39 protein-coding genes and 2 pseudogenes are annotated in these 57,671 nt (G+C 70.4%); 36 read left to right on the top strand and 5 right to left on the bottom strand.

Annotation, left to right across the window (positions count from 1 at the left end):
- The first annotated feature begins 342 nt into the window (after positions 1 to 342).
- The 4 genes from ACZ4UU_RS37775 (at position 343) to ACZ4UU_RS37760 (ending at position 8,863) form a co-directional block, all read left to right on the top strand.
- Positions 343 to 1,512, top strand: a complete 1,170-nt coding sequence (locus tag ACZ4UU_RS37775) for an ROK family transcriptional regulator (protein WP_471907942.1) — start codon at positions 343 to 345, stop codon at positions 1,510 to 1,512.
- Positions 1,513 to 1,782: 270 nt separating this feature from the next.
- Complete coding sequence (locus tag ACZ4UU_RS37770; RefSeq protein WP_471907941.1) at positions 1,783 to 5,019, top strand: FtsX-like permease family protein; 3,237 nt, start codon at positions 1,783 to 1,785, stop codon at positions 5,017 to 5,019.
- Entirely contained in the window at positions 5,016 to 7,790 is a 2,775-nt protein-coding gene (locus ACZ4UU_RS37765) for an ABC transporter permease (RefSeq protein WP_471907940.1), read from the top strand. The genes ACZ4UU_RS37770 and ACZ4UU_RS37765 overlap by 4 nt, the downstream gene beginning before the upstream one ends.
- 74 nt (positions 7,791 to 7,864) lie before the next feature.
- Entirely contained in the window at positions 7,865 to 8,863 is a 999-nt protein-coding gene (locus ACZ4UU_RS37760) for an ABC transporter ATP-binding protein (RefSeq protein WP_471907939.1), read from the top strand.
- A gap of 12 nt (positions 8,864 to 8,875) precedes the next feature.
- Here ACZ4UU_RS37760 and ACZ4UU_RS37755 read toward each other — a convergent pair whose 3' ends face one another.
- Positions 8,876 to 9,568: an ABC transporter ATP-binding protein gene (locus ACZ4UU_RS37755; RefSeq protein WP_471907938.1), complete on the bottom strand. Its 693-nt coding sequence runs from the start codon at positions 9,566 to 9,568 to the stop codon at positions 8,876 to 8,878.
- A gap of 69 nt (positions 9,569 to 9,637) precedes the next feature.
- Between ACZ4UU_RS37755 and ACZ4UU_RS37750 the strand changes: the two genes are divergently transcribed.
- Entirely contained in the window at positions 9,638 to 10,507 is an 870-nt protein-coding gene (locus ACZ4UU_RS37750; protein WP_471907937.1) for an MBL fold metallo-hydrolase, read from the top strand.
- Position 10,508: 1 nt separating this feature from the next.
- A pseudogene (locus tag ACZ4UU_RS37745) lies at positions 10,509 to 10,917 on the top strand (nuclear transport factor 2 family protein).
- Positions 10,918 to 11,020: 103 nt separating this feature from the next.
- Here ACZ4UU_RS37745 and ACZ4UU_RS37740 read toward each other — a convergent pair.
- Positions 11,021 to 14,680 carry a LamG-like jellyroll fold domain-containing protein gene (locus ACZ4UU_RS37740; protein WP_471907936.1) on the bottom strand — a complete coding sequence of 1,220 codons (3,660 nt, stop codon included), beginning with the start codon at positions 14,678 to 14,680 and terminating at the stop codon, positions 11,021 to 11,023.
- 475 nt (positions 14,681 to 15,155) lie between these two features.
- Between ACZ4UU_RS37740 and ACZ4UU_RS37735 the strand changes: the two genes are divergently transcribed.
- The 13 genes and pseudogenes from ACZ4UU_RS37735 (at position 15,156) to ACZ4UU_RS37675 (ending at position 31,677) form a co-directional block, all read left to right on the top strand.
- Positions 15,156 to 16,202, top strand: coding sequence for a LacI family DNA-binding transcriptional regulator (locus ACZ4UU_RS37735; protein ID WP_471907935.1), 1,047 nt, complete (start codon positions 15,156 to 15,158; stop codon positions 16,200 to 16,202).
- A 137-nt stretch (positions 16,203 to 16,339) separates the two neighbouring features.
- Positions 16,340 to 17,584, top strand: a complete 1,245-nt coding sequence (locus ACZ4UU_RS37730) for a sugar ABC transporter substrate-binding protein (protein WP_471907934.1) — start codon at positions 16,340 to 16,342, stop codon at positions 17,582 to 17,584.
- Positions 17,585 to 17,604: 20 nt separating this feature from the next.
- Entirely contained in the window at positions 17,605 to 18,588 is a 984-nt protein-coding gene (locus ACZ4UU_RS37725; protein ID WP_471907933.1) for a carbohydrate ABC transporter permease, read from the top strand.
- Entirely contained in the window at positions 18,585 to 19,430 is an 846-nt protein-coding gene (locus ACZ4UU_RS37720; protein WP_471907932.1) for a carbohydrate ABC transporter permease, read from the top strand. Before ACZ4UU_RS37725 ends, ACZ4UU_RS37720 begins: the two co-directional genes overlap by 4 nt.
- Positions 19,431 to 19,488: 58 nt before the next feature.
- Positions 19,489 to 21,246 carry an amylo-alpha-1,6-glucosidase gene (locus ACZ4UU_RS37715; RefSeq protein ID WP_471907931.1) on the top strand — a complete coding sequence of 586 codons (1,758 nt, stop codon included), beginning with the start codon at positions 19,489 to 19,491 and terminating at the stop codon, positions 21,244 to 21,246.
- Positions 21,247 to 21,508: 262 nt separating this feature from the next.
- Positions 21,509 to 21,911 (top strand): annotated as a pseudogene (locus tag ACZ4UU_RS37710) (tautomerase family protein).
- A 258-nt stretch (positions 21,912 to 22,169) separates the two neighbouring features.
- On the top strand, positions 22,170 to 24,470 hold the full coding sequence (locus ACZ4UU_RS37705) for an FdhF/YdeP family oxidoreductase (protein WP_471907930.1): 2,301 nt from the start codon (positions 22,170 to 22,172) through the stop codon (positions 24,468 to 24,470).
- Between the two features lie 496 nt (positions 24,471 to 24,966).
- Positions 24,967 to 26,727 (top strand): BCCT family transporter, encoded by a 1,761-nt coding sequence (locus tag ACZ4UU_RS37700; RefSeq protein WP_471907929.1) that lies wholly within the window; start codon positions 24,967 to 24,969, stop codon positions 26,725 to 26,727.
- A gap of 220 nt (positions 26,728 to 26,947) precedes the next feature.
- On the top strand, positions 26,948 to 28,033 hold the full coding sequence (locus tag ACZ4UU_RS37695; RefSeq protein ID WP_471907928.1) for an S-(hydroxymethyl)mycothiol dehydrogenase: 1,086 nt from the start codon (positions 26,948 to 26,950) through the stop codon (positions 28,031 to 28,033).
- Positions 28,033 to 28,662 carry an MBL fold metallo-hydrolase gene (locus ACZ4UU_RS37690; protein WP_471907927.1) on the top strand — a complete coding sequence of 210 codons (630 nt, stop codon included), beginning with the start codon at positions 28,033 to 28,035 and terminating at the stop codon, positions 28,660 to 28,662. The genes ACZ4UU_RS37695 and ACZ4UU_RS37690 overlap by 1 nt, the downstream gene beginning before the upstream one ends.
- A 215-nt stretch (positions 28,663 to 28,877) precedes the next feature.
- Positions 28,878 to 29,240 carry a bifunctional 3-phenylpropionate/cinnamic acid dioxygenase ferredoxin subunit gene (locus ACZ4UU_RS37685; protein ID WP_471907926.1) on the top strand — a complete coding sequence of 121 codons (363 nt, stop codon included), beginning with the start codon at positions 28,878 to 28,880 and terminating at the stop codon, positions 29,238 to 29,240.
- Complete coding sequence (locus ACZ4UU_RS37680; RefSeq protein ID WP_471907925.1) at positions 29,237 to 30,400, top strand: NAD(P)/FAD-dependent oxidoreductase; 1,164 nt, start codon at positions 29,237 to 29,239, stop codon at positions 30,398 to 30,400. The genes ACZ4UU_RS37685 and ACZ4UU_RS37680 overlap by 4 nt, the downstream gene beginning before the upstream one ends.
- Positions 30,401 to 30,546: 146 nt before the next feature.
- Positions 30,547 to 31,677, top strand: a complete 1,131-nt coding sequence (locus tag ACZ4UU_RS37675; protein WP_471907924.1) for an aromatic ring-hydroxylating oxygenase subunit alpha — start codon at positions 30,547 to 30,549, stop codon at positions 31,675 to 31,677.
- Position 31,678: 1 nt separating this feature from the next.
- Here the strand turns inward: ACZ4UU_RS37675 and ACZ4UU_RS37670 are convergent, their stop codons facing one another.
- Positions 31,679 to 32,425, bottom strand: coding sequence for an IclR family transcriptional regulator (locus ACZ4UU_RS37670; RefSeq protein WP_471907923.1), 747 nt, complete (start codon positions 32,423 to 32,425; stop codon positions 31,679 to 31,681).
- Between the two features lie 200 nt (positions 32,426 to 32,625).
- Here ACZ4UU_RS37670 and betA point away from each other — a divergent pair, with 200 nt between their 5' ends.
- Positions 32,626 to 34,296: a choline dehydrogenase gene (gene betA / locus ACZ4UU_RS37665; protein ID WP_471907922.1), complete on the top strand. Its 1,671-nt coding sequence runs from the start codon at positions 32,626 to 32,628 to the stop codon at positions 34,294 to 34,296.
- Between the two features lie 3 nt (positions 34,297 to 34,299).
- Complete coding sequence (locus ACZ4UU_RS37660; RefSeq protein WP_471907921.1) at positions 34,300 to 35,136, top strand: methylenetetrahydrofolate reductase; 837 nt, start codon at positions 34,300 to 34,302, stop codon at positions 35,134 to 35,136.
- A 75-nt stretch (positions 35,137 to 35,211) separates the two neighbouring features.
- Here ACZ4UU_RS37660 and purU read toward each other — a convergent pair whose 3' ends face one another.
- Positions 35,212 to 36,084: a formyltetrahydrofolate deformylase gene (purU, locus tag ACZ4UU_RS37655; protein WP_471907920.1), complete on the bottom strand. Its 873-nt coding sequence runs from the start codon at positions 36,082 to 36,084 to the stop codon at positions 35,212 to 35,214.
- Positions 36,085 to 36,302: 218 nt separating this feature from the next.
- Between purU and ACZ4UU_RS37650 the strand changes: the two genes are divergently transcribed.
- From ACZ4UU_RS37650 to folP, 10 genes are all read left to right on the top strand, one after another.
- The gene (locus ACZ4UU_RS37650; protein ID WP_471907919.1) at positions 36,303 to 37,772 is read left to right on the top strand and encodes an aldehyde dehydrogenase family protein; all 1,470 of its coding nucleotides are present in this window, start codon (positions 36,303 to 36,305) and stop codon (positions 37,770 to 37,772) included.
- 20 nt (positions 37,773 to 37,792) lie between these two features.
- Entirely contained in the window at positions 37,793 to 38,878 is a 1,086-nt protein-coding gene (locus tag ACZ4UU_RS37645; protein WP_471907918.1) for a quaternary amine ABC transporter ATP-binding protein, read from the top strand.
- The gene (locus ACZ4UU_RS37640) at positions 38,878 to 40,878 is read left to right on the top strand and encodes an ABC transporter permease (RefSeq protein WP_471907917.1); all 2,001 of its coding nucleotides are present in this window, start codon (positions 38,878 to 38,880) and stop codon (positions 40,876 to 40,878) included. The genes ACZ4UU_RS37645 and ACZ4UU_RS37640 overlap by 1 nt, the downstream gene beginning before the upstream one ends.
- 14 nt (positions 40,879 to 40,892) lie before the next feature.
- A complete protein-coding gene (locus tag ACZ4UU_RS37635) occupies positions 40,893 to 41,870 on the top strand; it encodes an ABC transporter substrate-binding protein (RefSeq protein WP_471907916.1) in 978 nt (325 codons plus the stop codon).
- Between the two features lie 182 nt (positions 41,871 to 42,052).
- On the top strand, positions 42,053 to 44,491 hold the full coding sequence (locus tag ACZ4UU_RS37630) for a GcvT family protein (protein ID WP_471907915.1): 2,439 nt from the start codon (positions 42,053 to 42,055) through the stop codon (positions 44,489 to 44,491).
- A gap of 123 nt (positions 44,492 to 44,614) precedes the next feature.
- The gene (locus ACZ4UU_RS37625; RefSeq protein ID WP_471907914.1) at positions 44,615 to 45,475 is read left to right on the top strand and encodes a bifunctional methylenetetrahydrofolate dehydrogenase/methenyltetrahydrofolate cyclohydrolase; all 861 of its coding nucleotides are present in this window, start codon (positions 44,615 to 44,617) and stop codon (positions 45,473 to 45,475) included.
- 22 nt (positions 45,476 to 45,497) lie between these two features.
- Positions 45,498 to 46,730: a sarcosine oxidase subunit beta family protein gene (locus ACZ4UU_RS37620; RefSeq protein WP_471907913.1), complete on the top strand. Its 1,233-nt coding sequence runs from the start codon at positions 45,498 to 45,500 to the stop codon at positions 46,728 to 46,730.
- A gap of 11 nt (positions 46,731 to 46,741) precedes the next feature.
- Positions 46,742 to 49,966 carry a sarcosine oxidase subunit alpha family protein gene (locus ACZ4UU_RS37615; protein WP_471907912.1) on the top strand — a complete coding sequence of 1,075 codons (3,225 nt, stop codon included), beginning with the start codon at positions 46,742 to 46,744 and terminating at the stop codon, positions 49,964 to 49,966.
- A complete protein-coding gene (locus ACZ4UU_RS37610) occupies positions 49,959 to 50,561 on the top strand; it encodes a sarcosine oxidase subunit gamma (protein WP_471907911.1) in 603 nt (200 codons plus the stop codon). Before ACZ4UU_RS37615 ends, ACZ4UU_RS37610 begins: the two co-directional genes overlap by 8 nt.
- A gap of 191 nt (positions 50,562 to 50,752) precedes the next feature.
- Positions 50,753 to 51,580, top strand: a complete 828-nt coding sequence (gene folP / locus ACZ4UU_RS37605) for a dihydropteroate synthase (RefSeq protein WP_471908065.1) — start codon at positions 50,753 to 50,755, stop codon at positions 51,578 to 51,580.
- Positions 51,581 to 51,643: 63 nt separating this feature from the next.
- Here the strand turns inward: folP and ACZ4UU_RS37600 are convergent, their stop codons facing one another.
- Positions 51,644 to 52,441 carry an IclR family transcriptional regulator gene (locus tag ACZ4UU_RS37600; RefSeq protein WP_471907910.1) on the bottom strand — a complete coding sequence of 266 codons (798 nt, stop codon included), beginning with the start codon at positions 52,439 to 52,441 and terminating at the stop codon, positions 51,644 to 51,646.
- Positions 52,442 to 52,846: 405 nt separating this feature from the next.
- Here ACZ4UU_RS37600 and ACZ4UU_RS37595 point away from each other — a divergent pair, with 405 nt between their 5' ends.
- The 5 genes from ACZ4UU_RS37595 to ACZ4UU_RS37575 form a co-directional block, all read left to right on the top strand.
- Entirely contained in the window at positions 52,847 to 53,932 is a 1,086-nt protein-coding gene (locus ACZ4UU_RS37595) for an S-(hydroxymethyl)mycothiol dehydrogenase (RefSeq protein ID WP_471907909.1), read from the top strand.
- A 212-nt stretch (positions 53,933 to 54,144) separates the two neighbouring features.
- On the top strand, positions 54,145 to 55,278 hold the full coding sequence (locus ACZ4UU_RS37590) for an aromatic ring-hydroxylating oxygenase subunit alpha (RefSeq protein WP_471907908.1): 1,134 nt from the start codon (positions 54,145 to 54,147) through the stop codon (positions 55,276 to 55,278).
- A 186-nt stretch (positions 55,279 to 55,464) separates the two neighbouring features.
- A complete protein-coding gene (locus ACZ4UU_RS37585) occupies positions 55,465 to 56,646 on the top strand; it encodes an NAD(P)/FAD-dependent oxidoreductase (RefSeq protein WP_471907907.1) in 1,182 nt (393 codons plus the stop codon).
- Positions 56,643 to 57,080: a glycine cleavage system protein GcvH gene (gene gcvH, locus ACZ4UU_RS37580; RefSeq protein ID WP_471907906.1), complete on the top strand. Its 438-nt coding sequence runs from the start codon at positions 56,643 to 56,645 to the stop codon at positions 57,078 to 57,080. The genes ACZ4UU_RS37585 and gcvH overlap by 4 nt, the downstream gene beginning before the upstream one ends.
- Positions 57,077 to 57,671: aminotransferase class I/II-fold pyridoxal phosphate-dependent enzyme (locus tag ACZ4UU_RS37575; protein WP_471907905.1), on the top strand; the 595-nt coding region annotated here is incomplete at its 3' end. The genes gcvH and ACZ4UU_RS37575, both read left to right, overlap by 4 nt.

Here is a 57,671-nt window from a genome sequence, read left to right as displayed (position 1 = left end):
GGCGACGTCAATAACGCCGTGGCGGCTGACCGCACAGGGGTCCGCCGTCTGATCGATGCTCGCTGCCGACAGTCAGTTGGTCATCGACCCCCGGCCTCCTGGCCTGCGCCGCGGAACGGCGCACTGCCATGGAGTGCTCCGGGGACCCTTCGGAGTGCATGACAGATGAGCCGAGAACCTTCCGGCAAGACGAATGACCCAGGCAAGGACCCCCTCCCGCCCGCTCGGGTGAGAGTGACGGACCGAGGACAACACCCTCGCCTCACCGCGTCGAAGCCCGCGATCACCATGCCCAATCCGGTCGCGGCGCGATCGGCGTACCGGGCTCGCTATGGTCATCACGTGACCACCAACCCAACCTCTCGCGACTACAACAAGGCGTCGGTCCTCGACGTGCTCCTCTCCCACGCGCCCCTGACACGGAACCAGCTGATCGAGTTGACGGGCTTGAGCAAGGCCACGGTGTCCAGAGCGGTGGAGGAGCTGCGGGCCGACGGCTTCGTCGTCGACGGCGGGGTGGACGACGTCACCGGCCGCGGCCGTCGGTCCACCTATCTGGACCTACCCGGCACGACCGGGCATGTCGTCGGGGTCAGCTTCGGTGTGCAGACCACTGGTGTGCTGGTGACCGACCTGAGGGGGCGAGAGATCCGTCGTACGACCGTTCCCACAGCCGATCACCAGGAGGTCGGGGACGCGGCACGATGGCTGGTCGACCTGATCGAGCAGGCCGCCGCGGCCGCGCAGGGCCCCCTGCGCCAGATCGTCGCCGCGGTGCCGGGACGGGTCCGCGACGGCACGGAGATCTTCGGCCCCGCCGAGTCGATGAAGATTTTCGCGGGCTCCGACCTCCATCGAGCCATCGCGGACCTGGTCGAGGCCCCCGTACTCCTCGACAGCGATGCCAACGCGTCTCTGCTCGGGATCCTCACGAACGACGCCACCATCACCAACGCCGCGCTCTTCAGCGTCAGCACCATGCTCAACTTCGCCAGCTGCACGAATCACGAGCTCGCTCGCGGGAGTACGCCCACCTTCGGCGACATCGGTGTGCTCTCCTCCGGGGTCGGCGACGAGATTCTCGACGAGTTGTTGAGCACCCGAGGTCTCCTCCGGTTCGCCCGTGAGAGGGGGCTCCACCTGGAGCGCGTCGAGGATCTCTGGCAGGAACCGCATGACGAGGCAGCGCGCGCCGGGGTGCTGGAGGCCTTCACCACGGCGATCGTGACCGCTGTGAGCGTCGTCGCGGTGACGCTGGACCCGGAGTCGGTCTATTTCGTGGGCCGCCTGCGTCCGCTCGTCGGTGAAGTGCTTCCCGAGGTGCGCAGGCGACTGGAGCAGAGCCTTCCGGCGGTCCCGGAGACCAGAACGGTGCCCCATCTGATCGGTCTGTCGACGGCACAAGGAGCGGTGTACGCCTGCCTGGCGATGGCTCAGGAACGGCTGTGTGACGCCGTACTCGGAGCACGGCGCCAGAGCCAGACCGCCGCGCAGTCCGCACCGGCCTTCTGAGCCGGCGATCGGGATCCCGCGCGGCCAGCCGCCACCGACGTAGCGGCCCCAGGGGCAGCAACAGCCATCCGTAGGTCTGTCAGGCGGCGGCGCGCTCCGATCGGGGCGCGGTCGTCAGCAGTGATCGATCGCCCATATTCGATCACAAGGCAACCAAAGTCAGTCCTACAATGCCCTCTTGCACCCGCACGCCACCGACGCCGCATCGCGTTCCGGTCCGTGTGGTTGAAAACGGGGGGTTTGGTGAGGGAACGAGCGGTGCCTGCGGGCGTGTTGCGATTAGTCGTGCTGCGAGCGTGGGCGTATCGCGCGCTTCTCGGTGCCGTACTGCTGACCGTGCTGCTGACCACGGCCGTGCTGGCCGCGCTCACCGCCTACTCGGGCGCGATAGGCGATGCGGCGCTGCGGCGGTCGCTCGCCGAGCAGCGCACCGCCGCCGAGGCCGCTCTGGTGGTCAAAGCCGACGCGCCGGCCGACCAGCGGCAGGCGGCCGACGACGCCGTGCGGGCGGGGGCCCGCACCGTCTTCGCCGGGCTGCCCGTGCGCGTGCGCACCCTGCTGCGGTCCGGGCCTTACGCTCTGCCGCCGGCGCTGAAGCCGCCCTCCGAGCGGGACGAGAACCCCAACCTCACTTACTTCGCCGCCCTGGACCGCACACAGGTGCGGACCGTCGCCGGGCGCCTGCCCCATGAGGCGGTGACCGCCGGGCCCGTCGAGGTCGCACTGCCGCAGAGCGCAGCCCGGCGACTCGGTGTGGCGCCCGGCTCCCGGCTGACCGTCACCGACCGGCTGGACGGCCCGGCGGTGCGCGTGCTGATCACCGGCGTGTACCGGCCGGTGGACGTCCGGGCACCCTACTGGCAGTTGGACGACCTGGGCGGCCGCGGCGTGCAGGCGTCGAATTTCACGACGTACGGTCCCCTGCTCACCGCGCCAGGCGTGCCGGCGTCGGGCCGCGTGAGTGTCGGCGCGTCGGGCTGGCTGGTCTCGGCCGACTACTCCTCGCTGACGACGGAGCGGATCGGACCGCTGCGCGAGGCTGCCCGCTCCGGGACCGCGGTGCTGCGCGAGCGCCCGGCGCTCAGCACCGCGACCACAGCGGACACCGCGTTGCCCGAGGTACTGGACCGCATCGAACGCTCCCTGCTCGTCACGCGTGCCGGCATGCTGATCGTCGCCGGTCAGCTCGGACTGCTCGCGGCCTGCGCCCTGTTGCTCGTCGCACGGTTGCTCGACTCCGAGCGCATGGCGGAGACCCGGTTGCTGCGTGCGCGCGGCGCCACCCGGGCACGGCTGGCGGGCATGGCCGCGCTGGAGGCCCTGCTGATCTCCGCGCCGGCGGTGGTGGTGGCGCCGCTGTTGTCGGGGCCGTTGACGCGGCTGCTGGCCGGGCAGGGTGCGCTGGGCCGGACCGGGGCGCGCGTCGACGTGCCGGCCGGGGGCCGACTCGAGGTGTGGGCGGTCGCCGCGGGCGTGGCCGCGCTGTGCGCGCTGGCCGTGGCTGTCCCGGCCTGGCGGGCGACCTTCGCGGGCACGTTCGCGGGGCGGGCCGGCACGCTGCCCGCACCGCTGCGTGCCGGGGCGGATGTCGGGTTGCTCGCTGTGGCCGGTGTCGCTTTCTGGCTGCTCGGCAGCCAGAAGTCCGGTGCCGTCACCGCCGACCGTGAGGGGGTCCTCGGCGTCGACCCGCTTCTCGTGGTGGCACCCGCTCTGGTGCTGCTCGCCGGAACGGTTCTGGTGCTGCGGCTGCTGCCCTTGCTGGCGCGTGTCGGCGAGCGGCTTCTGACCCGCGATCCCGGACTGACCGCGGCCATGGTCGGCTGGCAGTTCAGTCGCCGACCGATGCGGGGAGCGGGTCCGGTACTGCTCCTGGTCATCTCCGTGGCACTGGGGATGGTGGCGATCGGGCAGGACGCGTCCTGGCACCGGTCCCAGGCCGACCAGGCCGACTTCCGCGCGGGTGCCGAGGTGCGCGTCCTGTCCTTTGGGGGCGGCGGTGTGGGCCGTACAGATGTCTACGCGGACCTCCCACACGTGGACGCGGTCGCCCCCGCCGTCCGTGACACGATGTCGCTCTCCGGGAGCCGCGAGGCGACCGTCGTGGCCCTGAACACGACGGAGGCCGCCGGGACGGTACTGGCGCGCCGCGATCTGACGGACGGTCCGCTGCTCGCCGGGCTCGCGCCGCGCGGGGCACCCGCGGGCATCGAGGTACCGAAGGGCACCACCCGGCTCACGCTGACCGCTGCCCTGCACAGCAGCACGCCAGGGTCGGAGGCGGACGTCACGCTCACGGTGCGGGACAGGCACGGTACCCCCTACGAGATACCGTCCGGCAGCCTCGCCGCCGACGGCCGCCCGCACCGGCTGGCCCCCGATCTGAACGGCGCCCGGGGCCCGCTGGCGTTGACCGGGCTCCACCTGAGTACGCCGCAGCCGACCGACCGTCCCCACCGGCACCGCCTGGTCCTCGGCGCGCTCACGGCGACAGCCGGCGACGGTGCCGTCCGGCAGCTGACCCTGCCGAAGAGGTGGACGACCGCGGTCCAGGCCGACGCGGCCGCCGCCCCACCCGACGACGACGCCCGGCCGACCCGCCCCCGGATCTCGTCGACGGCACCCGTCACCATGACGTACAGCACCGGGTACCAGATGCCCGGCCTCTCGCCGCCCGCCCTGCCGCTGGAAGTCCGGCTGAAGGTCGCCCAGCCCGCGGCGCCCGAGATCGCCGCGGTCGCCACAGACCAGTTCCTCGCCGCGTCCGGTGCGCGCCAAGGCCAGCGTGTGGAGGTGCAGTTCGACGGCCGTTCCCTGCCCGTACGCATCGTCCGCACCGCGAGCGCCCTGCCCACGACGGAAGCCACCACGCACGACGGCGGGGCCCTGCTGGTCGATCTCCGGGCCGTCAACCGGGTGCTGCAGGCCCGCTACGGAACGAGCCTGCAGCCGACCGAGTGGTGGCTGAGCACGGCCGCGCCCGGCGCGACCGCGGCGGCCGCGCGCGCCCTGCCCGACATCGATCCGGAGCAGGTGACGGTGCGCGACGAGATAGCGGCTCAGCTGCGCGACGACCCGTTCGGAGCCGCCCCGGAAGCAGCGCTGATCGCGGCGGCGGCGGTGACGGTGCTCTTCGCCGCGCTCGGCTTCGCGGTGAGCGCGGCAGGGGCGATGCGCACCAGGGACGGTGAGTTCGCCGTACTGCGCGCCCTGGGCACACCGCGCCGCAGGCTGGCCCGGCTGGTCGCCGTGGAGCACGGTGTACTGGTGGCCCTGGCGCTGCTGGTCGGCACCATCCTGGGCACGGTACTGACGCACGCGCTGGTCCCTCTCGTCGTCCTGACCGGGCAGGCCACCCGACCGCTCCCGCCGGTCCTGGTCGAACTCCCGCTCCTGCGTCTGACCGCCCTGCTGGCGGCCCTCGCGGCGGGCCCCGCCCTCGTGACCGTGGCCCTCGCCCTTCGGCGGGCGAAGCCCGTGATGGCTCTCAGGGACGAGGTGACACAGTGACCACGCAGCCGGTGCCCCCGAACGACGGGGGGACGAAGGCGGTGCCACCGCACGTACACGCCGGGTTGCGGACCCGGCTGCGGGCCTTCGCCGGTACGTCAGTGGCCCTCGCGCTCCTGGTGGCCGTCACCGCGGCGCTGGCCGCCGCGTACCCGCGTGCCGTCGACCGGTACGGGGACGCGGGGCTGCGCCGGGCGGTCGCACAGGCCCAACCCGACCGGACGAGCGTGCAGGTGCAGGTCCCGCTGCCCTGGATGGACACGGTCGAGGAGATGGAGGCCGCCCTGCGCGTCGGCCCGCTGACCGCGGCGCGGGCCAAGGTTCTCGCCACCGCCCAGGCGCCGCTGGTTCCCGACCCCGCGCAGTCGTCGTACGGCGTACGCACCACCGTCCCCCTGGAGGCGTCCGATCCCTGGCTTCCCCGGCCCGCCGGCCTGCCCGCCCAACTGCTGCTCGCCGCCCAGCAGGACCTGGCCTCCCACGCCCGGCTCAGCGCGGGCCGATTGCCGCGCACCACGGGCGCACCGGTGACCGCGGCGACCGAGCGGGTCGAGGCCGCCGTCACCGTGGACACCGCCCGCACGCTCCACATCCGGGTGGGCTCGGTGATCCACGTACCAGGCTCGGAGCGCGCCCCGCTCGCCGTCCGGGTCACCGGAATCGTCGTCCCGCGCGCCCCCGAGGGCGCCTACTGGTCGGCACTGCCGGTGCTGCGCACCCCCTCGCTGAGCCGCGAGCCCGAGCTTTCGCCGACGGACGTCCACTGGCTCGGCGGCCTGCTTCTCGCCGCCGACGCCGGCCCGGCCCTCCTGGGCACCCCGGGCGTCCCGCAGCGGTACTGGCATGTGGCCCCCGACGTCGCCACCCTGCGCGGCCACGATCTCGACCGTCTGGCGTCCGCCGTAGCCGCCCTGGAGACGGGACCTGGACTGCAGCGGATGCGGGAGGTCGTCGACGGGGACCTGGATGCCCAGACGCATCTCGACGAGGTACTCGCCAACCATGCCCGACTACGGTCGGGGATCGACTCGTTGCTTCTCCTCGCCGCCGTCGGCACCGGCAGCCTCGCCCTGATCGTCCTGGCCATGGCCGCCGGCGTGGCAGCCGATCGCCGGCAGGCGGAGCTGGCCCTGCTGCGGGCCCGCGGCGCCTCACTGCCCGGCCTGGCCCTTCGGCTGCTGGCGGAGACGGCGGTGGTGGCCGTGCCGGCCGGCGCCCTCGGACTGACCGCCGCACTGCTCGTCCTGCCCGATGCCCGCACCGCACCCGCCCTCGTCGCCGCCCTCGCCGTCACCCTGCTCGCCTGTGGGGCGCTCCCGCTGCGCGCCGTGGTGACGCACCGCACGGTACGGATGCACGACGGGCGGGAGGACGTCACCACCGCCCGGCCGTCGCGGCGCCGTACGGTGGCGGAACTGACCGCCCTGGTGATCGCGTCGGTTGCGGTCGCCGCACTGCGCCGACAGGGATCCGGCAGCACCGGTCTGGTGGCCGCCGCCCCACTGTTGACCGGGATGGTCGCGGCTCTGCTGCTGGCACGCCTCCACCCCTTGCCGCTCCGTGCGCTGAGCAAGGCGGCCACGCGCCTGCGCGGCCTGGTGATTCCGCTGTCGCTGGCCCATGTGGCCCGAGCCCCCGGCTTCGCCGTGCTGCCCCTGCTCGCCCTGCTCAGCGCCCTGACCATGGCCGCGTTCGGCGGCTCGGTCCTGGCCGGGGTCACGGCGGCCCGCGACCAGGCCGCGCTCCTCCAGGTCGGTGCTGACGGCCGCATCGAGAGCACCACCGGTGAACTCCCTCGTGCCCTGCCCGACCGAGTACGCCGGCTGCCCGGCGTACGGGACATGACGGAAGCAAGCGTCACCGACGAGGCGAAGCCCCCACTGGGCAGCCGGCCGGTAGCGCTGGCCGGTGTGGCCCCTGACGCTTATGCGCGCCTGTCGCACCACACGGGACTGGGGCCGTTCGACGCGGCGAGCCTCCGGCAGGCGGCCGCCGGTACGACGGGTGGCGCCGACCGGCCCCTGCCCGCGCTGGCCTCACCTCGCGTGGCCGACGAGTACGGCACCGGCCCCTACTCCGTCCTGCTTCCGGACGGCACCTCCGTCACTGTCCGGGTCGTCCTGGTCCGAGACCGCACCCCGGCAGCGCTCGGTGACGACTTCCTGATCGTGGACCGGGCCGGCCTTCCCCGCGGCGCGGCGCGTACGACGACCCTGCTGCTGACCGGTGACGCCCTGAACGGCCGGGCGCTGCGCTCGGTGGCGGAAGGCACGCAGGCGGCCGTCCAACTGCGTGCCGAGGAACGCACGCGGCACGTCGAATCACCGCTGCAGTCCGGCGCGGAACGCCTGTACGGTGTCGCGGTCGCCGCGGGCGCCGGGTACGCGGTCCTCGCGCTCGTGCTGACCGTGCTGCGCACCGCGCCCGAACGCGGCGCCTTGCTCGCCCGGTTGCGCACGATGGGCATGACCCGGGCCCAGGGCCGCCGACTTCTGATCCTCACGGCCCTCCCGCAGGCGTTCCTGGCCGCGGCCGGCGGCATGCTGACCGGCTGGGTCGGCATTCACCTGCTGTCGCCCGGCATCGACCTCACGACCATCGCCCTGGCCTCCCCGTCCGCTTTCGAGGGGGTCGTGCTGCGCACGGATCCGCTCTCGCTCGCCGTTCCGGCGCTCACCGTGCTGTTCCTGGCCATCGGTGTGCCCGCCGGCCAGGCCTGGTGGACCAGCCGCCGTGGCTCGGTGCGTGAACTGAGGCTGGGTGACGACTAGACAGTGAGCAGAGCCCCGAGACCAAGCCGCATCCGGCACCGGCCCGTGCCCCACCGACCGCCCAGGAGCAGCCGATGACCAGCAGCCCGACCTTCCACGAACTCGCCGACCGTGCCCTCGCCGCGCGGGGCGCCGCTGCTGCGTACGGGCACGACGCCCTGATCACCTGCGACCGGCTGGTACGGATCTTCTCCGCCGACGGCGTGGAGGTCCAGGCACTGCAGGGCCTCGATCTCCTCGTCCGCAAGGGCGAGCTCATCGCCCTGGTCGGCGCCTCCGGCAGTGGCAAGTCCACCCTCATGAACATCCTGGCCGGACTGGACAGACCCACCGCCGGCGCGACCCGTGTCGGCGACCACGACCTGGTCACGATGTCCGCCAAGGAACGACTCGCCTACCGTCGCGGGACCGTCGGCTTCGTCCGGCAGCAGACCTCCCACAATCTCCTGCCCTATCTCACCGCCGCCCAGAACGTCGCCCTGCCCCTGCAGTTGGCTCGCGCCCGAGGCCGGCGCCGGACCTGGGCCGACCGCGCCATGGAACTCCTCGACCTGCTGGACGTAGCCGAATGCCGCGACCGTCGGCCGCACCAGATGTCCGGCGGCCAGCAGCAGCGCGTCGCCCTCGCCGTCGCCCTCGCCAACGATCCCGCGGTCCTGCTCGCCGATGAGCCCACCGGCGAACTCGACTCCCACACCGCCGAGCAGGTCTTCGCCGCGTTCCGCACCGCCAACGAGGAGTTGGGGACCACCATCGTGATCGTCACGCACGATCAGGCCGTCGCCGCGGAGGTCCGCCGTACGGTCGCCATCCGGGACGGGCGCACGGCGACGGAGGTCCTGCGCCACAGCGAAGTCGACTCCGTCACCGGCCAGGAGAACCTGGTCGCCCGCGAATACGCCATGCTCGACCGGGCCGGCCGCCTCCAACTCCCCGCCGAGTACACCCGGGCCCTGGGGATGCGCGACCGCGTCGCTCTGGAACTGGAACCCGACCACATCGCCGTCCGCCCGGACGACGCCCGCAACGACCGTCACGGCCAGGGCTCGGCCGGGGAACAGCCGGGGCCCTGACACGAACCGGGGCTAGGATTCGGCGATCTGGCCGTCCTTCAGCTCCAGCACACGATCGGCGAGGTCGAGAAGTGTCGTGTCATGGGTGGCCACGAGAGCCGTGATCCGCTCGCTGCGGACGACCGCGCGCAGCAGCTCCATCACGGAGTGCCCGGTCTCCGCGTCCAACTGGCCGGTCGGCTCGTCGGCGATGAGAATCGACGGACTGTTGGCCAGGGCGCGGGCGATGGCGACCCGCTGGCGCTGCCCGCCCGACAACTCACCCGGGCGCTGCGCGGCATGGTCCGCGAGCCCCACCAGGGACAGCAGCAGTTCGACGCGTTCCTGCCGCTCGCGCGGGTCCGCTCTGCGCAACCGCAGTGGTACGCCCACGTTTTCGGCAGCCGTGAGAATGGGGATGAGCCCGAACGACTGGAAGACGAAGCCGATGCGCTCCCGGCGCAGCGCGAGGAGGGCGTCCTCGCCCTGGTCCTGAAGGCGCAGCCCGTCGACGGTGACGCCCCCGCTGTCCGGTTCGTCCAGACCACCCACGATGTTGAGCAAAGTGGTCTTGCCCGAGCCCGAGCGTCCCTTGAGAGCGACGAGTTCCCCTTGAGGGACCTCGAAGGAAACGCCACGCAGGGCATGAACGGCGCTGGCGCCTCGACCGTACGACTTGTGCACATCCGCCACCTGCAGCATGGCTGCGGTCACCGCCTGGCCCATCACGCCCCCGTATGCTCCGCTGTTTCCGCAGCGCGCCAGTATGTCAGCCGGCAGCACACCCGGCAAAGCATGAGAGAACGCGGCCTGGCCACGCCGCACGCGCGGCGTCGGCGGCGAAGCCCAGCGTCTGCTCGCCCACACCGACGAACCGGCGGCGACCATCGCCCGCCGCCTGGGCTTTCACGCAAGGAGCCCCCAACAGTCGTCACGGGCGAGAGCGAGGCGCTGCTGGTCGATGCCGCCTTCACCCGCGCCGACGGCCACCGCCTGGCCGCCGAGATCCTCGACTCGTGCAAGAAGCTGACCACCGTCCTCGTCAGCCACGGCGACCCCGACTTCTACTTCGGCGCCGAGGTGCTCGCCGACGCCTTCCCCGAGGCGAAGTTCGTCGCCACCCCGGTCGTCATCGAGCACATCAAGCACTCCTACGAGGGCAAGCTCAAGGCGTGGGCGGCGCTCGGCCCGAACCTGCCCTCGCGCCTGGTCGAGCTGGAGCCCCTGACCGGCGACCTCGTCCTTGAGGGCCACCGCTTCGAGCTCAGGGGCGGACCGGCCGGACTGCCCGACCGCCACTACCTGTGGCAGGCCGAGCACCGCGCCCTCCTCGGCGGTGTCCTGCTCTTCCAGCAGGAACACGTATGGGTCGCCGACACCCCCACCCCCGACGCCCGGGCCGCCTGGGTCACGCTGCTGGACGAGATGGCCGCCCTCCAGCCGGAACTGGTCGTCCCCGGCCACCGCCTGCCCAACGCCCCGGCGAACGCCTCCGCGATCTCCGCAACCCGCGACTACCTGCTCGCTTTCGAGGAGGAGCTCGGCAAGGCCGCCGACGGCGCCGCGCTGACCGAGGCGCTCGTCGCCCGCTACCCCGACAACGGCATGCTCATCGCCGCCCAGATCGGTGCCGAGGTCGCCAAGGGTGAAATGAAGTGGGGCTGACATGACGGACTTCGCAGCGTCCACCGCTCCCGCCGACGTCGTACGCCGCCAGTACCTGGCCTCCGCGGCCGGCGACCTGGAAGCCCTGCGCGCCACCCTCGCCCCGGACGTGGAGTGCACGGAGATGGCCGGCTTCCCCCTCGCCGGCACCTACCGCCCCCGACGGGGTCACCGGCAACGTCATGGAACGGCTGGGCAAGGAGTGGGACGGCTGGACCGCCCACGACGACACCTATGTAGTCGACGGTGAGAACGTCGTCGTCCTCGCCCGCTATACGGCGGCGAACAAGGCCACCGGCAAGGACATCGACGTCCGGGTCGCCCACCACTTCGTCGTGCGCGGCGGCCTGATCGTCCGCTTCGAACAGTTCGTGGACACCGCGCTGGTCCGCGACGCCATGACCGACTGACCCTCCCGCTGCTCTGACGTAGGTCGTGGCCGCCGAGGACCCGGCGCTGCCGCCCACCGCGCGGGAACAGTGGGCGGCGCGTGCCGCAAGGCGGTCGTCGTGATCAGGGCAAGGGCACCTCGCGCGCGTAAGGGGCGACGATGATCCGGTCGATCAGTGGTGCGTAGCGGGAGCGGAGCGGTACGCCGGGGAAGGTGTCCGAGGCGTAGGTGGTGCCGTCGAAGTTCGGCAGCTCCTCGGAGCGGAAGGCGATCGTGTTCTGTCCCTTCCTCAGCTGGACCGGGACGGTCAGCTCCCAGAAGTTGTTCTGGTGGAAGGTGTGCGGGAAGCCGACGCGCCGCGTCTCACCCCCGTTGACCGTGATGTCGGCGTGGCGGCCGAGCGGATCCGGGTTGTAGTGGGTGGCCTCGGCCTGCTCGGGGTTGGAGTAGCGGATACGCAGCGCGTACAGGCCGGCCCGGTCCGCGGCCACGGTGAACGTCGCGGTGTTGCCGTTGCCAGGGGCGCCGCCGATGCCGGTGATCGCCGTACCGCCGGTGGCCAGGGAGAGCGGGGCCAGGGCGGCCGAGCCCGCGAGTCCGGCGTCCTGCGCCCCGTAGGTACGGGCTGGGAGGGCGCCCTCCGTGGGCGTGACCGTGAGTCGATCGACGAGTGTGGTGGACGAACCTCCGGTGAGTGTCACCTTGTTGACGCCGCCCGAGAGGGAGACCGCCACGCTGCTCCTGTCCTTCGCCAGGCGCAGGACCTCGTGCCCGTTGACGGAGAGCCGGGCGCCCGTACCGCCGAGTGCGCCGACGCTGAGGGTGGCCTCGCGATCGGCGGGCGAGTAGACCCAGAACGTGGCGGTCTGACCCTTGGCGAGACGGGCTGCGCCCGAGCCGGTCGCCGCCCGCTTCGCCAGGTCGTAGACCGGCCGTGCACCGCCGCCCAGCCAGGCCAGTTCGCCCTCGTACGCCTGGGTCTTGGCTGAGGCGTCCGGCAGGGACAGGGTGACGCGGTCGACGATGGCGTCACCCTTCGTGGCGCGCTTGCCGTCGAGGCTCTTCGCGGCGAGCGTCAGAGTGTGCTTGCCCTTGGTGAGCTTCACGCTGGTGTCGGTGTGGTCCCACACCACCCACTTGTAGCCGAGCGGAAGGTACAGCTCCTGCTCGCTGTCCGCCTTGCCGTCCACGCGCAGGAAGACGTTGGTGGGGCCCTGCTCCTTCACCTTGTCGAAGGTGTTGAGGGAGTTGGCGAAGACACTGAGGTCGTAGGTGCCGTCCTCGGGCACGTCGACGGTGAAGTCGAGCGTGACGTCGGAGCCGGTGCGCAGGCCGCCCACGTCGTAGCCGCCGGAGGTGTAGAACTTCGACACGTCGCGCGGCGAGCCCTCGGGGCCGTTCTTCGAGTAGCCGGATCCGGTGTGGGCGGCGTCCTCCGCCTCGTAGGAGCCCTGCCAGCGCACCGGCGGGGCCTGCGTGCTCTTCGCCTTCCCGGCCGGGCTGAGGACGATCTCGTAGGCCGATGACTCCTTCAGTGCCGGCAGCGCGCCCTCGCCGAAGTCGACGACGACCTCGCCGTCTTCACTGACCTCCAGGTTCGTCTCCGTGAGCAGCTTCGGTCCGGAGTTGTCGCCGACCTGTCCGCTCCAGTCGATCTCGCGCACCCAGGCGTGCACGCGGTCCCCGAAGACCTTCTTGGGGACACCCGCGAAGGTGATGTGGCCCTTGCCGGTCGAACCGCCGAAGATCAGCCGGGACTGCTTCTTCTCGGCGTCGAGCGTGGCGACACCCTGCATGGTGTAGTTCTCGCCGGGGAACGGCGGCGTCACCTTCACCGTGTGGCCGCTCATCGAGGCGTACGAGTTGAGCAGCCACCACTGGCCGTTGCCTCGGCCCGACTGGACCGCCGAGTCGGAGAGGTTGCCGTCGATGTTCCAGTAGGCGATGTCGGCGTCCACCTTGGACTCCTCGATCGCGGACACCCACTGGATCATCTGGCCGGGGACGGAGGTGTGGTAGTTGAAGGCGTACTCGTTGATGTTGATGGGGAGTTGGGTGCCCTCGCGGTCGGTCCCCTTGAACAGGTCCTTCTCCCACGCCCGGTACTTGGCGACGCTCTCGCGCACCGCCTCCGGATGGCTCAGCTCGTGCCAGGTGATCACCTGGGGGAGGGTGCCGGCGGCCAGGGTGTGCGTGAGGAAGCCCTTGACCTGGTCGTAGAGGACGCTGGTGTTGGGGCCGGCGATCCGGGCGTCGGGCATCCTGCCCTTGATGAGCTTGTAGGCGTCGTCCCAGGCGGCGAGGAAGTCGTCGGGGTCGCTCAGCCAGCTGACCTTGTTGTAGCTCCACTCACCGGTGCCGAACATGTTGCCCTCGGGCTCGTTGAACGGCACGAAGACGATGTTGTCCTGGTACTCCTCCGGCAGCCGCAGGACCTGATCGACCTGCTCGGCGATCTTCTCCTTGTAGAGCTTGAGCTTCTCCGCGGGGGTATCGCCCGGCCACTGGTACGGGAAGCCGCGGTGGATGTCGGTCATGTAGATGTAGACATCGCCGTCGGTGGAGTCGGCGAGCGGCTTGACCACCTCCAGCGCGTCGGCACCGGGGTGCTGCGGGCCGTCCTGCGCCTTCGTGGAGACCGTGCGCAGGCCCATGCCCTCGATGAGGTTGTTGGTGGGGACGTCCGGCCCGTACACGCCGTAGAGAGTGCCGGAGGCGCCGCCGTGGAACGCGCCGGTGTCCGAGCCGAGGTCGACCGTGAGTTGCCCCTCGCGGACCACGGTGACGGTCGCTTTCACGGTCCGTCCGGCCGCCGTCCCCGACACGGCGAACGTCCCCGGCTTCGCGTACTTCTCGGCCGGTACGGCATCCCAGGTGATGGACGTGTCGCGGTCGTAGCCGTCGGAGAAGGAGGAGCGGACGGCGGCCGGGAGGGAAGGGGCGGTCCCCGTCGTGGTTCGGACGTCGAACGACGTCCGCGAGAGTTCCTGGAGGGTGGGCACGGTCCCGACCGTACCGGCCACCTGCTCCGCGCTCAGCGCCGAATGCCACACCGTGAAGTCGTCGACCGCGCCCTTGAGCAGCGGGTCGGGCCAGAAGGACTTGCCGATGTATCCGGCGGCCGTGGCCGAACCGTCCAGCAGTTCCTTGGCCCTGATACCGGTCGCGGCGGAGGAGATCGCCACCCCGTCGAGGTAGGTGGTGAGCCGGCCGGCGGCGGTGTCGAGGGTGACGGTGACCGTCCGCCACGCGTCCGAAGGAAGCATCGCGTAGCCGCGGACCTGTGTCTCCGCTCCGCCGCCGCCGGTGGTCACGGACGTCTGGAACAGCCCGTTGCTGTTGTACGGGGTACTGAAGAGGTATTTGGTCGTGTTGGTGCCCAGGTCGAAGATCCGCTGCCACGGCGACTTGTCGCCGCTCCACTTCACGCGGGCGGAGACCGTCAGGTCGGTCGCGTCGCTGAGGACTTCGCGGGGCAGCCGGACGTATGCGCCGTCGGAGGTGTGCGCCCCGCCGGGCAGGGCCAACGCCTTTCCTCCGTCAGCGCCTGCCACGGACTGGGCGGTGGAGCCGTTCACCAGGGTCGCCGTCAGGCCGTTGCCGGAAATGTCGGTGATCGTGCCGGAGGTGAGGTCGTCCTGGTCGAAGGTGTAGCGGGCGGCGGGCTGGGGCGGCTCCGCTGCCCGCGCGGGGACGGCGGGGGCGGTCAGCAGGCCCGCGCCGAGAGCGACGGCCAGGGCGGCCGGGGCTCGGCGCCGGGCGGATCTGTCAGCGGATGGCATGGATTGCGTCCTCAATCCTCGAGTGCGGTGTCGTTGTCGGCCCACCTCGGTCGGCTCCTCGTCCACGTGCCGTTCTGAGTGCGGGAGACTCTGAGGCGGGCAACTCGAACCGGTTCGATCCCGGGCGTCAGCGGCAAGGGCAATACCGAGGCGAACAGGAATGGCGACCCCTGTGCTGCCGGGCAGGCGAGGAATCGGCCCTTCGCCGCCGGAAGGATCACTTCATCGAACCGGTTCGGCGAAGCTAGCACTGGAGAAACCCGGCCAGCAATCCCCTGGACGCAAGGTCTCGGGCATCCTCGTCGGCGTCCATGGAATGGGCCGAGGGTGTTGACAGAGGTGCGGGCAGTTCCTACCGTCGCTTCACGCGAACCGGTTCGACAAGCCAGGTCGCCACTCGCCCATCCCCATATCCGCACGACCGACAGACGCTTCTGTATCCGGGGTGTCGAACCGGTTCGAGCAAGGAGTAGCCGTGAACATCGGTGAGATCGCCCGCAGGGCCGGTGTCTCACGGAGCACCGTGTCCTACGCGCTGAGCGGCAAGCGCCCCGTTTCCGAGGACACGCGCCGCAAGATCCAGCAGGTCGTCGACGAACTGGGCTACCGGCCCAGCGCCAGCGCCCGCGCCCTGGCCAACGGCCGGACCAGCACCATCGGCCTGGTCTTCCCGCCGGCCGGCAACCACTACACCGGGATGCAGCTGGATTTCATCGGCAGTGTCGTGGAGGCAGCGGCGGCGTACGACTATGACGTGCTGCTGTCGCCGAGCGGGGTGGACAGTGACCGTTCGTTCCAGCGATTGCTGGGGGAGCGGCGGGTCGACGGGGCGATCCTGATGGAGATCAGGCTGGAGGACGACCGGGTCGACCATCTGGCCGCGCTGGGCTTCCCGTCCGTAGCCATCGGCCGTACGGCTCATCCCGAGGACAGTTGGTGGGTGGGCCTGGACCACACCGCGCTGGCGGCGGCGTGCGTCCACCACCTGGCGGATCTCGGCCACCGCCGGGTCGCCTTCGTCAACCGTCCCGAGCAACTGCTGCGGGCCGGTTACGAATCCGCGCACCGCGGCCTGGACGGATTCACGAAGGCGGCGGCCGAGCGGGGGCTTACGGTCCGGACGTACTGCTGTGGGGACGACGCAGCATCCGGCCAGGCGTGCGTGGAGCGGATTCTGCGCGACGACCCGGCCACCACGGCCCTGGTCACGCTGAACGAGGCGGCCCTGGGCGGCATCTACCGCGGTCTGGCCAGGGCGGACCGCCATGTGCCGCGCGACTTCTCCGTCACCGGAGTGGTGGCGAGCCGGTGGGCGGAGACGGTGACCCCGCAGCTCACCGCGGCCGACGTGCCGGCGGAGGAGATGGGCCGGCGTGCCGTCGACCTGCTCGTCGAACGGCTCGACCATCCTGAGGCGCCCGCCCGGCACCACCTGCTCGCGCCGCCGATCTCGTTGCGGGCCAGTACCGGGCCCGCTGGAGTCACGCCCACCACGGACACCGGGCCCGGCACGACGTCCTGACCCTCACCACGCCCCGCCGAAAACCAGGCTCCCCACTTCACTCCGCCGAACGTTCGAAGCACCGCCGTAGTTCGGCGAGCCCACCCTCAGCAACCCGTGCCCTCGGCACCCGCATGCCGGAATCAGAGGAACTCACGATGAACAACTTCTCCAGACGGCGCCGCCTGACCGCCGCGGCCCTGACCACCGTTGTCGCCGTCGTCGGCACCGCCTGTTCCTCCGGCTCGGGCGCTGCCGGCGCAAAGGCCGAGGACAGCGGCACGTACACCATCTGGGACCCGTATCCCCAGTTCGACAAGAGCTCGGCCTGGGCGAAGCTGCTGGACGACTGCGGCACCAAGGCGGGGGTGAAGGTCAAGCGAACCGCGTTCGACACCAGTGACCTGGCCAACAAGGCGCTGCTGGCCGCGCAGCAGGACAACTCCGCGGACGTTCTCATCGTCGACAACCCGGTGGTGTCGACCCTGGCCGAGGCCGGGGTGCTCACCACGACCGACGACAACAAGCTGGACACCTCGAAGGTGGACCCGAATCTCCTCGCGGCCGGCGAGTCGGGCGGGAAGACGTACGGCACGCCGATCGGCGCCAACACTCTCGCCCTCTACTACAACAAGGAAGTACTGAAGGAAGCCGGGGTGGACATCGCCACGGTCAAGGACTGGAAGTCGCTGACGGCGGCACTGGCGAAGGTGAAGAAGGCGGGGAAGAAGGGCGTCACGTTCTCGGCGATCGGGACGGAGGAGGGAAGCTTCCAGTTCCTGCCGTGGTTCTGGGGATCGGGCGCCAGGCTGACCGAACTCGACTCCGCCCAGTCCGTCGCCGCGTTGTCCCTGTGGAAGGACTGGCTGCACAAGGGCTACGCCCCGAACTCCGTCATCAACAACACCCAGACCACCAGCTGGCAGGAGTTCGCCACCGGTGACTACGCCTTCGCGGAGAACGGCACCTGGCAGCTCGCGAACGCGAAGAAGGCCGGCTTCGACTACGGCGTCCTGCCCATACCCGGCGCGGACGGCGGCAGCGCCGCCGCCCCGACCGGCGGCGAGTTCGTCACCGTCCCCGTCCAGGGCGACACCGGCCGCTACGCCACCTCCCAGAAGCTGGTGTCCTGCCTGACCAGCAGCCAGAACCTGTACGACACCGACACCACCTTGTCGTACGTGGCTCCCACCGGCGAGGTGCAGGACAAGCAGGTGGCGGCGAACGCCGAGCTGAAGCCGTGGGTGGACGCGGTCAAGGCGGCCAAGGGACGCACCAGCGACGACCTGGGCACCAAGTACCCGAAGATCTCCGAGCAGTTGTGGAAGGCCGTGCAGTCCGCCCTCAGCGGGGCCGCCTCGCCCGAGGACGCGCTGGCCAAGGCCCAGTCCGCCGCCAAGTAGCCAGGGATCCCGGGCCACAGATGAAGCACACGACACAGCTGTCGGACCGCCGGCCCGCGCGCGCCGGGAACGGGGTGGCCACCGCCGCCCCGCACCCCGCCCCCGCGCGAGCACGGCGCCGTCCGACCTCTCCGCAGTGGGCAGCCTGGGCCTTCCTGGCGCCGGTGACCCTCTACCTCGTCCTGTTCTACGCCTATCCGCTGTACCGCAACATCGACCTGAGCCTGCGCAACTACACGGTCCGCTCCTTCGTCCAGGGCGACGCGCCCTTCACCGGACTGGAGAACTACCGGAAGGTCCTCGACGACCCCACCTTCACCCCGGCCCTGCTGCACACGGTGGTGTTCACCGTGGTGTGCCTGGTGCTGCAGTACGGCATCGGCCTCGCGCTCGCGGTCTTCTTCCACCAGCACTTCCGGCTGTCGGCGACGCTGCGGGCGCTGTTCCTGGTGCCGTGGCTGCTGCCGCTGATCGTGTCGGCGTCGACGTGGTCGTGGATGCTCAACAGCGACTCCGGGATCGTCAACGCCGCCCTGGGTGTGGTCGGGATCGACCCGGTGAACTGGCTGACCTCACCTGACTGGTCGCTGACCTCGGTGATCATCGCGAACACCTGGATCGGCGTACCGTTCAACCTTGTCGTGCTCCACAGCGGCCTGCAGTCGATCCCCACGAGCCTGTACGAGGCGGCCGCCCTCGACGGGGCGAACGCCTGGCAGCGCTTCCGGCGCATCACGTTCCCGCTGCTGCGCCCGGTCTCCGCGATCACCCTGCTCCTCGGTCTGATCTACACGCTCAAGGTCTTCGACATCATCTGGATCATGACCAAGGGCGGCCCGGCGGACTCCTCCACCACCTTCGCCACCTGGTCCTACCAACTCGGCTTCGGCAACCTGGTGCCCGCCTTCGGCCCCGGCGCCGCCGTCGGCAACCTCCTCGTCGTCGCCGCCCTGGCCTTCGGCCTGGTCTACCTCCGGGTGCAGAGAAAGCAGGCGCTGTCATGACGAGTCCGCAGCCGGTCCTGAACCGACGCACCAGCCGTACGGGGTGGAAGACCGCCACCGGTGTCCTGCTGACCGCGATCATGCTCTTCCCGGTCTACTGGATGTTCAACGTGTCCCTCACGCCCGAACAGGACATGCGCAAGAGCCCACCGGACCTGTTCCCCGCCCACGGCACCCTGGACGGCTACCGCACGGTACTGGACGAGCAGTTGCCCTACCTCGGCACCAGCCTCCTCATCGGACTGGGCACCGTCGTCCTGACCGTGGCCCTGGCCGCACCGGCCGGCTACGCGCTGGCCAAGCTGCGCCCGCGTGGCGGCGGCGTCCTGAACTTCGTTCTCCTGGCCGCCCAGATGATCCCCGGCATCATCATGGCGATGGGCTTCTACGCCATCTACCTCCAGCTCGGCCTGCTCCAGTCGGTCCCCGGCCTGATCGTCGCCGACTCCACCCTGGCCGTCCCGTTCGCGGTGCTGATCTTCACGGCGTTCATGTCCGGCATCCCCGGCGAACTGCTCCAGGCCGCGACCATGGACGGTGCCGGAACCTGGCGCGCCTTCCGGTCGATCGTGCTGCCGTTGAGCCGCAACTCGATCGTCACGGTGTCGCTGTTCGCGTTCCTGTGGTCCTGGTCCGACTTCGTCTTCGCCGGCACCCTCGTCAACGGCGGCGCCCACGAGCCGATCACCCTCGGCATCTACCACTACATCGGCAACAACAACCAGGAGTGGAACGCCATCATGGCCACCGCCGTCGTGGCCTCGCTGCCGGCCGCGGTCATCCTCGTCCTGGCCCAGCGCTACGTCGCGGCAGGCGTCACCGCCGGCGCCGTCAAGGACTGACCGACGTACCGTCACCGTCCTGTCTCCTTCCTCCCGTTGAAGAAACGAGTAGCCCTTCATGACCGCCGCCCGATCCGGCCCGGCCTTCTCCGTCCGCGACATTCCGTTCAGCACGTACGGCTCCTGGTTCGACATCTCGCCCGTGGTGGCGGAGAAGACGTACGCGGAGGATCTCCACCTGGTCTCGCACCAGACCGGTATGCACGCCGTCCTGCGTCTGGTCCCCCTGGACGCGGCGACCGGCCGGCGCGTCGAAACGACCGTTCAGGCGACCCCGTCCCTGCTCAGCTGGGTCGGCCCGGCCGGGCGGGTCGACCTCGCCTACGAGTCGCCGGACACCGTACGTCTGCGGGGGAGCGGTCTGGGCATCGGCGTCTTCGCGGCCGCGCGCGCGCTCACCCCGTTCAGCGGCACGTACTTCTACGCTGAACCCGGCACCGCGGCGTATGTGTTCACCTCGTACGAGACAGGGCGACGCTACCGGCTCACCGTACTGTCCGGATCCGTGACCGAGACGACCGGCGCACAGGCACTCGGGGGCGGTGACCGCGGTGTCACGGTCGGCACCGACGGCGGCGGGGTGTGGGAGGTCGCGGTCGAGGAGTACGAGACCGCGCGCCGCCCCTACGACGTCACCGCGACCTTCGACCGGGTCGCGGAAACCGCCCGTGCCGCCTTCGCCGCCTTCACCGACACCGTCGCGCCCTGGCGCTCGCCGGCCACGCCCGCGGCCGAACTCGCCGCCTATGTGCTGTGGTCGGCGACCGTCCGGCCGAAGGGTTTCGTGACCCGGCCCGCGGTGCTGATGTCCAAGCACTGGATGGACAAGGTATGGAGCTGGGACCACTGCTTCAACGCCCTCGCCCTGGCCCCCGGGCAGCCGGACCTGGCCTGGGACCAGTTCTCGCTGCCCTTCGACCACCAGGACGAGTCTGGCGCCCTGCCCGACTCGGTCACCCACTCCGAGGTACTGCACAACTTCGTCAAACCGCCCATCCACGGCTGGGCCTTCGGCCACCTGCGTCGACGCCTCCGCGCACCCCTCTCACCGGCACAACTGGCCGAGGGATACGGCAGGTTGGCCCGCTGGACGGACTTCTGGCTCACCGCCCGCCGCACGCCCGGAGCCACCCTGCCCCACTACCAGCACGGCAACGACAGCGGCTGGGACAACGCCACCACCTTCGACCCCGAACGCCTGATCGTCACCGCCGACCTCGCCGCCTTCCTGACTCTGCAACTACATGAACTCGCCGACCTCGCACAGGAATTGGGGCTCGACGCAGACGCCGGCCGCTGGCGACGGACGGCCGCCTCGACACAGGCGGCGATGCTCGACGAGCTGTGGTCCGGCGACCGGTTCGTCGCCCGCTCGGTCGGCACCGGGGACACGTGGAGCAGCGCCAGCCTGCTGGACCTGATGCCCATCGCGCTGGGTGCACACCTGCCGGAACGTGTCAGCGACGTACTGGCCGCCCGGATCGAGGCCCACCTGACCCCGCACGGCCTGGCCACCGAACTGCCCACCTCACCGCACTACCTGTCCGACGGCTACTGGCGCGGTCCGATCTGGGCGCCGTCGACCGTCCTCGTCGAGGACGGCCTGCGCCGCGCCGGTCACCGCGGGCTCGCGGACGAGATCAGCGCCCGGTTCCGCGCGTTGTGCGAGACCTCCGGCTTCGCGGAGAACTTCGACGCCCTGACCGGCGCGGGGCTGAGGGATCGTGCCTACACCTGGACCGCCGGTAGTTATCTCCTCCTCGCCGAAGCCCATGAACACCGGCGTGCGGAGCCGGTCCGGGCGGGCGGTGGATGATCCGACCAGCCGGTGGCGGCACACGACACGATCGCGTTCATCCCGCGTGGTTGCCGGCGGACCGCGGCGCTGCGGGACAGGTTCTGGGCGAGCGCGGAGCCGCGTCGTCCGTACGTGCGCTCTACGCCGGCGGAGGAGCCGTCGTGCGGCGCGGCACCAGTGTGGGGGAGTGGTTCTACGCCTGATGCAAAGTCTCGGCGCTTATGGCGGTCGTTATAGGTCTCGCACAGGATCGCTATAACGACTGTTATAGGAGCCGTGCATGACCATCATCACGGTGAACTCCCCCAAGGGGCGTCTGAGCCTGGAGCAGCGCCGTACCCTGGCCGAGACCTTGACGGACGCGGTGCTCGTGCCCGAGGTCGGTCAGTTCGCGCCGCCCGCCAGGGTCGGGTTCCAGGTCCACTTCGTGGAGCGCGAGCCGGACATGATGGCCATCGGCGGCCGACTCCTCGCGGACTCGGCCCCGAGGGGTCGACGCCATGGCGATAGACGTGGCGGTGATGGACGGCGAGCCCTCGCCGGCCTGGTGGGTCAACTTCCGGGTCATCGACGAAGGTGGCTGGGGCCCCAGTGGCGGCGTGCTTTCGGTCCTGTCCCTCCTCGGCAGCGGGGTGTTCACCGAGGAGAAGGCGAAGGCTGTGCGCGCCGCTCTCGGCGCGTGAGGGGGCGCTCCCCCCGAGCCGCAGCTGCTGAATTGCCCTCGGGGGGAGCCGGTCATCGCCTCGAATCGACAGGGCGGCGGCCTTGACAGGGGGCTGCGGGTCGGGCTTCCTTAAGGCTGTTGCGCATCGAGATACTGTTGCGTAATCGGCAACCTATCGACAGGTCTGTCCCCAGCGGGGCGGCTCCCCGAACGGCGGCCCTGGGACCCGGCGATGCAATGGCTCTGATTCCCCTATCACCGCGGAGTAGCGCTACCGATGACTCGCAAGCCCCCTGCCGAGGACCCCGGCGACGCCCGACTGCGGGTCGGCCCGCCGAAGGAGTACGCCGCCGGCCTCCCCGCGGTCACGTCCTCGTTGCGGCACGCCGGCGAACAGATGGGGGCCCGTCGCAGCCTCCTCACTCTGCTCCGGGTCAACCAGAAGGAGGGCTTCGACTGTCCGGGCTGTGCCTGGCCGGAACCGGAACACCGGCACAAGGCGGAGTTCTGTGAGAACGGGGCCAAGGCCGTGGCCGAGGAGGCCACCGTGCGCCGGGTGACCCCGGACTTCTTCGCCGAGCACACCCTGGAGGACCTGCTTGCGCGCAGCGACTACTGGCTCGGACAGCAGGGACGTCTCACCCACCCCATGTACCGCCCGGCCGGCGCCGACCGCTACCGGCCGATTTCCTGGGACGACGCGTTCGCCGTGATCGCCCGCGAACTGGGCACGCTCGACAGTCCGGACCAGGCCGCCTTCTACACCTCCGGACGGGCGAGCAACGAGGCCGCGTTCCTCTACCAGCTCTTCGTGCGCGCATTCGGCACCAACAACCTGCCGGACTGCTCCAACATGTGTCACGAGTCCAGCGGCTCGGCCCTGGTGGAGACCATCGGCATCGGCAAGGGCAGCGTCAGCCTGGAGGACCTCTACGAGGCCGATCTCATCCTCGTGGTGGGCCAGAACCCCGGCACCAACCACCCCCGGATGCTCTCCGCGCTGGAGAGGGCCAAGCAGCAGGGTGCCCGCGTCATCGCCGTCAACCCGCTGCCCGAGGCAGGGCTGCTCCGGTTCAAGAACCCCCAGAAGCCCTCCGGCGTCATCGGTGGCGGAACCAAGCTGGCGGACCAGTTCCTCCAGATCAGGCTGGGCGGCGACCAGGCGCTGTTCCAGGCGTTCAACCGCATGCTGCTGGAGGCGGAGGACGAGACGCCCGGCACTGTGGACGCCTCCTTCATCGAGCGGTACACGCATGGCTTCGAGGAGTTCGCCGAGCACGCCCGCAAGGCGTCGTGGGACGAGATCCTCCAGGCCACCGGACTGCCCGAGGCGGAGATCCGGGAAGCGTTCGACCAGGTGCTGGCCGCCGAGAAGATCGTCGTCTGCTGGGCGATGGGACTCACACAGCACAAGCACTCCGTGCCCACCATCCGCGACGTGGTCAACTTCCTCCTGCTGCGTGGCAACATCGGCCGCCCCGGCGCCGGCCTCTGCCCGGTGCGCGGCCACTCCAACGTGCAGGGTGACCGCACGATGGGCATCTACGAGAAGCCGGACGCCGCCTTCCTGGACCGGCTCGGCGCCGAGTTCGCCTTCACGCCGCCGCGGCACCACGGCCACGACGCCGTCGACACCATCCGCGCCATGCGCGACGGCGACGTACGGGTCTTCGTCGCGCTGGGCGGCAACTTCGTCGCCGCGGCCCCCGACACCGACCTGACCGAGCAGGCGCTGCGCAGGTGCCGGCTCACGGTGCAGATCTCCACCAAGCTCAATCGGTCGCATGTCATCGCCGGGGAGCAGGCCCTGATCCTCCCGTGCCTGGGCCGGACCGAGGCCGACCTGCGGCCGGGCGGGCCCCAACAGGTCACGGTGGAGGACTCCATGGGCATGGTCCACCTGTCGCGAGGGCGCCTCGCGCCCGCGTCCGGGCACCTGCTGAGCGAGCCCGCGATCATCTGCCGGATGGCACGGGCCACCCTCGGGGAAGCGGGCCCGCGGGTGCCGTGGGAGGAGTTCGAGTCGGACTACGACCGCATCCGCGACCGTATCGAACGCGTGATCCCCGGCTTCGAGGACTTCAACGCCCGGGTGCGGCAGCGGGGCGGTTTCGCCCTGCCCCACCCGCCCCGCGACGAGCGCCGGTTCACCACCGTCACCGGCCGGGCCAACTTCACCGCCAACCCGCTGGAGAGTCCCAAGGTCCCGCCCGGCCGGCTGCTGCTCCAGACGCTCCGCTCCCACGACCAGTACAACACCACCATCTACGGCCTCGACGACCGCTACCGCGGCATCCGCCAAGGCCGCCGGGTTCTCTTCCTGCACCCCGACGACCTCGCCGAGCGAGGGCTGGCCGACGGGGACATGGTCGACATCGTCAGCGAGTACGGCGACGGCGTGGAGCGCAGGGCGCCCTCCTTCCGGGCCGTGTCCTACCCGACGCCCCGGGGCTGCTGCGCCGCCTACTTCCCCGAGACCAACGTCCTCGTACCCCTGGACTCCACGGCGGCCGTCAGCAACACCCCCACGTCGAAGTCCGTCGTCGTCCGGCTGGAGCCGGTGTCCGCCGACGCATAGCCACCAGCGGGAGTGAACCACCCCCCTCCGGAGGTCCTCTTCCGGAGGCGGTGACCGATGAGCGGCCCCCTGTACGACCACGCTCCCCGGGCCACGTTCGACGCCGACCGCGGCACGGCACAACTCGCCGTCGGTATCCGCACGTTCTGGACCGACCGAACCGCTTCAGGCGGCCCGCTGCGAAAGGCGCGCCGCGGTTGCTGACGGTGACGCCGGGCCGGGTTTCCCGCGTGCGCCGACGATCACCGGGTTGCGGTACCGCAACTCCGTGCGAACCCCTTGACAGCCCTCCCCGACACCCAGAGGGTTGTTTCCCATAGTGAATGCCGATGCATTATTCGCAACGACGCCACCGTGGCGGCCCCTCCGCCTCCCCTTCTCTCGTCGTCCTCCCATCCGCTCCGGCGTGCCGGCCGGTCAGGCGGAATCACCGACGAGTTCCCCCGCCGTCGTCCGCGACAAAGACTTCACCGCCGTCTGTGGAAGGGACGAGCTGATGAGCAATACCCATGAAAGGGACGGGAGTCGAAGCCGACCCGTCGTCGCGGATCCCCCGGGAAGCCCGGCGGCAGCCGCCGGCCCCCGCACCGATCTGGTCGTCTTCGGAGTCGCCGCCGCCCTCACCCTCGCCTTCGTCGTGTGGGGAGCCACCGCGACCGACACGCTGGAGAGCGTGTCCGGGAAGCTCCTTGACGGGACCATCCGAAACGGCGGCTGGGCCTTCGTCCTCGCCGCCTCCGGCTTCGTGGTCTTCGCCCTGTGGCTGGCGATGAGCCGTTACGGGCGGATCACCCTCGGCAAGGAGGGTGAGCAGCCGGAGTTCCGCACGGTCTCGTGGATAGCCATGATGTTCAGCGCGGGCATGGGCATCGGCCTGATGTTCTACGGCGTGAGCGAACCGCTGTCGCACTTCGTCACGCCGCCACCGGGCACCGACCCTGCCGATGCCAACGAGGCCATGGGAACCGCCATGGCCACCACCCTCTTCCACTGGACGCTCCACCCGTGGGCGATGTACGCGGTCGTGGGTCTGGCCATCGCCTACAGCACCTTCCGGCGTGGTCGCCGGCAGCTGATCAGCGCCGTGTTCACCCCGCTGATCGGTGAGCGGCGGGCGAACGGCTGGGGCGGCAAGGTCATCGACATCCTCGCCATCTTCGCCACCCTCTTCGGTTCCGCGGCCTCCCTGGGGCTCGGCGCCCTCCAGATCGGCAGCGGCTTCACCGGACTGGGCTGGCTGGGATCTGTCGGCACCGGCCTGCTGGTCGTCGTGATCGCGGTGCTGACCGTGGCGTTCGTCGCCTCGGCGGTGTCCGGGATCGAGAAGGGCATCCAGTGGCTGTCGAACATCAACATGGTGCTGGCGGTGACCCTGGCGGTCTTCGTGTTCCTGGTCGGACCGACCATCTTCATCCTCGACCTGCTGCCCACCTCCATCGGCGCGTTCCTCGGTGACCTGGCGCAGATGGCCGGGCGCACCGAGGCGTCCAGCGGTGAGGGCGTCGCCGACTGGCTGGCCGGCTGGACGGTCTTCTACTGGGCCTGGTGGATCTCCTGGACGCCCTTCGTCGGCATGTTCATCGCGCGCATCAGCCGTGGCCGGACGATCCGGCAGTTCGTGGGCGGGGTCATCCTCGTGCCCAGCACCGTCAGCCTGCTGTGGTTCGCCGTCTTCGGCGGCTCGGCGATGCATCTCCAGGACGAGAAGCGGCTCAGCGACGCCGCGACCGCCCAGGGGCAGCTCTTCGACGTGCTCCAGCAGTACCCGGTCGCCACGGTCACCAGCGTGGTGGTGATGATCCTCGTCGGCATCTTCTTCGTCTCCGGCGCCGACGCCGCCTCGATCGTGATGGGCACGCTCTCGCAGCGCGGATCCCTGGAACCGACCCGGGGTGTCGTCATCCTCTGGGGCGTGCTGACCGGAGCGGTCGCCGCGATCATGCTGCTCATCGGCGGCGGCAAGGGCGACGCGCTCACCGGCCTGCAGAACCTCACCATTCTCGCGGCGGCCCCCTTCACCGTGGTGATGGTCGGCCTGTGTGTCGCCCTCAACCGGGACCTGCGCCAGGATCCGCTCATCATCCGGGGGCGCATCGGCAAGGAAGCCGTCGAATCGGCCGTCATCGCCGGCCATGAGAAGTACGACGGCGACTTCGAACTCCGCATCGGTCCCTGTGCGCCTTCCGGCGACACGGAGGCCGACGGGTCCCGGCAGTCCGCACAACCCACGCAGTCCCCCTCCACCTCCGCTCCCTGAGAGCGTCGTACCCGCGCCCGGCGAGGTCGTGGCACCGACATGGTCGGCCACGGCCCGCCGGGCGTTCGTGCTGCTCCGGCCGCGATCCCTGTCGGCCGAGGGAACCTCGTCGCGCTGCTTGACCCCCGGTCGGCACTCAACGATGCTGTGTTGCGGCACGTGAGATGAGTGCCGTAATGAGCAACATCTGATTCAAGTCTCGACCAGCCGAGGAGTGGCCATGACGCACCAGGTCCGTGCTGTCGTCGCGCGGGGCAAGGGCGCCCCCGTCAGCCTGGAAACGATCGTCGTGCCTGACCCGGGTCCGGGTGAGGCGCTGGTGAGGATCGAGGCCTGCGGGGTCTGCCACACCGATCTGCACTATCGCGAGGGCGGCATCAACGACGACTTCCCGTTCCTGCTGGGGCACGAGGCCGCCGGCATCGTGGAGTCGGTGGGGGAGGGCGTCACCGACGTCGCGCCCGGTGACTTCGTGATCCTCAACTGGCGTGCGGTGTGCGGCCAGTGCCGCGCCTGTCAGCGTGGGGAGGCGTGGTACTGCTTCAACACCCACAACGCCAAGCAGAAGATGACCCTGCTGGACGGCACCGAGCTGTCGCCGGCCCTGGGGATCGGCGCCTTCGCGGAGAAGACGTTGGTCGCGGCCGGTCAGTGCACCAAGGTCGACCCGACCGCGTCGGCCGCCGCGGCCGGTCTGCTGGGGTGCGGCGTGATGGCGGGGATCGGCGCGGCCATCAACACCGGGGGCGTCGGCCGGGGCGACTCGGTCGCCGTCATCGGCTGCGGCGGGGTAGGCGCCGCGGCGATCGCCGGAGCGAACCTGGCGGGCGCCGCGAAGGTCATCGCGGTCGACATCGACGACCGCAAGCTGGAGACCGCCTCGAAGCTGGGCGCGACCCACACCGTCAACTCCCGCGAGACCGACCCCGTCGCGGCGATCCGCGAGCTGACCGGCGGGTTCGGCGCGGACGTGGTGATCGAGGCGGTGGGCCGCCCGGAGACGTACAAGCAGGCCTTCTACGCCCGCGACCTGGCCGGCACGGTCGTCCTGGTCGGTGTGCCCACCCCGGAGATGAAGCTGGAGCTGCCCCTGCTGGACGTCTTCGGCCGTGGTGGCTCCCTGAAGTCGTCCTGGTACGGCGACTGCCTGCCGAGCCGGGACTTCCCGATGCTCATCGACCTCTATCTGCAGGGCCGGCTGGACCTGGACGCCTTCGTCACGGAGACGATCGCGCTGGACGAGGTGGAGAAGGCGTTCGAGCGGATGCACCACGGCGACGTGCTTCGCTCGGTGGTGGTCCTCTGATGGCCGTCCGCATCGAACGACTCGTCACCTCGGGGACGTTCTCCCTGGACGGCGGCACCTGGGACGTCGACAACAACGTGTGGATCGTCGGCGACGACAGCGAGGTGATCGTCGTCGACGCGGCGCACGACGCCGACGCCATCGCCGCGGCCGTCGGCGACCGGCGCCTCATCGCGATCGTGTGCACCCACGCGCACAACGACCACATCGACGCCGCGCCCGAACTCGCGGCACGCACGGGCGCCCCGGTCCTGCTCCACCCGGACGACCTGCCGCTGTGGAAGCAGACCCACCCCGACCGGGTGCCGGACGCCGAACTGACCGACGGCCAGGGCATCCCGGTGGCCGGCATCGAGCTGACCGTGCTGCACACGCCCGGCCACGCCCCCGGGGCGGTCTGCCTGTACGCACCGGCCCTGACGGCGCTCTTCAGCGGCGACACGCTGTTCGCCGGCGGACCCGGGGCGACAGGGCGGTCGTACAGCCATTTCCCGACCATCGTCGAGTCGATCCGGAACCGGCTGCTGACGTTGCCCGCAGAGACCGTCGTGCACACCGGGCACGGGGACACGACCACTGTCGCCGCCGAGGCCCCGCACCTTCAGGAGTGGCTCGACCGCGGCTTCTGACGCCCGTCGGCGCCTCTCGTACGCCCGCCCCCGGCCCGCGGTCACCGCGAGCCGACGGGGCGGGCTGTTGTTGTTCTATATGAATGAAGTTCTTCATGGCGCAACGCAAAAATCAGACTCAGAGCGCCCTTTGAATGCCTTGACAGCGGTTCGGGACGACTCCAGACTGATGTTGCGCTTACCGCAATCCGTTTCGTTATACGCACCGAGGTGTCATGATGATTCCCGCGTGCCGTCTCGAGGAGCTCCCCCGAGGCGAGGCCCACCGGCTCGACATCGATCCGCCGGTCTCCGTGTTCCACACCGACGACGGCGAGCTCTTCGCCATCGACGACACGTGCACCCACCAGGACGCGTCGCTCGCCGACGGCTGGCTGGAGGGCTGCGAGGTGGAATGCCCGCTGCATGCTTCCAAGTTCGACCTGAGGACCGGCGCGGTCGACGCCCCGCCGGCCAAGCTTCCGGTCCGGACGCACGAGGTCGTCGTCGAGGGCGGCGTGATCTACGTGCAGGTGTCGACGGACGCGCCCAACCTTCCGCCCTGCATCGCCGCCCGGCTCGCCGGGGGTCCCGCGTGAGGAGCGTCGCCGTGGTCGGCGCCTCGCTGGCCGGACTGTCGGCGGCGCGCTCACTGCGGGGGCAGGGCTACGACGGCCGGCTGGTCGTCGTCGGGGACGAGCTCCACCGCCCGTACGACAGGCCCCCGCTGTCCAAGGAGTTCCTGGCCGGCACCCTCGGCGAGGCCGAACTCGCCCTGGAGACCGACGGCGAGGACCTTCGGGCGGACTGGCTGCTCGGAGTCCGCGCCACCGGACTCGACCACGCGGCCCGCACTCTGCGACTCTCCGACGGGCAGGAGGTGCGGGCCGACGGCGTGGTCATCGCGACGGGCGCCGCCGCTCGCACCCTGCCCGGCTCCGAGGGCCTGGCCGGAGTGCACACGCTGCGCACCCTGGACGACGCCCGCGCCCTGCGGGACGAGCTGGCCCGCGGCGGACGGTTGGTGGTGATCGGCGGTGGCTTCATCGGGGCCGAGGTCGCCTCCACCGCTCAAGCCCTGGGGCTCGACGTGACCGTCGTCGAGGCCGCCCCGACGCCGCTCGCCGGTCCGCTCGGCGAGACCATGGGCGCCATCGTCTCCGCCCTGCACGCCGACCACGGCGTACGGCTGGAGTGCGGCGTGGGCGTCAAGGGGCTGAGCGGGGAGACCCGCGTCGACGCCGTCCTGCTGGAGGACGGCCGAGGCATCCCCGCCGACATCGTGGTGGTCGGCGTGGGAGCACGCCCGAACGTCGAGTGGCTGGAAGGCTCCGGCATCGCTCTCGACAACGGCGTCAAGTGCGGCGCCGACGGCCGCACCAGCCTCGCCGGTGTGGTCGCGGTCGGCGACTGCGCCAACTGGTACGACCCGCGCGCGGGTTTCCATCGCCGCATCGAGCACTGGACGGGAGCACGGGAACGGCCCGACGCCGCGATCGCCGCACTGCTGGCGGGCGGTGCGGTGGAGCCGGGAATGCCCAGGCCACCGTACTTCTGGTCCGACCAGTACGGCGTGAAGATCCAGTTCGCCGGTCACGCGGCCGGCGCGGACAGCGTCACCATCGAGGCCGGCGGCGCGGACGACCGCGACGTCCTGGCCGTCTACCGGCGGGCCGGGGACCCGGTCGCCGTGCTCGGGATGAACCAGCCGCGGTTGTTCATGCGCTGGCGCAAGCAACTCGCCGCCACCGCATCCTGACACCGCTCGCATCTTGACACCGCCCCAGCGGGATCCCATGCTGCGGTTTCACATGGCACGCAGCGTTGCTCCATACACAACGCCGTCCGGAGTCGTTCCTCCCGGCGCGTGAAAGACCCCTCCACGACGTTCCCGAGGAGTGCACCGTGACCTCGACCAGCCTGCCGGACAGTCTGATCGCCACTCTTCCCGGCTCCTCCTACACGGACCCGGAGTTCTTCGCCCAGGAGCAGGAGCACATATTCGAGACCATGTGGTTCTGTGTCGCGCGGGCCGCGGAGCTGGCCAAGCCCGGCGCCTTCCGCACCGTCGACGTGGGCCGCGAGAGCATCCTCGTCACCCGGGGGCGGGACAACGGCATCCGCGCCTACTTCAATGTGTGCCGGCACCGTGGAGCCAAGCTCTGCACCGAGGAGACCGGCGAGGTCAAGCGGGCCTTCCAGTGCCCCTACCACGCCTGGACGTACGACCTGAACGGCAAGCTCGTCGCGGCGCCCAACCTCACCAAGATGCCCGACGTGGGCCGTACCGAGTACGGACTGGTGAGCGTGGCCGTGCGCGAATGGCTGGGCTATGTCTGGGTCTGTCTCGCGGAGAACCCGCCCTCCTTCGAGGAGGAAGTCATCGGTGAGATCGTCGCCCGCCTCGGCGACGTCGAGTCGATCGAGCGCTACGACATCGACAACCTCTCCGTCGGCAAGCGGATCACGTACGACGTGAAGGCGAACTGGAAGCTCATCATCGAGAACTTCATGGAGTGCTACCACTGCGCCACGATCCACCCCGAACTCACCGAGGTGCTCCCGGAGTTCGCCGACGGCTACGCCGCCCAGTACTACGTGGGCCACGGCGCGGAGTTCGGAGACGAGGTCCAGGGCTTCACCGTCGACGGCTCCGAAGGGCTGGACCGCATACCGGGGGTCGCCGACGACCAGGACCGCCGCTACTACGCGATCACCGTCAGGCCCCAGGTGTTCATCAACCTCGTGCCCGACCACGTGATCTTCCACCGGATGTACCCGGTGTCCGTGGACCGCACGATCGTCGAGTGCGACTGGCTGTACCTCCCGCACGTCGTCGGGAGCGGAAAGGACGTCAGCCGGTCCGTGGAACTCTTCCACCGGGTCAACCAGCAGGACTTCGACGCCTGTGAGCGTACGCAGCCCGGAATGAGCTCCCGGATGTACGCCAAGGGGGGCGTACTCGTGCCCAGCGAGCACCACATCGGCGCCTTCCACGACTGGGTGAACGAGCGTCTGGGCGCCCCTCAGGGGTGATTCAGCCCAGATAGCCCATCCGGTGGCTGATCTCCTCGGCGCCCTTGACCAGTACCGGGGACACCTCGTGCATGCGCTCCTCGGTCAAGCGGTAACCGGGCCCGGAGGCGCTGAGCGCCGCGATGACCTCGCCGTCCCGGTTGCGCACCGGGGCGGCCATCGCGTGCAGACCGACCTCCAGCTCCTCGAGGGTGTAGGAGTAGCCCCGCTCCCGCGCCTCGGTGAGGTTCTTCTCGAGCTTCGTCTTCGCGGTGATGGTGCGCGGGGTGACCTTCTTCATGCCGGCGGAGGCCAGCAGCGCGGCGCGCTCCTTGGCGGGCATGTGGGCCAGAAGGATCTTGCCGCTGGACGTCGCGTGCAGGGGAGTCAGCTGACCGACCCAGTTGTGCGCGGTGATGGCTCCCGGTCCGCGCACCTGGTACAGGTTGATCGCGTAGTGCTCCTGCATGACGGCGATGTTGACCGTCTCGCCGATCTCCTCCGCGAGGCGCTCACAGATGGGGCGGCCCTGCTGGGTGATGTCGATACGGCCGGTGACGGCTCCGGCCAGGCGGACGATGCCGAAGCCGAGCCGGTACTTGCCGCGCTCGCCGGCCTGCTCCACCAGTCCGCGCGCCTCCAGGGCGCCGAGCAGCCGGAAGGCGGTCGACTTGTGCACCTCGATCTCGCCCGCCACCTCGCTCACGCCTGCCTCGCCACGCTGAGCGAGGATCTCCAGGACGCTGATGGCGCGGTCCACGGACTGCACGCCGCCGGCATGTGAATTCGACGTTTCTGTGTCAGGACTGTAGTTGCTCACAGTGAAACTATACGCGTAGTAAACAACATCACTGCAAGTAACGTCGTCGCAATCAAGATCCTGAAGTTGCGCTGTTCGCAACCTGGTGCGCATGACGCTACCCGTCTAGCATGCCTCGCATATCTACGGCGCGAGCGAGACGAGGCACCATGGCTCCTGTGCAGTACGACTTCGTCATCGTCGGTGGCGGTTCGGCCGGCAGCGCACTGGCGAACAGGCTCTCCGCGGACCCGGCCAACCGGGTGCTGGTCCTGGAGGCGGGCCGGTCGGACTATCCGTGGGATGTCTTCATCCATATGCCCGCGGCGCTGACCTATCCCATCGGCAGTCGGTTCTACGACTGGAAGTACGAGTCCGAGCCTGAGCCGCACATGGGCGGCCGACGCGTGTACCACGCGCGCGGCAAGGTGCTGGGTGGCTCCAGCAGTATCAACGGCATGATCTTCCAGCGCGGCAACCCCATGGACTACGAGCGCTGGGCGGCCGACCCGGGTATGGAGGCATGGGACTACGCGCACTGTCTGCCGTACTTCCGGCGCATGGAGAACTGTCTGGCGGCCGGCCCGGACGACGAGTTCCGCGGCCACGACGGCCCCCTGGTCCTGGAGCGCGGCCCGGCGACCAACCCTCTCTTCGGTGCCTTCCTCAAAGCCACGCAGGAAGCGGGCTACGCGCCCACGGAGGACGTCAACGGCTATCGGCAGGAAGGCTTCGCGCAGTTCGACCGGAATGTGCACCGCGGACGTCGGCTCTCGGCCTCGAAGGCGTACCTCAAGCCCGCGATGAAGCGGCCCAACCTCACCGTGAAGACCCGCGCGCTCGTCAGCCGCGTGCTCTTCGAGGGCAAGCGCGCCGTGGGTGTCGAGTACCAGCGCGGCCGGGGCGCGCTCCAGCAGGTCCGCGCCAACGAGGTCATCCTGTGCGGCGGCGCCATCAACTCCCCGCAGCTGCTTCAGCTCTCGGGCGTCGGCAACGCCGAGGAACTGCGGGCGCTGGGCATCGACGTCGTGCACGACCTTCCCGGCGTCGGCGAGAACATGCAGGACCACCTGGAGGTGTACATCCAGTACGGCTGCAAGCAGCCGGTCTCCATGCAGCCGTACCTGGCGAAGTGGCGGGCCCCCTTCATCGGCCTGCAGTGGCTGTTCCGGAAGGGGCCGGCCGCGACCAACCACTTCGAGGCCGGCGGCTTCGCACGCAGCAACGAGGACGTGGACTACCCCAACCTGATGTTCCACTTCCTGCCCATCGCGGTCCGCTACGACGGCTCCGTGCCGGCCGGCGGCCACGGCTACCAGGTGCACGTCGGGCCCATGTACTCCGACGCCGTCGGCTCGGTGAAGATCAAGAGCAAGGACCCGCGCGAGCATCCGGCCCTGCGCTTCAACTACCTCTCCACCGAGCAGGACCGCCGCGAGTGGGTCGAGGCGATCCGGGTGGCCCGCAAGCTCCTCAACCAGCCCGCGCTCGCCCCCTACAACGACGGGGAGATCTCGCCCGGGCCCTCCGTGGAGACCGACGAGGAGATCCTCGCGTGGGTGGCCAAGGACGGTGAGACGGCCCTGCATCCCTCCTGCACCTGCAAGATGGGTACCGACGAGATGTCCGTCGTCGACCCCACCAGCATGCGGGTGCACGGCGTCGAAGGGCTGCGTGTGGTGGACGCCTCCGTCATGCCGTACGTCACCAACGGCAACATCTACGCCCCGGTGATGATGGTCGCCGAGAAGGCCGCCGACCTGATCCTCGGCAAGGAGCCGCTCGCGCCGTCGAAGGCCGCCTACTACCGTCACCGCGACGTCCAGAAGCAGGCGGAGTAGGAGTTGGGCGCCACAGGGATCAGGGCGCTGCTGAGCAGCGTCCGCTACGAGGTGCTGCCCGCGAAGGCGACCGAGGACAAGGTCCTCGCCCATGTGCCGCGCGACGTCGTCGTCACCGTGACGGCGTCGCCGGTCAAGGGGCTGGAGCCGACCCTCGAACTCGCCGGCCGGCTCGCGGGGCACGGCTACCGGGTCGTCCCGCACGTGCCGGCGCGGCTGCTGCGGGACGACGTGCACCTGAAGGAGGTCACCGGCCGGCTCCGCGAGGCCGGCGTGGACGACGTCTTCGTCCCGGCCGGTGACTCCGACCCGCCGGCCGGGGTCTACGACGGGGCCCTGCCGGTGCTGCTCAGGCTGGGCGAGCTGGGCAGTCCCTTCGCCCGTGTCGGCGTCACCGGATACCCCGAGAGCCATCCGCTCATCCACGACGACGTCACCGTCCAGGCGATGTGGGACAAGCGTGAGCACGCCACGTACATCGTGAGCAACCTGTGCTTCGACCCCCGGGTGCTGGGGGAGTGGCTCGTTCGTATACGGCGCCGGGGCGTCGCCATGCCGGTCCATGTGGGTGTCGCGGGGCCCGTACAGCGGGCGAAGCTGCTGGCGATGGCCACGAAGATCGGGGTGGGGGAGTCGACGCGCTTCCTGACCAGGCACGCCTCGTGGTTCCTGCGGTTCGCGGCCCCCGGTGGGTATGCGCCCGAGCGGCTGCTGTCCCGCGCGGAGCGGGCCCTCGCCGCACCCTCGGCGGGGGTGGCCGGGCTGCACCTGTTCACGTTCAACCAGATCGCCGAGACGGAGCGGTGGCGCCGAGCGCTGCTGGACCGGCTGGGCGGCTGAGGGCGCGACACCCCCTCCAGCCGTGCACGACAAGGGCGGGACCGGAATCCGGTCCCGCCCCACTGTGGTCACGGCTCAGCGGAAGACCACCGTGCGGTTGCCCTCCACCATCACGCGGCTCTCGCTGTGCCACTTCACCGCGTGCGCGAGGACCTGGGCCTCGACGTCCCGTCCGACCGTGACCAGGTCGCCGGGGTCGAGCGAGTGGTCGACACGGACCACGTCCTGCTCGATGATCTGCCCCTCGTCCAGGTCCGACGTCACATAGTGCGCCGTCGCGCCGACCAGCTTGACCCCGCGCTGATAGGCCTGGTCGTAGGGGCGTGCGCCCTTGAAGCTGGGGAGGAAGGAGTGGTGGATGTTGATGGCCCGGCCCTCCAGCTGCTTGCACAGGTCGTCGGAGAGGATCTGCATGTAGCGGGCCAGTACCACCAGGTCGACGTCCAGCTCGCGCACGAGCTCCATCAGGCGTGCCTCGGCCTCGGGCTTGCTGTCCCTGGTCACCGGGATGTGGTGGAAGGGGATGCCGTACGTCTCCGCGAGCTTCTCGAAGTCCCGGTGGTTGGAGACGATCGCCGGGATCTCGATGTTGAGCGCGCCGGTGCGCCTGCGGAACAGCAGGTCGTTCAGACAGTGGCCGAACTTCGACACCATGATCAGTGTCCGGGTCGGCGTGGCCGCGCCGTTCAGGGCCCAGGAGATGCCGTATGCCTGGGCGACGGGGCCGAATCGGGAGCGCAGATTCTCCGCCGTGACGTCCGGATCGGAGACGTCGAAATGGACCCGCATGAAGAAGCGGCCCTGAAGTCGGTCGTCGAACTGCTGGCTTTCCAGGATGTTGCCGGAGTTCCGGACGAGAAAGCCGCTCACGGCGTGAACCAGTCCCGCGCTGTCGGGACAGGAGAGGGTGAGGACGTACTCACGGCCAGGTTGCGGGCGAGGGGACATGTGCGGCCTCCGTCGGTGCGTATTGCACAACAAGGTGAGCGATACGCAACATGGTCGGCTCGACATCGCCTGTGGTCAAGGGTGGGCGAGTAAAGGCGGGCATGGTGAAATCGTCATCGGCCAACCCCTTGACGCCGGTCTGTCCATTCGACACTGTGTTCCACCACAAGCAATCGGGTGCACGATGCGCAACGAATTTCCATTGAAAGGCTCGTCGCGTGGCAGACCTGTATGTGGATGGCCAATGGCGGGATCCGGTCGCCGGTGGACACCGGGACATCCGGTGTCCGGCTGACGGCACGCTCGCGGCGACCGTATCGGAGGCGACCCGCCCCGACACCGAGGCCGCGATAGCCGCGGCCCGCCGCGCCTTCGACGCGGGGCACTGGCCGGACACCCCCGAGCGCGAACGCGGCGCACTGCTGCTGCGTACCGCCGACATCCTGGAGCGCGACGCCAAGGACTTCGCCCGCGCCGAGTCCCTGGACACCGGGAAGCGGCTGGTGGAGAGCGAGTACGACATCGCCGACGTCGTCTCCTGCTTCCGCTACTACGGTGGCCTCGCGGGCACCGACGCCGGGCGCGCGATCGACACCGGCCGGGACGACGCCGTCAGCCGTGTGGTCTACGAGCCGGTCGGAGTGTGCGGGCTCATCACCCCCTGGAACTACCCGCTGCTGCAGGCCGGTTGGAAGGTCGCCCCGGCGCTGCTCGCCGGCAACGCGATCGTCCTCAAGCCCAGCGAGCTGACCCCCTCCACCTCCATCCTGCTGATGAGGGCACTGGAGGAGGCCGGGATCCCGGCCGGCGTCGCCAACCTCGTCCTCGGCACCGGGCCCGAGGTGGGCGCGCCGCTCTCCGAGCACCCGGCCGTGGACATGGTGTCCTTCACCGGGGGGCTGGAGACCGGCAAGCGGATCATGGCCACCGCCGCCGCGAGCGTGAAGAAGGTCGCGCTGGAGCTGGGTGGCAAGAACCCCAACGTAGTCTTCGCCGACGCCGACTTCGAGACGGCCGTCGACTTCGCTCTCACGGCCGTGTTCCTGCACTCGGGGCAGGTCTGCTCGGCCGGCGCCCGGCTCATCGTCGAGGGCTCCCTGCACGACCGGTTCGTCGACGAGGTGGTGCGCCGGGCCCGGCGGATCCGGCTCGGCGGCCCCTTCGACGCCGACGCCGAGACCGGCGCGCTGATCTCCGCACAGCACCTGGCGAAGGTCGAGGCGTACGTCGCCGCGGGGATCGCCGAGGGCGCCCTGCTGCGCTGCGGCGGCGCACGGTCCGACGATCCCGCGCTGGCAGGCGGCCACTACTACCCGCCGACCGTGCTCGACGAGTGCACGCAGGACATGCGCGTGGTGCACGAGGAGTCCTTCGGGCCCGTGCTGACCGTCGAGCGCTTCACCGACGAGGACGACGCCGTCCGCATCGCCAACGACACCGAGTACGGACTCGCCGGAGCCGTCTGGACGCAGGACGCGGGCCGGGCCCAGCGGGTCGCCCGGCGGCTGCGCCACGGCACGGTGTGGATCAACGACTACCACCCCTACGTGCCGCAAGCGGAATGGGGTGGCTTCGGGCTCTCGGGCGTGGGCCGGGAGCTGGGACCGACCGGCCTGAACGAGTACCGAGAGCCCAAACACATCTGGCAGAACATCCAACCCCGGCCGCAGCACTGGTTCCGCGGCTGAACGCCGAAAGAAGGTCGAACGTGACCACACAGACCGAGGTGCCGCAGCGGCGCGGCACGCCCCAGGACTCGGGCTCCACCCCGGTCATCTCCGTGCGCAGGCTGTGGAAGGTGTTCGGGCCGAAGGCCGACCAGGTACCGGACTCCGAGGAGCTGTGCGGCCTCACCCGCCGCGAGCTCATGGACCGCACCGGATGCACCGCCGCCGTACGCGACGTCCACTTCGACGTCTCGCCCGGCGAGGTCTTCGTCGTCATGGGCCTGTCCGGCTCCGGCAAGTCCACCCTGGTGCGATGTCTGACCCGGCTGATCGAACCCACCGCAGGTGAGATCGTCTTCGAGGGCGAGGACATCCGCCAGGCCGACGCGGCCCGCCTGCGTGATCTGCGGCGCCGCAAGTTCTCCATGGTCTTCCAGCACTTCGGTCTGCTGCCCCACCGCCGCGTCGTGGACAACGTGGCGTTCGGGCTGGAGATCCGGGGCATGAGCCGGGCCGAGCGCACCAAGCGGGCCCAGGAGGTCGTCGAGCTGGTCGGCCTCGCGGGCTACGAGAGGTCCTACCCCGACCAGCTGTCCGGCGGTATGCAGCAGCGCGTGGGCCTCGCCCGGGCGCTGGCCGGCGACCCGGACGTACTCTTCTTCGACGAGCCGTTCTCGGCGCTCGACCCGCTGATCCGCCGTGACATGCAGAACGAGGTCATCCGCCTGCACCACGAGGTCGGCAAGACCATGGTGTTCATCACCCACGACCTCTCCGAGGCCCTCAAGCTGGGCGACCGCATCCTGATCATGCGCGACGGCAAGATGGTCCAGTGCGGCACCGGCGACGAACTCGTAGGAGCCCCGGCGGATGACTACGTCCGCGAGTTCGTCAAGGACGTGCCGCGCGGCGACGTGCTCACCCTGCGCTGGATCATGCGCCCGCCGGAGGATGGCGACGCCCTGGACGGCCCAGAGCTGGGGCCGGACGTCGTGGTGAAGGAGGCCACCCGGGCGGTGCTCGCGGCCGACAAGCCGGTCAAGGTCGTCGAGAACGGCGAGCTGCTCGGCATCGTCGGCGACGAGGAGATCCTCGCGGTGGTCGCCGGGCGGGAAGGCGGCGCGTGATGACCGTCGCCGTCGAGAAACCCGAGAAGACACAGGCGGCCGAGCCGGCTGCCCCGGCCGAGGAGCCGCGCAAGGTCAGCCGGTCCATGGTGGTCGGCGCCATCCTGGTCGTCTGGCTGGTGCTGTTCGTCGTCCTGCGCGGCAAGCAGACCCTCGCCCTGGCGGCGGCCGACCTGACCGACCTGCACCGCTGGATCAACGACGTCAACGACTCCATCGGCGCGAACCGCAACTCCAACCCGCTCTTCCTCTACTTCTTCAACGAGATCCGCCTGGTCATCGACTCCCTGGTGACCTTCGTCCAGGAGCTGATCTCCCAGCCGTCCGCCGACCGGCCCGTCCCGCAGATCGGCTGGCTCGGTGTCGTCGGCATCGCCGGCTATGTCTCCTGGGCCGTGGGCAACTGGCGGGTCGCACTGCTCGCGGTGGCCGGCTTCACCTTCCTCGGGCTCCAGGGCCTGTGGCAGGAGAGCATGGACACGCTGGCGCTCACCGTCTCCGCCGTGTTCGTGGCGCTGCTGTTCGCGATCCCGCTGGGCGTCTGGGCGGGGCTGTCCGACCGGTTCAACCGGATCATCACGCCCTTCCTGGACTTCATGCAGACGATGCCGACCTTCGTCTACCTGGCCCCGCTGACGCTGTTCTTCCTCATCGGCGGAGCCTCCGCCACCATCGCCACGGTGATCTACGCGGCACCCCCGGCGATCCGCATCACCGCGCACGCCATCCGCACCGTTCCGGAGACGACGGTCGAGGCGGCCGACTCACTGGGGGCGACGCGCCGGCAGTCGCTGCTGAAGGTCCTGCTGCCGATGTCCAAGCGAACCGTGGTGATGGGCGTCAACCAGACCATCATGGCCGCCCTGGCCATGGTGACCATCGCGGCCCTCATCGACGCGCCCGGCCTCGGCAAGACCGTCGTCCAGGCCCTCCAGTCGCTCGACGTCGGTACGGCCTTCAACGCGGGCCTGTCCATCGTCGTCATGGCGATCGTCCTCGACCGGGTCACGACCGCGGCCAGCGCGCGCGAGGAGGAGGCCCGGCGCTCGAAGAACCGCTACCTCGCCTGGCGGCGGCCGCTGCTGGGCGCGGGCGCGGCATTGACGGCCGTCCTGATCTACCTGTCGCACACCTACCTATGGGCGGCGGAGTTCCCCGGCGAGGGCGGGCTTGGAAGCTCCATCGCGAGCGCCGCCGACACCGCGACGACCTGGGTGCAGGACAACCTCTCGGGCCTGACCAACGCCATCCGCGACGTGATCACCAACGGGCTGCTCAACCCGTTCCAGTCCCTGCTCACCGACTCCCCGTGGTGGCTCGTCGGCGCCGTGCTGATCGCGCTCGGTGTCGTCCTCGGCGGACCGCGCGCCGGCATCACCACGACGGTGTGCGTGGGCCTGCTGGTCGCCACCGGAGTGTGGTCCGACGGCATGACGACGCTGGCGTCGACCCTCGTCGCCACGGTGCTCGTGATGCTGCTCGGCATCGTCTTCGGCGTGTGGATGGGGCGCAGCGCGCTGGTGGACCGGATGCTGCGGCCCAGTCTGGACGCGGCACAGGTCATGCCGCCGTTCGTCTATCTGGTGCCGTTCCTCGCGCTGTTCGGCGCGACCCGCTTCACGGCGATCGTCGCGGCCATCGTCTACGCGGCCCCCGTCGCCATGAAGATCATCGCGGACGGGGTGCGGAACGTGCCCGCGACGACCGTGGAGGCGGCCACCTCCGCCGGGTGCAACACCTGGCAGATCATCACCAAGGTCCAACTGCCGATGGCACGCGGCGCCCTGACTCTCGCGACCAACCAGGGCCTGATCTACGTGCTGTCGATGGTTGTGGTGGGCGGCCTGGTAGGAGCGGGCGCCCTCGGCTACGACGTCGTGGCCGGCTTCTCGCAGGGGCAACTGTTCGGGAAGGGGCTCGCCGCGGGGCTCGCCATCGTCCTTCTCGGCGTCATGTTCGACCGGATCACTCAGGCAGCGGCGCGGCGTACCAGCGCGTAAGGAGTTCACTGACCATGGCAAGGCAAGCAAGACAGTGGAGAGTCGGCGCGGCCGGCATAGCGGTCCTCGGCCTCACCCTGACCGCCTGCGGCGGCGCGAAGGTCGGTGACAGCTCCTCGGACGCCGGCGGCTCGGGCGGCTCCGGCAAGTGCGGCACCTTCAACCTCGCGGTCAACCCGTGGGTGGGGTACGAGGCCAACGCGGCGGTGATCGCGTACGTCGCGGAGCAGGACCTCGGCTGCAAGGTCACCAAGAAGGATCTGAAGGAAGAGATCGCCTGGCAGGGCTTCGGGACGGGTGAGGTCGACGCCGTCGTGGAGAACTGGGGGCATGACGACCTGAAGAAGAAGTACATCACCGACCAGAAGACCGCCGTGGACGCCGGTCCGACCGGCAACCAAGGTCTCATCGGCTGGTACGTGCCGCCGTGGCTGGCCAAGGAGCACCCGGACATCCTCGACTGGAACAACCTCGACAAGTACGCGGCCGAGTTCAAGACGTCCGAGTCCGGTGGCAAGGGGCAACTCCTCGACGGCGACCCGTCGTTCGTCACCAATGACGAGGCCCTGGTGAAGAACCTGAAGCTGGACTTCAAGGTCGTGTACGCGGGCAGCGAGACCGCCCTCATCCAGGCCTTCCGCAAGGCGGAGAAGGACAAGGAATGGGTGATCGGCTACTTCTACGAGCCGCAGTGGTTCATGTCCGAGGTGCCGCTGAAGAAGGTCAAGCTGCCCGAGTACAAGACGGGCTGCGACGCCGACGCCGAGAAGGTGAACTGCGACTACCCCGTGTACAAGCTGGACAAGATCGTCAGCGCGAAGTTCGCCAAGTCCGGCAGCCCCGCCTATGACCTGGTGAAGAACTTCACCTGGACCAACGACGACCAGAACGCCGTGGCCAAGTACATCGCGGTGGACAAGATGACCCCCGAGGCCGCGGCGAAGAAGTGGGTCGAGGCCAACCGCGACAAGGTGGAGGCCTGGATCAAGTAGGCCCTTCTCGAATGCCCGGTGGGCGGTGCGTACGGACGCGCACCGCCCACCGGGCATTCCTGTTTTTCCAGGCCGTTCTCCGACGTCACCGGACCTCTTGACACCCACCTGCACGGCAGGCACATTGAGTTGCGCAACCTGAATCACGTTGCGCAGAAAGCAACTCAACCGGAGGTGCGGCGATGGCGGGACCGCGTGTGGTCATCATCGGAGCGGGAGTCGTCGGCGCGGCTCTCGCGGACGAGATCTCGGCGCTGGGGTGGACCGAGGTGACCGTGGTCGACCAGGGGCCGCTCCCGGCCACCGGGGGCTCGACCTCGCACGCCCCCGGCCTGGTCTTCCAGACGAACTCCTCGAAGACCATGACGGAGCTGGCCCGCTACACCGTCGAGAAGTTCTGCTCCCTCGACGTCGACGGCAAGCCCTGCTTCCTCCAGGTCGGCGGCCTCGAAGTGGCGACCACACCGGAGCGCCTCGCCGAACTGCACCGCCGGCACGGCTGGATCACCGCCTGGGGCATCGAGTCACGGATCCTGACCACCGACGAGTGCGTCGAGAAGCACCCGCTGGTCGACCGTGACAAGGTGCTCGGCGGCCTCCTGGTGCCGACCGACGGCCTCGCCAAGGCGGTCCTCGCCGTCGAGGCGCAGATCCGCCGGGCCACCGAACGCGGTGTGCGCTTCCTGCCCCGCCACGAGGTCCTCGACGTCCTGAAGGCCGACGGCGAGGTGACCGGCGTCCTGACCGACCAGGGCGAGATCCCCGCCGACATCGTCGTGTGCTGCGCCGGCATCTGGGGCCCCAAGATCGCCCGCATGGCCGGCATGAACCTGCCGCTGACCCCGCTGGCCCACCAACTTGCCTGGACCGGCCCCGTCCCGGCCCTCGCCGGCCAGACCGAGGAGGCGGTCCGCCCGATCCTGCGCCACCAGGACGCCGACCTCTACTACCGCGACCGCTTCGACGGCATCGGCATCGGGTACTACGGCCACCGCCCCATGCCGATCTCCGCGGACGACATCCGTGCCTTCGACGAGGCAGCCGAGATGCCGTCCGTCCTGAAGTTCACCGAGGAGGACTTCGAGCCCGCCTGGAGCGAGACCCAGTCCCTGCTCCCCTCGACGCGCGAGGCGAAGATCGAGGAAGGCATCAACGGCCTGTTCTCCTTCACCACCGACAACTTCCCGCTCCTCGGCGAGTCGCAGGACGTCAAGGGCTTCTGGGTCGCCGAGGCCGTCTGGGTCACCCACTCCGCGGGCGTCGGCCGGGCCATGGCCGAATGGCTGGTCGACGGGCACTGCTCGTCCTTCGACCTGCACGAGTGCGACGTCAACCGCTTCGAGCCGCACCAGCTGTCCCCGGAGTACGTCCTGGCCCGCGACTGCCAGAACTTCGTCGAGGTCTACGACATCCTCCACCCCCTCCAGCCGTCCGGCGACCCGCGCCCGATCCGCACCAGCCCCTTCCACACCCGCCAGCAGGAGCACGGCGCCTTCTTCCTGGAGGCGAGCGGCTGGGAGCGCCCGCAGTGGTACGAGGCCAACGCGAAGCTCGTCGAGGGCCGCAACATCCCCACCCCGAACGACTGGGCCGCCCAGTTCTGGTCGCCCATCGTCGGTGCCGAGGCGCAGACCACCCGCGAGACCGTCGCGATGTACGACATGACGGCCCTCAAGCGCCTGGAGGTGAGCGGCCTCGGCTCCGCCGAGTTTCTGGAGCGGCTGTGCACCGGCAAGGTCGCCAAGTCCGTCGGCTCGGTGACGTACACCCTCCTGCTCGACCACGACGGCGGCATCCGCAGCGACATCACCGTCGCCCGCCTCGCCCACGACCTCTTCCAGGTCGGCGCCAACGGCAACCTGGACCTCGACTGGTTCACCCGCCACCTCCCCGCCGACGGCACCGTCCAGGTCCGCGACATCACCCCCGGCACCTGCTGCGTCGGCCTGTGGGGCCCGCTGGCCCGCAAGGTCCTCCAGCCGCTGACGGACGAGGACTTCTCGAACGACGGCCTGAAGTATTTCCGCGCCAAGCGCGCCTACATCGGCAGCGTCCCGGTCACGGCGATGCGGCTGTCGTACGTCGGCGAACTCGGCTGGGAGCTCTACACCACCGCCGACCAGGGCCAGAAGCTGTGGGACACGCTGTGGCAGGCGGCGAGGCCCCTGGGCGGCGTCATCGCCGGCCGCGGCGCCTTCAACAGCCTCCGCCTGGAGAAGGGCTACCGCTCCTTCGGCACCGACATGACCTACGAGCACGACCCCTACGAGGCCGGCGTCGGCTTCGCCGTCAAGCTCGACAAGGGCGACTTCATCGGCAAGGCCGCACTGGAGCGCCGCAAGGACGACGTGCGGCGCAGGCTGACCTGCCTCACCATCGACGACGCGCACTCCGTCGTCCTCGGCAAGGAGCCTGTTTACGACGGCGACCGCCCGGTCGGCTACGTCACCAGCGCCGCCTACGGCTACACCATCGGCAAGGGCATCGCCTACGCGTGGCTCCCGGCGGAGCTCACCACTCCCGGCACGCCCGTGCAGATCGGCTACTTCGACCGGCGCGTCGCGGCGGTCGTGGCCGAAGAGCCCTTGTTCGACCCGACGATGTCCCGTCTTCGTGGGTGAGGGCGGCGAAGCGTGTGCCTCGGTGGGTCGTCCGGCGAGTGCAGGTGTGTTGTGGCTGGTCACGCAGTTCCCCGCGCCCCTGAAGGGCGCTCCACCTCTGGCCTGTTGGAAGGAGTACCGCCGGTGAGCGCACAGCTGCTTGACGGGAAGGCGACGGCGGCCGCCATTCGCCGCGAACTTGCCGATCGTGTCGCCAAGTTGACGGCGGACGGAGGCCGCCCGCCCGGCCTCGGCACCGTCCTGGTCGGCGACGATCCCGGCAGCCGCGCCTACGTCGCCGGAAAACACCGCGACTGCGCCCAGGTGGGCATCGCGTCCATCCGCCGGGACCTGCCCGCTGACGCCTCCCAGCAGCAGGTCGAGGAGACGATCGACGAGCTCAACGCCGACCCGGCGTGCACCGGCTACATCGTCCAGCTCCCGCTCCCGCGCCACCTGGACGCCAACGCCGTACTGGAACGCATGGACCCGGCCAAGGACGCCGACGGCCTGCACCCCGTCAACCTCGGCCGGCTCGTCCTCGGAGTCGAGGCCCCGCTGCCGTGCACCCCGCGCGGCATCGTCGAACTGCTCCGCCGCCACGAGGTGCCCCTCGCCGGCGCGCGGGTGTGCGTGATCGGCCGCGGCATCACGGTCGGACGCCCCATCGGCCTCCTCCTCACCCGCCGCTCGGAGAACGCCACCGTGACCCTCTGCCACACCGGCACCAAGGGCCTGGCCTGGCACGTACGCGAGGCCGACATCGTCATCGCGGCCGCCGGCGTACCCGCTCTGGTCACCAAGGACATGCTGCGTCCCGGCGCCGCGGTCCTGGACGTCGGCATCACCCGCACCGACGACGGCCTGGTCGGCGACATCCACCCGGACGCCGCGCAGGTGGCCGGATGGCTCGCCCCGATGCCCGGCGGCGTGGGCCCCATGACCCGAGCGATGTTGCTCGCCAACGTCGTGGAGGCCGCCGAGAGGAACGCGAACACCGTATGAACGTGCTGAACGGAGATGTCCGATGAGCCCCCGCACCCCCGGCGCCGACCTCCCCGACCACCCCGACTTCCTGTGGCGTACGCCCGATCCCAGGCGGTCGTACGACGTAGTGATCGTCGGCGGCGGCGGACACGGCCTCGCCACCGCCCACTACCTGGCGAAGAACCATGGCATCACCAATGTCGCGGTGCTGGAGAAGGGCTGGCTCGCGGGCGGCAACATGGCCCGCAACACCACGATCATCCGCTCCAACTACCTGTGGGACGAGAGCGCCGGCATCTACGAGCACGCCCTCAAACTCTGGGAGGGCCTGGCGGAGGAGCTCGACTACCCGATCCTCTTCTCCCAGCGCGGCGTGCTGAACCTCGCGCACAGTCTCCAGGACGTCCGCGACAGCGTCCGCCGCGTCGAGGCGAACCGCCTCAACGGCGTGGACGCGGAGTGGCTCGACGCGGACGGCGTCAAGGAAGTCTGCCCGATCGTCAACATCTCGCAGGACGTGCGCTACCCGGTCCTGGGCGCCACCTACCAGCCGCGCGCGGGCATCGCCAAGCACGACCACGTCGCCTGGGGCCTGGCCCGCTCCGCGGACGCCGCGGGTATCGACATCATCCAGAACTGCGAGGTCACCGGCCTCGACGTGGTCGCCAATCGGGTCGTCGGCGTCCAGACCACCCGCGGCCCCATCGCGGCGGGCAAGGTGGCGCTCTGCTCGGCGGGCCACACCTCGGTCCTCGCGGCCATGGCGGGCATCGAGCTCCCCATCCAGAGCCACCCGTTGCAGGCCCTGGTCTCCGAGCTGCTGGAGCCGGTGCACCCCACGGTCGTCATGTCCAACGCCGTCCACGTGTACGTCAGCCAGGCCCACAAGGGCGAGCTGGTGATGGGCGCGGGCATCGACGCGTACAACTCCTACACCCAGCGCGGCGCCTTCCACATCATCGAGGAGCAGATGGCGGCGGCCCTGGAGCTGTTCCCGGTCTTCGCCCGCGCCCATGTGCTGCGCACCTGGGGCGGCATCGTCGACACCAGCCCCGACGCCTCACCGATCATCGGGCTCAGCCCCGTCGACAACCTCTACCTCAACTGCGGCTGGGGAACGGGCGGTTTCAAGGCCACCCCGGGCGTCGGATGGGTCTACGCCCACACCATCGCCCACGACACTCCGCACGCCCTCAACGCCCCCTTCTCGCTCGACCGTTTCACCACCGGCGCGCTCGTCGACGAGCACGGCGCTGCCGCGGTGGCCCACTAGGGAGCCGAACCATGCTGCTCATCCCCTGCCCGTGGTGCGGGCCCCGCGACGAGGCCGAGTTCCACTACGGCGGCCAGGCCCACGTGCCCTACCCGGAGGCCCCCGCGTCCCTCTCCGACGAGGAGTGGGCCCGCTACCTCTTCTTCCGCGACAACCCCAAGGGCCCCTTCGCCGAGCGGTGGAGCCACACGGCGGGCTGCCGCCGCTGGTTCAACGCGGTACGGGACACGTCGACGAACGAGATCCTGACGGTGTACAGGTCGGGCGAGGAGCGCCCGGCGACTCTTGAGCCGAGGCCGGTGTCTTCAGCGGGGTCTGGGGCGCCGGCCCCAGAAGGGGCGCGGGGAACTGCGCGACCAGCCCCCACCCACCCGCAGCTGAACGACAACCTCCGAGGGGGTGCAGGGCGCGAGACCAACCCGTTCCGCCACCCCACCCGCGGCCGAATCGACCGCGACACCTCCCTCACCTTCACCTTCGACGGCACCGAGTACCAGGGCTACCGAGGCGACACCCTCGCCTCCGCTCTCCTCGCCAACGGCGTCATCCAGGCCGGCACCAGCATCAAGCTCGGCCGCCCCCGAGGCATCTTCTCCGCCGGCGTCGAAGAGCCCAACGCGGTCGTCCAGATCGAGGAGCCCTTCCCGGAGCCCATGCTCCCCGCGACGACCGTCGAGCTCTACGACGGCCTGGTCGCGACCAGCCTCCCCGGGCAGGGCCGCCTCGCCACCGACCCGGACCCCGCCCGCTACGACGCCGTACACGCCCACTGCGACCTGCTGATCGTCGGCGCCGGCCCGGCCGGCCTCGCGGCAGCCGCGGCGGCAGCCAGGAGCGGCGCCCGCGTCATCCTCGCCGACGACCAGCCGGAACCCGGCGGCAGCCTCCTCGGCACGGCCGAACACCTCGACTGGGTACGGGAGGTGACGGAGCTGCTCGCCGCCGCCCCAGAGGTCCGTGTCCTGCCCCGCACCACCGTCTTCGGCTACTACGACGACAACCACCTCCTCGCCGTCGAACGCCGTACCAACCACCTCGGCGCCGCCGCCCCCGAGAAGGTCTCCCGCGAACGCGTCTGGCGCATCCGCGCCCGCCGGGTCGTCCTCGCCACCGGCGCCCACGAGCGCTCGCTGGCCTTCCCCGACAACGACCGCCCCGGCGTGATGCTTGCCTCCGCGGCCCGCACCCACGTCAACCGCCACGGCGTCCTGCCCGGCCGTCACGCGGTCGTCTTCACGACCAACGACAGCGCGTACGGGGCGGCCCTGGACCTCGCCTCGGCCGGCCTCGCCATCACGGCGATCGTCGACACCCGCCCCGAACCGGGGGAGTGGGCCGAGCACGCGAGGGCGGCCGGCATCGAGGTGCTGGCCGGGCACGCCGTCACCGGTACGGAGGGCGAGGCCCGCCTGGCCGCCGTGACCGTCGCACCCTACGGAGAGTCCGCGGGGCGGCGCGAGTTCGCCGCCGACCTGCTGCTGGTCTCCGGCGGCTGGAACCCGGTGGCGCACCTGTTCAGCCAGTCCGGCGGCAAGCTGCGCCACGACGAGACGCTTGGCTCATTCGTCCCCGACACCTGCCGTCAGGCCGTCGAGGTCGCGGGCAGCGCGAGCGGCGTCCTCGACCAGGCCGCGGTCCTGGCCCAGGGCGCGGGCGCCGGTGCCCGCGCCGTCGAGGCCGAGGGCTACCCGGCCGACACGCCCCGCCTCCCGGAGGTGGCCGCGCAGCCGCGTCCGACCGCGCCGATGCACGTGTACGTCGTCCCGGGTGGCACGGACGACGCCCCCCGTTTCGTAGACCTCCAACGCGATGTCACCGTCGCCGACCTGGCCCGCGCGACCGGCGCCGGCCTGGTCTCGGTCGAGCACACCAAGCGCTACACGACGGCCGGCACCGCCAACGACCAGGGCAAGACCTCCGGCACGCTGGCCGGCGGCGTCGTCGCCGAACTGCTCGGCACGGACATCTCGGCGCTCGGCACGACCACGTTCCGCCCGCCGTACACGCCGGTGTCCTTCGCCGCCCTCGCGGGCCGCGACCGCGGCGCGCTGAGCGACCCGGTCCGCACGACCGCCATCCACGAGTGGCATGTCGCGCACGGCGCCCTGTTCGAGAACGTCGGCCAGTGGAAGCGCCCCTGGTACTACCCGCGAGGCGGCGAGGACATGGAAGCCGCCGTACTGCGCGAGTGCGCCGCCACGCGCGAGAGCGTCGGCTTCATGGACGCCTCCACGCTCGGCAAGATCGACGTCCAGGGCCCGGACGCCGGCGTCTTCCTCGACCGGCTCTACACCAACATGATGAGCACCCTGAAGGTCGGCATGATCCGCTACGGCGTCATGTGCCGCCCGGACGGCATGGTCTTCGACGACGGCACGGTCATCCGGGTCGCCCCGGAGCGCTTCCTCGTCACCACGACGACGGGCAACGCCGCCGCCGTACTCGACTGGATGGAGGAGTGGCACCAGACGGAGTGGCCCGAGCTCAAGGTGCACTGCACCTCCGTGACCGAGCAGTGGGCGACGGTCGCGCTCGTCGGTCCGAAGTCCCGTGCGGTCCTCGCCTCGCTCGCGCCCCGACTGGCCGTGGCCAACGACGACTTCCCGTTCATGGCCTGGCGGGAGACGACCGTCGCGGGCATCGAGGCCCGGGTCTGCCGGATCAGCTTCTCCGGCGAACTCGCCTTCGAGATCAACGTGTCACCGTGGCAGGGCCTCGCCTTGTGGGAGGCCGTGTACGAGGCCGGCGCGCCGTACGGCATCACCCCGTACGGCACGGAGACCATGCACGTCCTGCGGGCCGAGAAGGGATACCCGATCATCGGCCAGGACACCGACGGCACGGTGACCCCGCAGGACCTCGGGATGAGCTGGGTGGTGTCGAAGAAGAAGCCGGACTTCGTCGGCAAGCGGTCCTACGCCCGCGCGGACACGTCCCGCCCGGACCGCAAACACCTGGTCGGACTGCTCCCCGAGGATCCGGGCACCCTCCTCCGGGAGGGCACCCACCTGATCGCCGACCGTGTGCTGCCGGCTCCGCCCGTCCCCATGCTCGGCCATGTCACCTCCAGCTATCGCAGCGCCGCCCTCGGCCGGACGTTCGCGCTCGCCCTGATCAGGGGCGGCCGGGATCGTATCGGCGAACGGCTGTACGCCCCCGTCGGCGACCAACTGGTGCCGGTGACCGTCGCCAGCCCTGTCCTCTACGACCCCGAGGGAGCCCGCCGCGATGGCTGAGACCGCCCTTAACGCCCCGCTCCGCAGCCCGCTCTCGCAGGCCGCGGACCACCTGGCCGCCGCCACCCGCGCGTCCGGGGGTGCCATCCGGCTGGCCGAACTGCCCTTCCTGGCCCAGCTGAACGTGCGTCTGGACGCCAAGGGAGCGGCGGCGGAGGCCGTCGGGCTGGCACTGGACCTGCAACTGCCGCTCCAGCCGAACACCGTCGTGCGCGCGGGGGAGCTGACCGCGCTGTGGCTCGGCCCGGACGAATGGCTGCTGGTGGGACCGCCGGGCAGTGAACGGGATCTGGAGAGCCGGATCCGGGAGGCGGCGGGGGAGGAGCACGTCTCCGTCACCGACGTCTCCGCACAGCGCACCACGCTCCTCGTCACGGGCCCCCGCGCCCATGACCTGCTGGCCCACGGCTGTTCGTTGGACCTGCATCCGCGGGTCTTCGGAGCCGGCCGCTGCGCTCAGACGACCCTGGGCCGCACCCAGGTCGTGCTGGTCGCCCGGGACGAACCCGGGGCCGGATTCTGGATCCTGGTCCGCGCGACGTTCGCCGGCTATCTGGCGGACTGGCTGCTGGACGCGGCGACCGAGTACCTCTGAGGAAGCCCGGCGGGCCCGCACCCCGCCGGCCCCTGTGGGAGCTCCGCTCAGGAGCTCCCACAGGGCTTTGCGCAGCATGTTCCGTCAAACGCATCGAAGGTCGGACGCCCGTGACCGCCACTGCTCCACTCGCCCCGGGAACACCCGTACTCCACCCGCACGGCCTGCCACGCCCCGGCCGGACCCTGGTCATGGGTGTCGTGAACGTGACGCCGGACTCGTTCTCCGACGGCGGGCTGTCGTTCGCCGCCGACGCGGCTGTGGCGCACGGGATCGCCCTGCTCGAACAGGGCGCGGACATCGTGGACGTGGGTGGTGAGTCGACCCGCCCCGGCGCGGCACGCCCGCCGGTCGAGGAGGAGGTGCGACGCGTTCTGCCCGTCGTCCGGGAACTCGCGGCGGCGGGCGCGGTCGTGAGCGTCGACACGATGCGCGCCGAGGTCGCCGCACGCGCGCTGGACGCGGGTGCGCGGCTGGTCAACGACGTCTCAGGGGGTCTCGCCGACCCCGCGATGCTGCCGCTGATGGCGCGGGCGGGGGCGCCGTACATCCTCATGCACTGGCGTGGACACTCCGCTGGCATGCAGGCGAACGCCGTCTACGACGACGTCGTCACCGATGTGCTCGGTGAACTGCGCCTGAGGATCGACGCCGCGCTGGAGGCGGGGATACCGCGCGGCTGTCTGGTCGTCGACCCCGGGCTGGGCTTCGCGAAGACGCCCGACCACAACTGGGAGCTCCTGGGGCGCCTCGGGGACGTCAGGGGCCTGGGCCACCCCGTGCTCGTGGGCGCGTCACGCAAGTCGTTTCTGGGCAGCCTGCTGGCGGATCGGGAGACGGGACGACCGCGCCCGGCGCGGCAGCGCGATGCCGCGACCGCCGCCGTCTCCGTGCTCGCCGCCGCGCAGGGCGTCTGGTGCCTGCGCGTGCACGACGTCGCCTCCACGGCCGACGCGGTACGTGTGACGGCCCGCTGGGGTGTCGAGGCGGCGGCGCCGGCGCGGTCGTCCACGCGCTGAGCGCGCCCGAGGACCGCGGCCGGACCGAGCGCCCTGTGGAGACCGCGCGGCGGACGTGAGGCCTCAGCCCAGATAGCCCATCCTTCGGCTGATTTCGTCCGCGCCGCTGATCAGCAAAGGTGCGACCTCGCGGATGCGTTCCTCGGTCAAGCGGTAGGTGGGGCCGGAGGCGCTGAGCGCGGCGATGACCTCGCCCTCGCGGGACCGGATCGGCGCCGCGACGGCGTGCAGCCCGATCTCCAGCTCCTCCAGCGCCACCGCGTATCCGCGTATCCGCGACTCGGCGAGGTCCTTCTCCAGCTTCGTCCCGGCCGTCAGGGTGTGCGGCGTCAGCTTCCGCACCTCCGACTCCGCGAGCACGCGGGCGCGTTCCTTCCGGGTCAGGTGGGCCAGCAGGATCTTGCCGCTCGACGTCGCGTACACGGGGGTGAGCTTGCCGACCCAGTTGTGGGTGCCGACTGCGCCGGGGCCGCGTACCTGATCCAGGTTGACCGCGAAGTGCTCCTGCAGGACGGCGATGTTGACGGTCTCGCCGATCTCCTCGCTCAGCCGTTCGCACACCGGCCGGCCCTGCTGGGTGATGTCGAGCCGGCCCGTGACCGCGCCGGCCAGGCGCACGATCCCGAAGCCGAGCCGGTACTTGCCCCGCTCGGCGGTCTGCTCGACCAGGCCGCGTGCTTCCAGGGCCCCGAGCAGACGGAACGCGGTGGACTTGTGCACCTCTATCTCGGCGGCCACCTCGCTGACGCCCGCCTCGCCGCGCCGGGCGAGGATCTCCAGGACGCTGACGGCGCGGTCGACGGACTGCACCCCGTTCACCGCGGGACCCGCCGTTTCGCTATCTGCGGTGTAGTTGCTCATGGCGCAACTATACGCACGGTGTTCGGCAGGGTTGAAGGGGGCCGCGGAAGGCGGTTCGGGTGACCGGATCGGGCCGCCCGCATGGTTGCACGGGCCGCTCGGTCAACGGAAGACCGCGGTGCGCCTCCCCCCTCCTGGCGGGTGGCCCCGGCGGTATCGGGCGTCCGTTTTCCGCCGGGATGGCGACTTCGCTCGGCCGGCCCCCTTGACAGTGGGTGTCCGCAGGGAGACAGTTTGGTCGGTCGTTGCTTATAGCGAACAGAGTTGCGTAATGCACAACTCAGGTGGTGGCTCGGCCTCCAGGTCTCACCCGGGTTCGGGTGAAGTTCCCTCCCTCCCTCAGAACATCAGGCCGAAGATCCCGGAGATCGCGTTCGGCCCGTCCCCTCTACGAGGAGATCGACCGTGACACACGAGGTACGCGCCGTCGTGGCCCACCAGAAGGGCGCACCGGTCTCGGTGGAGACCATCCTGGTGCCGAACCCGGGCCCCGGCGAGGCGCTGGTGCGGGTGCAGGCCTGCGGTGTCTGCCACACCGACCTGCACTACCGGCAGGGCGGGATCGACGACGCGTTCCCGTTCCTGCTCGGCCACGAGGCGGCCGGTGTCGTGGAGTCGGTCGGCGAAGGAGTCGCCGATGTCGCGCCCGGCGACTTCGTCGTCCTCAACTGGCGTGCCGTCTGCGGCACTTGCCGGGCCTGCGGCAAGGGAAGGCCGTGGTACTGCTTCGCGACCCGCAACGCCACGCGGCCGATGACCCTCGCCGACGGCACCCCGCTCTCCCCGGCCCTCGGCATCGGCGCCTTCGCCGAGAAGACCCTCGTCGCCGCAGGTCAGTGCACCAAGGTCGACCCGGCGGCCTCGCCCGCCGCGGCCGGTCTGCTCGGCTGCGGGGTGATGGCCGGGTTCGGTGCCGCGGTCAACACCGGCGGCGTGGGCCGCGGTGACTCGATCGCGGTGATCGGCTGCGGCGGCGTCGGCATGGCGGCGATCGCGGGCGCCAAGGTCGCCGGTGCGAGCCGGATCATCGCCGTGGACGTCGACGAGCGAAAGCTGAAGTGGGCCGAGCAGTTCGGTGCCACCGACACCGTCGACTCCTCCCGGACCGACGCGGTCGAGGCGATCCGCGAGCTGACCGGCGGTCACGGCGCCGACGTCGTCGTGGACGCGGTGGGCCGCCCCGAGACCTTCAAGCAGGCCTTCTACGCCCGTGACCTCGCCGGCACCGCCGTCCTGGTCGGCGTCCCCACCCCTGAGCCGACCCTCGACCTGCCCCTGCTGGACGTCTTCGGCCGCGGCGGCGCGCTGAAGCCTTCCTGGTACGGCGACTGCCTGCCCTCCCGGGACTTCCCCGTCCTGATCGACCTCTACCTCCAAGGCCGCTTCGACCTGGGCGAGTTCGTCACCGAGACGATCGGCCTGGACGACGTGGAGGCCGCGTTCGCCGGGATGCACCACGGCGACGTCCTGCGCTCGGTGGTGGTCCTGTGACCGCGCGCGTCGAACGCCTCGTCACCTCCGGCACCTTCGAACCGGACGGCGGCTCCCAGAGGTCTTGCGGCAGGAGGGCCTGACCGTGGCCGGCGCCGACCTCCTGGTGCCGCACACCCCCGGCCACTCGCCCGGCTCCGTCTGCCGCGCGTCTGACCTTCTCCGAACCCCCGACATTCTCCGAACGTCCGTATTTTTCCGAAGGTGACACGATGACCATCACGAACCTGCCGCCCAGCCTGATCCCCACGCTGTCCGGTGAGTACTACACCGACCCCGAGGTCTTCGCCCAGGAGCAGGAGCGGGTCTTCGAGGCCATGTGGTTCTGCGTGGCGCGCGCCGCCGAGCTGGACAAGCCCGGCGCCTTCCGTACCTACCAGGTGGGCCGCGAGAGCGTGCTGATCTCCCGCTCGCGGGACGGCTCGATCAAGGCCTTCCTCAACATCTGCCGGCACCGCGGTGCCAAGCTGTGCACCGAGGAGTCCGGTGAGGTGAAGCGGGCCTTCCAGTGTCCGTACCACGCCTGGACCTACGGCCTGGACGGCAAGCTGGTCGCCGCCCCGAACCTGACGTCCATGCCGGACATCGACCGGACCGAGTACGGCCTGATCAACGTCCATGTGCGGGAGTGGCTCGGCTATGTGTGGGTGTGTCTCGCCGACGAGCCGCCGTCCTTCGAGACGGATGTGCAGGGCGCGGTCGTCGAGCGGCTGGGCGACCTGGAGTCGATCGAGCGCTACGGCATCGACGACCTCGGGCTGGGGCGCCGTATCACCTACGACGTGAAGGCGAACTGGAAGCTCATCATCGAGAACTTCATGGAGTGCTACCACTGCGCCACGATCCACCCCGAACTCACCGAGGTGCTCCCGGAGTTCGCCGATGGCTACGCCGCCCAGTACTACGTGGGCCACGGCGCCGAGTTCGGCGAGGAGGTCCAGGGCTTCACCGTCGACGGCTCCGAGGGCCTCGACCGCATCCCGGGCGTCGCCGAGAACCAGGATCGCCGCTACTACGCGATCACCGTCCGGCCGCAGGTCTTCGTCAACCTCGTCCCCGACCACGTGATCTTCCACCGGATGTACCCGATGGCAGCCGACCGCACGGTCGTCGAGTGCGACTGGCTGTACCTGCCGCACGTCGTGGAGAGCGGCAAGGACGTGGACCGTTCGGTGGAGCTGTTCCACCGGGTCAACCAGCAGGACTTCGACGCCTGTGAGCGCACCCAGCCGGCGATGAGCTCGAAGGCGTACGCCAAGGGCGGTGTGCTGGTGCCCAGCGAGCATCACATCGGCGAGTTCCACACCTGGCTGCAGAACAAGCTCGACGTGCGTCCCACGCACTGACGCCACACCCGGTACCGCCCGCCCGATCCCCTGCGACGGGGCTGTTGCGCTGTGCGCAACCTCGTGCGTAGTCGGAAATTGATATGCGACATCTCCCTTGACAACACCGCATCACGCGGAAAGCATGTTGCGCATAGCGAATGTCGTTGTGTTATGCGAGACAACAACTCCCCGTATGGAGCCGGCATGAGGAGCATCACCGTCGTCGGAGCGTCGCTGGCAGGCCTGAGCACGGTCCGGGCGCTGCGCGCAGAGGGCTATGACGGCGAGATCGTCGTCGTGGGGGAGGAGCGCCACACCCCCTACGACCGGCCCCCGCTGTCCAAGGAATTCCTCAAGGGCGACATCGACGCCGACGGGCTCGCGCTCGGCGACGCGGACGAGTACGAGGTCCTGGACGCGCAGTGGCTGCTCGGCGAGCGCGCCGTGCGGCTCGACCCCGTCGCCCGCACCGTCACCCTCGCCTCAGGACGGCACGTGCGCACAGACGGCGTCGTCATCGCGACCGGCGCCACCCCCCGCACCCTCCCCGGCACCGAGGGGCTGGCGGGCGTCCACACCCTGCGCACCCTGGAGGACGCCCAGGCCCTGCGCGCCGAACTGCTCGACGGCATGCCCCGGGTCGTCGTCATCGGCGCCGGGTTCATCGGCGCCGAGGTGGCCTCCACCGCACACGGGCTCGGGCTCCACGTCACCGTCGTCGAGGCGCTCCCCGTGCCGCTGGAGCGTCAACTCGGGCGCGAGATGGGGCTGGTGGTCTCCTCGTTGCACAGCGATCACGGCGTTCGGCTGCTGTGCGGAACCGGCGTGGCGGAACTGCTCGGCGAGGGCCGGGTCACGGGCGTACGGCTGGCGGACGGGCGGGTGCTGCCCGCCGACATCGTCGTGGCCGGCGTGGGCGTGCGGCCCAACACCGACTGGCTCGCCGGTTCCGGTGTGCGGGTCGACGACGGCGTGGTGTGCGACTCCGGCTGCTCGACCGGCGTACCGGGCGTGGTCGCCGTCGGTGACGTCGCCCGCTGCCCCCACCCGTTCACCGGACGGCACGCCCGCATCGAGCACTGGAGCAACGCCACCGAGCAGGCGAGGACCGCCGCCCGCACCCTGCTGACCGGTGTGTCGGCCGAGGCATCGCTCACCCCGCCGTACTTCTGGTCCGACCAGTACCGGACCCGCATCCAGGTCGCCGGATACGTCGCCCCGGGCGCCGAGCCCGAGGTCGTCGAGGGCGACGTCGCCAGCCGCACCTTCACGGTCCTCTACCGCCGCGAGGGCACCCCCGTCGCCGTGCTCTCCCTCAACCAGCCGAAGTTCTTCAACCGGCTCCGCCGCACCCTCGTCCCCGCCGCAGCGGCCGTCGTGTCATGACCTCCGCGCCCCGACTCTCCCCGGGATCCGCGGCGGAGACCCCCGCGAGCATTCCGCGGCACCTGCGTTACACCTGGGACCACGAGTGGCTGGTCGTGGACGAGGGCAACGCCACCGTCGGCATCACCGCGTTCGCGGCGAAAGCCCTCGGTGACGTCGTCCAGCTGCGACTGCCCGACGTCGGAACCTGGGTCGAGGCGGGGGAGAGCTGCGGGCGGATCGAGTCACGGACCGCCGTCAGCGGCCTGTACGCCCCCGCCTCGGGCCGCGTCCTCGAAGTCAACCCCGCTCTGGCCGACGACCCCGGCGTCGTCAACACCGCCCCCTACACCGGCGGCTGGCTGTTCCGGCTGCGGGTCGAGAACATCGCCGGCGCGCTGACCCCCGACGCCTACGCCGCGCACTGTGCCCACACCCAAGGAGACCGCCGATGACCCTGTTCGACCAGCCCCTGCACGAACTCGACCCCGAGGTCGCCGCCGCGCTCGACGCGGAGCTGGACCGTCAGCAGTCGACCCTGGAGATGATCGCCTCCGAGAACTTCGCGCCGGTCGCGGTGTTGGAGGCGCAGGGTTCGGTTCTGACGAACAAGTACGCCGAGGGCTACCCGGGCCGCCGCTACTACGGCGGTTGCGAGCACGTCGACGTCGCCGAGCAGATCGCCATCGACCGGGTCAAGGAGCTGTTCGGCGCCGAGTACGCCAACGTCCAGCCCCACTCCGGCGCCTCCGCCAACCAGGCCGCCCTGTTCGCGCTCGCCCAGCCCGGCGACACCATCCTCGGCCTGGACCTGGCCCACGGCGGCCACCTCACCCACGGCATGAAGATCAACTTCTCGGGCAAGCAGTTCAACGTGGTGCCGTATCACGTGGACGCCGAGTCCGGTCTGGTCGACATGGCGGAGCTGGAGCGCCTCGCGAAGGAGCACCGGCCGAAGGTGATCATCGCCGGCTGGTCGGCGTACCCGCGGCAGCTGGACTTCGCCGAGTTCCGGCGGATCGCCGACGAGGTCGAGGCGTACCTGT

This window comes from Streptomyces sp. NPDC028907, assembly GCF_055564995.1.
Note: the sequence above shows the minus strand (reverse complement) of the source record. Positions and strands in the feature narration are given on the sequence as shown.

What these genes read in the sequence shown, in the direction of transcription:
- ACZ4UU_RS37760 (WP_471907939.1), top strand. Translation starts at nt 7,865, where the DNA reads ATGACCAGCAGCCCGACCTTCCACGAACTCGCCGACCGTGCCCTCGCC.
- ACZ4UU_RS37755 (WP_471907938.1), bottom strand. Translation starts at nt 9,568, where the DNA reads ATGGGCCAGGCGGTGACCGCAGCCATGCTGCAGGTGGCGGATGTGCAC.
- ACZ4UU_RS37750 (WP_471907937.1), top strand. Translation starts at nt 9,638, where the DNA reads ATGAGAGAACGCGGCCTGGCCACGCCGCACGCGCGGCGTCGGCGGCGA.
- ACZ4UU_RS37740 (WP_471907936.1), bottom strand. Translation starts at nt 14,680, where the DNA reads ATGCCATCCGCTGACAGATCCGCCCGGCGCCGAGCCCCGGCCGCCCTG.
- ACZ4UU_RS37730 (WP_471907934.1), top strand. Translation starts at nt 16,340, where the DNA reads ATGAACAACTTCTCCAGACGGCGCCGCCTGACCGCCGCGGCCCTGACC.
- ACZ4UU_RS37725 (WP_471907933.1), top strand. Translation starts at nt 17,605, where the DNA reads ATGAAGCACACGACACAGCTGTCGGACCGCCGGCCCGCGCGCGCCGGG.
- ACZ4UU_RS37720 (WP_471907932.1), top strand. Translation starts at nt 18,585, where the DNA reads ATGACGAGTCCGCAGCCGGTCCTGAACCGACGCACCAGCCGTACGGGG.
- ACZ4UU_RS37715 (WP_471907931.1), top strand. Translation starts at nt 19,489, where the DNA reads ATGACCGCCGCCCGATCCGGCCCGGCCTTCTCCGTCCGCGACATTCCG.
- ACZ4UU_RS37705 (WP_471907930.1), top strand. Translation starts at nt 22,170, where the DNA reads ATGACTCGCAAGCCCCCTGCCGAGGACCCCGGCGACGCCCGACTGCGG.
- ACZ4UU_RS37700 (WP_471907929.1), top strand. Translation starts at nt 24,967, where the DNA reads ATGAGCAATACCCATGAAAGGGACGGGAGTCGAAGCCGACCCGTCGTC.
- ACZ4UU_RS37695 (WP_471907928.1), top strand. Translation starts at nt 26,948, where the DNA reads ATGACGCACCAGGTCCGTGCTGTCGTCGCGCGGGGCAAGGGCGCCCCC.
- ACZ4UU_RS37690 (WP_471907927.1), top strand. Translation starts at nt 28,033, where the DNA reads ATGGCCGTCCGCATCGAACGACTCGTCACCTCGGGGACGTTCTCCCTG.
- ACZ4UU_RS37685 (WP_471907926.1), top strand. Translation starts at nt 28,878, where the DNA reads ATGATGATTCCCGCGTGCCGTCTCGAGGAGCTCCCCCGAGGCGAGGCC.
- betA (WP_471907922.1), top strand. Translation starts at nt 32,626, where the DNA reads ATGGCTCCTGTGCAGTACGACTTCGTCATCGTCGGTGGCGGTTCGGCC.
- purU (WP_471907920.1), bottom strand. Translation starts at nt 36,084, where the DNA reads ATGTCCCCTCGCCCGCAACCTGGCCGTGAGTACGTCCTCACCCTCTCC.
- ACZ4UU_RS37640 (WP_471907917.1), top strand. Translation starts at nt 38,878, where the DNA reads ATGACCGTCGCCGTCGAGAAACCCGAGAAGACACAGGCGGCCGAGCCG.
- ACZ4UU_RS37635 (WP_471907916.1), top strand. Translation starts at nt 40,893, where the DNA reads ATGGCAAGGCAAGCAAGACAGTGGAGAGTCGGCGCGGCCGGCATAGCG.
- ACZ4UU_RS37630 (WP_471907915.1), top strand. Translation starts at nt 42,053, where the DNA reads ATGGCGGGACCGCGTGTGGTCATCATCGGAGCGGGAGTCGTCGGCGCG.
- ACZ4UU_RS37620 (WP_471907913.1), top strand. Translation starts at nt 45,498, where the DNA reads ATGAGCCCCCGCACCCCCGGCGCCGACCTCCCCGACCACCCCGACTTC.
- ACZ4UU_RS37615 (WP_471907912.1), top strand. Translation starts at nt 46,742, where the DNA reads ATGCTGCTCATCCCCTGCCCGTGGTGCGGGCCCCGCGACGAGGCCGAG.
- ACZ4UU_RS37610 (WP_471907911.1), top strand. Translation starts at nt 49,959, where the DNA reads ATGGCTGAGACCGCCCTTAACGCCCCGCTCCGCAGCCCGCTCTCGCAG.
- folP (WP_471908065.1), top strand. Translation starts at nt 50,753, where the DNA reads ATGGGTGTCGTGAACGTGACGCCGGACTCGTTCTCCGACGGCGGGCTG.
- ACZ4UU_RS37600 (WP_471907910.1), bottom strand. Translation starts at nt 52,441, where the DNA reads ATGAGCAACTACACCGCAGATAGCGAAACGGCGGGTCCCGCGGTGAAC.
- ACZ4UU_RS37590 (WP_471907908.1), top strand. Translation starts at nt 54,145, where the DNA reads ATGACCATCACGAACCTGCCGCCCAGCCTGATCCCCACGCTGTCCGGT.
- ACZ4UU_RS37585 (WP_471907907.1), top strand. Translation starts at nt 55,465, where the DNA reads ATGAGGAGCATCACCGTCGTCGGAGCGTCGCTGGCAGGCCTGAGCACG.
- gcvH (WP_471907906.1), top strand. Translation starts at nt 56,643, where the DNA reads ATGACCTCCGCGCCCCGACTCTCCCCGGGATCCGCGGCGGAGACCCCC.